Origin of the sequence: Streptomyces sp. NPDC087845, assembly GCF_044742755.1 — a bacterium.
Taxonomy (GTDB): Bacteria; Actinomycetota; Actinomycetes; order Streptomycetales; family Streptomycetaceae; genus Streptomyces.
This window is the reverse complement of sequence record NZ_JBIUVC010000004.1, coordinates 512,069-569,232: the sequence shown is the minus strand read 5'-3', so window position 1 is coordinate 569,232 and position 57,164 is coordinate 512,069. Positions and strand designations below refer to the sequence as shown.

At 70.9% G+C, this 57,164-nt stretch carries 50 protein-coding genes and 1 tRNA gene (2 of these 51 running past the window's edge); 36 read left to right on the top strand and 15 right to left on the bottom strand.

Going from position 1 to position 57,164, the window contains the following annotated elements; genetic code table 11:
* The 3 genes in view from ACIOMQ_RS14485 to ACIOMQ_RS14475 are tightly spaced (at most 37 nt apart) and all read left to right on the top strand, a layout consistent with a single transcriptional unit that may run on beyond the window.
* On the top strand, positions 1-856 hold the 3' portion of the coding sequence (locus tag ACIOMQ_RS14485; protein WP_402189088.1) for a Gfo/Idh/MocA family protein. Its footprint begins 296 nt before the window's first position; the window shows 856 of its 1,152 coding nt (coding positions 297-1,152); the start codon falls outside the window, past its left edge; it ends in the stop codon at positions 854-856.
* Between the two features lie 37 nt (positions 857-893).
* Entirely contained in the window at positions 894-2,039 is a 1,146-nt protein-coding gene (locus ACIOMQ_RS14480; RefSeq protein ID WP_362206763.1) for a dihydrodipicolinate synthase family protein, read from the top strand.
* Positions 2,036-2,863 (top strand): sugar phosphate isomerase/epimerase family protein, encoded by an 828-nt coding sequence (locus ACIOMQ_RS14475; RefSeq protein ID WP_362206764.1) that lies wholly within the window; start codon positions 2,036-2,038, stop codon positions 2,861-2,863. The genes ACIOMQ_RS14480 and ACIOMQ_RS14475 overlap by 4 nt, the downstream gene beginning before the upstream one ends.
* Before the next feature lie 295 nt (positions 2,864-3,158).
* Here the strand turns inward: ACIOMQ_RS14475 and ACIOMQ_RS14470 are convergent, their stop codons facing one another.
* The 3 genes from ACIOMQ_RS14470 to ACIOMQ_RS14460 all read right to left on the bottom strand — a co-directional run bounded on the left by ACIOMQ_RS14470 (position 3,159) and on the right by ACIOMQ_RS14460 (position 6,019).
* Positions 3,159-4,661 carry a carotenoid oxygenase family protein gene (locus tag ACIOMQ_RS14470; RefSeq protein ID WP_402189086.1) on the bottom strand — a complete coding sequence of 501 codons (1,503 nt, stop codon included), beginning with the start codon at positions 4,659-4,661 and terminating at the stop codon, positions 3,159-3,161.
* Between the two features lie 322 nt (positions 4,662-4,983).
* Positions 4,984-5,208 carry a DUF397 domain-containing protein gene (locus ACIOMQ_RS14465; RefSeq protein ID WP_402189084.1) on the bottom strand — a complete coding sequence of 75 codons (225 nt, stop codon included), beginning with the start codon at positions 5,206-5,208 and terminating at the stop codon, positions 4,984-4,986.
* On the bottom strand, positions 5,180-6,019 hold the full coding sequence (locus ACIOMQ_RS14460) for a helix-turn-helix transcriptional regulator (RefSeq protein ID WP_362206767.1): 840 nt from the start codon (positions 6,017-6,019) through the stop codon (positions 5,180-5,182). Before ACIOMQ_RS14460 ends, ACIOMQ_RS14465 begins: the two co-directional genes overlap by 29 nt.
* A 138-nt stretch (positions 6,020-6,157) precedes the next feature.
* On the opposite strand from ACIOMQ_RS14460, the gene ACIOMQ_RS14455 reads away from it, so the two are divergent.
* The 5 genes from ACIOMQ_RS14455 (at position 6,158) to ACIOMQ_RS14435 (ending at position 11,158) form a co-directional block, all read left to right on the top strand.
* Entirely contained in the window at positions 6,158-6,454 is a 297-nt protein-coding gene (locus tag ACIOMQ_RS14455) for a hypothetical protein (RefSeq protein WP_402189082.1), read from the top strand.
* Positions 6,451-6,777: a hypothetical protein gene (locus tag ACIOMQ_RS14450; protein ID WP_402189080.1), complete on the top strand. Its 327-nt coding sequence runs from the start codon at positions 6,451-6,453 to the stop codon at positions 6,775-6,777. The genes ACIOMQ_RS14455 and ACIOMQ_RS14450 overlap by 4 nt, the downstream gene beginning before the upstream one ends.
* A 216-nt stretch (positions 6,778-6,993) precedes the next feature.
* Complete coding sequence (locus tag ACIOMQ_RS14445; RefSeq protein WP_402189078.1) at positions 6,994-7,356, top strand: hypothetical protein; 363 nt, start codon at positions 6,994-6,996, stop codon at positions 7,354-7,356.
* Positions 7,357-7,429: 73 nt separating this feature from the next.
* Positions 7,430-9,730, top strand: a complete 2,301-nt coding sequence (locus ACIOMQ_RS14440; protein ID WP_401753071.1) for an ATP-dependent RecD-like DNA helicase — start codon at positions 7,430-7,432, stop codon at positions 9,728-9,730.
* Between the two features lie 129 nt (positions 9,731-9,859).
* Positions 9,860-11,158 carry a citrate synthase gene (locus tag ACIOMQ_RS14435; protein WP_362206772.1) on the top strand — a complete coding sequence of 433 codons (1,299 nt, stop codon included), beginning with the start codon at positions 9,860-9,862 and terminating at the stop codon, positions 11,156-11,158.
* A gap of 646 nt (positions 11,159-11,804) precedes the next feature.
* Here the strand turns inward: ACIOMQ_RS14435 and ACIOMQ_RS14430 are convergent.
* The 4 genes from ACIOMQ_RS14430 to ACIOMQ_RS14415 form a co-directional block, all read right to left on the bottom strand.
* Positions 11,805-14,195, bottom strand: coding sequence for a heavy metal translocating P-type ATPase (locus ACIOMQ_RS14430; protein ID WP_402189109.1), 2,391 nt, complete (start codon positions 14,193-14,195; stop codon positions 11,805-11,807).
* A gap of 139 nt (positions 14,196-14,334) precedes the next feature.
* The gene (locus ACIOMQ_RS14425; protein WP_362206773.1) at positions 14,335-14,643 is read right to left on the bottom strand and encodes a heavy-metal-associated domain-containing protein; all 309 of its coding nucleotides are present in this window, start codon (positions 14,641-14,643) and stop codon (positions 14,335-14,337) included.
* An 89-nt stretch (positions 14,644-14,732) separates the two neighbouring features.
* Complete coding sequence (locus ACIOMQ_RS14420) at positions 14,733-15,725, bottom strand: PrsW family intramembrane metalloprotease (protein WP_401264256.1); 993 nt, start codon at positions 15,723-15,725, stop codon at positions 14,733-14,735.
* Between the two features lie 138 nt (positions 15,726-15,863).
* Positions 15,864-16,814, bottom strand: coding sequence for a sugar phosphate isomerase/epimerase (locus tag ACIOMQ_RS14415; RefSeq protein ID WP_362206774.1), 951 nt, complete (start codon positions 16,812-16,814; stop codon positions 15,864-15,866).
* 132 nt (positions 16,815-16,946) lie between these two features.
* Between ACIOMQ_RS14415 and iolC the strand changes: the two genes are divergently transcribed.
* The 8 genes from iolC (at position 16,947) to ACIOMQ_RS14375 (ending at position 28,661) form a co-directional block, all read left to right on the top strand.
* Positions 16,947-17,930: a 5-dehydro-2-deoxygluconokinase gene (gene iolC / locus ACIOMQ_RS14410; RefSeq protein ID WP_401753074.1), complete on the top strand. Its 984-nt coding sequence runs from the start codon at positions 16,947-16,949 to the stop codon at positions 17,928-17,930.
* On the top strand, positions 17,927-18,862 hold the full coding sequence (locus ACIOMQ_RS14405; RefSeq protein ID WP_401753076.1) for a deoxyribose-phosphate aldolase: 936 nt from the start codon (positions 17,927-17,929) through the stop codon (positions 18,860-18,862). Before iolC ends, ACIOMQ_RS14405 begins: the two co-directional genes overlap by 4 nt.
* The gene (gene iolB, locus ACIOMQ_RS14400; protein WP_362206777.1) at positions 18,859-19,752 is read left to right on the top strand and encodes a 5-deoxy-glucuronate isomerase; all 894 of its coding nucleotides are present in this window, start codon (positions 18,859-18,861) and stop codon (positions 19,750-19,752) included. The genes ACIOMQ_RS14405 and iolB overlap by 4 nt, the downstream gene beginning before the upstream one ends.
* Positions 19,749-21,638, top strand: a complete 1,890-nt coding sequence (iolD, locus tag ACIOMQ_RS14395; protein ID WP_402189075.1) for a 3D-(3,5/4)-trihydroxycyclohexane-1,2-dione acylhydrolase (decyclizing) — start codon at positions 19,749-19,751, stop codon at positions 21,636-21,638. Before iolB ends, iolD begins: the two co-directional genes overlap by 4 nt.
* Before the next feature lie 24 nt (positions 21,639-21,662).
* Positions 21,663-23,162, top strand: coding sequence for a CoA-acylating methylmalonate-semialdehyde dehydrogenase (gene mmsA / locus ACIOMQ_RS14390; RefSeq protein WP_362206779.1), 1,500 nt, complete (start codon positions 21,663-21,665; stop codon positions 23,160-23,162).
* A gap of 213 nt (positions 23,163-23,375) precedes the next feature.
* The gene (locus ACIOMQ_RS14385; protein WP_401937983.1) at positions 23,376-23,852 is read left to right on the top strand and encodes an acyl carrier protein; all 477 of its coding nucleotides are present in this window, start codon (positions 23,376-23,378) and stop codon (positions 23,850-23,852) included.
* Positions 23,853-23,857: 5 nt separating this feature from the next.
* The gene (locus tag ACIOMQ_RS14380; RefSeq protein ID WP_362206781.1) at positions 23,858-27,025 is read left to right on the top strand and encodes a beta-ketoacyl synthase N-terminal-like domain-containing protein; all 3,168 of its coding nucleotides are present in this window, start codon (positions 23,858-23,860) and stop codon (positions 27,023-27,025) included.
* A 67-nt stretch (positions 27,026-27,092) separates the two neighbouring features.
* Entirely contained in the window at positions 27,093-28,661 is a 1,569-nt protein-coding gene (locus ACIOMQ_RS14375) for a long-chain-fatty-acid--CoA ligase (protein WP_362206782.1), read from the top strand.
* Between the two features lie 220 nt (positions 28,662-28,881).
* On the opposite strand, the gene ACIOMQ_RS14370 is transcribed toward ACIOMQ_RS14375, so the two are convergent.
* Positions 28,882-29,664, bottom strand: a complete 783-nt coding sequence (locus ACIOMQ_RS14370) for a thioesterase II family protein (RefSeq protein WP_402189073.1) — start codon at positions 29,662-29,664, stop codon at positions 28,882-28,884.
* A gap of 172 nt (positions 29,665-29,836) precedes the next feature.
* On the opposite strand from ACIOMQ_RS14370, the gene ACIOMQ_RS14365 reads away from it, so the two are divergent.
* Entirely contained in the window at positions 29,837-31,297 is a 1,461-nt protein-coding gene (locus ACIOMQ_RS14365; protein WP_362206784.1) for an MFS transporter, read from the top strand.
* A 43-nt stretch (positions 31,298-31,340) separates the two neighbouring features.
* Here ACIOMQ_RS14365 and ACIOMQ_RS14360 read toward each other — a convergent pair whose 3' ends face one another.
* Positions 31,341-32,228 (bottom strand): helix-turn-helix transcriptional regulator, encoded by an 888-nt coding sequence (locus tag ACIOMQ_RS14360; protein ID WP_362206785.1) that lies wholly within the window; start codon positions 32,226-32,228, stop codon positions 31,341-31,343.
* A gap of 585 nt (positions 32,229-32,813) precedes the next feature.
* Here ACIOMQ_RS14360 and ACIOMQ_RS14355 point away from each other — a divergent pair.
* The 13 genes from ACIOMQ_RS14355 to ACIOMQ_RS14295 all read left to right on the top strand — a co-directional run bounded on the left by ACIOMQ_RS14355 (position 32,814) and on the right by ACIOMQ_RS14295 (position 45,407).
* Positions 32,814-34,406, top strand: a complete 1,593-nt coding sequence (locus ACIOMQ_RS14355; protein ID WP_362206786.1) for an aldehyde dehydrogenase — start codon at positions 32,814-32,816, stop codon at positions 34,404-34,406.
* Positions 34,406-35,545 (top strand): acyl-CoA dehydrogenase family protein, encoded by a 1,140-nt coding sequence (locus ACIOMQ_RS14350; protein WP_362206787.1) that lies wholly within the window; start codon positions 34,406-34,408, stop codon positions 35,543-35,545. The genes ACIOMQ_RS14355 and ACIOMQ_RS14350 overlap by 1 nt, the downstream gene beginning before the upstream one ends.
* Before the next feature lie 17 nt (positions 35,546-35,562).
* A complete protein-coding gene (locus ACIOMQ_RS14345) occupies positions 35,563-36,831 on the top strand; it encodes an aminotransferase class III-fold pyridoxal phosphate-dependent enzyme (RefSeq protein WP_362206788.1) in 1,269 nt (422 codons plus the stop codon).
* A 50-nt stretch (positions 36,832-36,881) separates the two neighbouring features.
* Positions 36,882-37,406, top strand: coding sequence for an SRPBCC family protein (locus tag ACIOMQ_RS14340; protein WP_362206789.1), 525 nt, complete (start codon positions 36,882-36,884; stop codon positions 37,404-37,406).
* Positions 37,406-37,903 (top strand): hypothetical protein, encoded by a 498-nt coding sequence (locus ACIOMQ_RS14335; protein ID WP_401937977.1) that lies wholly within the window; start codon positions 37,406-37,408, stop codon positions 37,901-37,903. The genes ACIOMQ_RS14340 and ACIOMQ_RS14335 overlap by 1 nt, the downstream gene beginning before the upstream one ends.
* The gene (locus ACIOMQ_RS14330) at positions 37,900-38,436 is read left to right on the top strand and encodes a flavin reductase family protein (RefSeq protein ID WP_362206791.1); all 537 of its coding nucleotides are present in this window, start codon (positions 37,900-37,902) and stop codon (positions 38,434-38,436) included. Before ACIOMQ_RS14335 ends, ACIOMQ_RS14330 begins: the two co-directional genes overlap by 4 nt.
* Positions 38,433-39,389 (top strand): VlmB-like protein, encoded by a 957-nt coding sequence (locus ACIOMQ_RS14325; protein WP_362206792.1) that lies wholly within the window; start codon positions 38,433-38,435, stop codon positions 39,387-39,389. The genes ACIOMQ_RS14330 and ACIOMQ_RS14325 overlap by 4 nt, the downstream gene beginning before the upstream one ends.
* Positions 39,386-40,417: a beta-ketoacyl-ACP synthase III gene (locus ACIOMQ_RS14320; RefSeq protein WP_362206793.1), complete on the top strand. Its 1,032-nt coding sequence runs from the start codon at positions 39,386-39,388 to the stop codon at positions 40,415-40,417. Before ACIOMQ_RS14325 ends, ACIOMQ_RS14320 begins: the two co-directional genes overlap by 4 nt.
* Before the next feature lie 68 nt (positions 40,418-40,485).
* Positions 40,486-40,725 (top strand): phosphopantetheine-binding protein, encoded by a 240-nt coding sequence (locus ACIOMQ_RS14315; protein ID WP_362206794.1) that lies wholly within the window; start codon positions 40,486-40,488, stop codon positions 40,723-40,725.
* The gene (locus ACIOMQ_RS14310) at positions 40,722-41,966 is read left to right on the top strand and encodes a beta-ketoacyl-[acyl-carrier-protein] synthase family protein (RefSeq protein WP_362206795.1); all 1,245 of its coding nucleotides are present in this window, start codon (positions 40,722-40,724) and stop codon (positions 41,964-41,966) included. The genes ACIOMQ_RS14315 and ACIOMQ_RS14310 overlap by 4 nt, the downstream gene beginning before the upstream one ends.
* Before the next feature lie 51 nt (positions 41,967-42,017).
* Entirely contained in the window at positions 42,018-43,067 is a 1,050-nt protein-coding gene (locus ACIOMQ_RS14305) for an acyl-CoA desaturase (protein WP_362206796.1), read from the top strand.
* A gap of 340 nt (positions 43,068-43,407) precedes the next feature.
* A complete protein-coding gene (locus ACIOMQ_RS14300) occupies positions 43,408-44,211 on the top strand; it encodes an AfsR/SARP family transcriptional regulator (RefSeq protein ID WP_362206797.1) in 804 nt (267 codons plus the stop codon).
* A gap of 74 nt (positions 44,212-44,285) precedes the next feature.
* On the top strand, positions 44,286-45,407 hold the full coding sequence (locus ACIOMQ_RS14295) for an FkbM family methyltransferase (protein WP_401264229.1): 1,122 nt from the start codon (positions 44,286-44,288) through the stop codon (positions 45,405-45,407).
* A 95-nt stretch (positions 45,408-45,502) separates the two neighbouring features.
* Here the strand turns inward: ACIOMQ_RS14295 and ACIOMQ_RS14290 are convergent, their stop codons facing one another.
* The 5 genes from ACIOMQ_RS14290 to ACIOMQ_RS14270 all read right to left on the bottom strand — a co-directional run bounded on the left by ACIOMQ_RS14290 (position 45,503) and on the right by ACIOMQ_RS14270 (position 48,460).
* Entirely contained in the window at positions 45,503-45,670 is a 168-nt protein-coding gene (locus tag ACIOMQ_RS14290; protein ID WP_362206799.1) for an ABC transporter ATP-binding protein, read from the bottom strand.
* Between the two features lie 112 nt (positions 45,671-45,782).
* Positions 45,783-46,784, bottom strand: coding sequence for a DUF2156 domain-containing protein (locus ACIOMQ_RS14285; protein WP_362206800.1), 1,002 nt, complete (start codon positions 46,782-46,784; stop codon positions 45,783-45,785).
* A 117-nt stretch (positions 46,785-46,901) separates the two neighbouring features.
* Positions 46,902-46,992: transfer RNA gene (locus ACIOMQ_RS14280), tRNA-OTHER, on the bottom strand.
* Between the two features lie 119 nt (positions 46,993-47,111).
* Positions 47,112-47,534: a hypothetical protein gene (locus ACIOMQ_RS14275; RefSeq protein WP_362206801.1), complete on the bottom strand. Its 423-nt coding sequence runs from the start codon at positions 47,532-47,534 to the stop codon at positions 47,112-47,114.
* Positions 47,531-48,460, bottom strand: coding sequence for a helix-turn-helix domain-containing protein (locus ACIOMQ_RS14270; protein WP_402189070.1), 930 nt, complete (start codon positions 48,458-48,460; stop codon positions 47,531-47,533). The genes ACIOMQ_RS14275 and ACIOMQ_RS14270 overlap by 4 nt, the downstream gene beginning before the upstream one ends.
* 417 nt (positions 48,461-48,877) lie before the next feature.
* Between ACIOMQ_RS14270 and ACIOMQ_RS14265 the strand changes: the two genes are divergently transcribed.
* Complete coding sequence (locus ACIOMQ_RS14265; protein WP_402189068.1) at positions 48,878-49,492, top strand: DUF4291 domain-containing protein; 615 nt, start codon at positions 48,878-48,880, stop codon at positions 49,490-49,492.
* 271 nt (positions 49,493-49,763) lie between these two features.
* Positions 49,764-50,486 (top strand): DUF981 domain-containing protein, encoded by a 723-nt coding sequence (locus ACIOMQ_RS14260; RefSeq protein WP_362206804.1) that lies wholly within the window; start codon positions 49,764-49,766, stop codon positions 50,484-50,486.
* Between the two features lie 5 nt (positions 50,487-50,491).
* On the opposite strand, the gene ACIOMQ_RS14255 is transcribed toward ACIOMQ_RS14260, so the two are convergent.
* Positions 50,492-51,055 (bottom strand): hypothetical protein, encoded by a 564-nt coding sequence (locus ACIOMQ_RS14255; protein ID WP_362206805.1) that lies wholly within the window; start codon positions 51,053-51,055, stop codon positions 50,492-50,494.
* A gap of 190 nt (positions 51,056-51,245) precedes the next feature.
* Here ACIOMQ_RS14255 and ACIOMQ_RS14250 point away from each other — a divergent pair, with 190 nt between their 5' ends.
* The 4 genes from ACIOMQ_RS14250 to ACIOMQ_RS14235 all read left to right on the top strand — a co-directional run.
* Positions 51,246-53,948 (top strand): alpha/beta fold hydrolase, encoded by a 2,703-nt coding sequence (locus tag ACIOMQ_RS14250; protein WP_362206806.1) that lies wholly within the window; start codon positions 51,246-51,248, stop codon positions 53,946-53,948.
* Positions 53,945-54,820 (top strand): ABC transporter permease, encoded by an 876-nt coding sequence (locus tag ACIOMQ_RS14245; protein ID WP_401937963.1) that lies wholly within the window; start codon positions 53,945-53,947, stop codon positions 54,818-54,820. The genes ACIOMQ_RS14250 and ACIOMQ_RS14245 overlap by 4 nt, the downstream gene beginning before the upstream one ends.
* Before the next feature lie 177 nt (positions 54,821-54,997).
* Complete coding sequence (locus tag ACIOMQ_RS14240; protein WP_401264219.1) at positions 54,998-55,456, top strand: anthrone oxygenase family protein; 459 nt, start codon at positions 54,998-55,000, stop codon at positions 55,454-55,456.
* Between the two features lie 373 nt (positions 55,457-55,829).
* On the top strand, positions 55,830-57,164 hold the 5' portion of the coding sequence (locus tag ACIOMQ_RS14235; RefSeq protein ID WP_402189065.1) for an FG-GAP and VCBS repeat-containing protein. It continues 189 nt past the right edge of the window; the window shows 1,335 of its 1,524 coding nt (coding positions 1-1,335); its start codon is at positions 55,830-55,832; its stop codon lies off the right edge, out of view.

Here is a 57,164-nt window from a genome sequence, read left to right as displayed (position 1 = left end):
CAAGAAGGCGATCGACGCGGGCAAGCACATCTACACCGAGAAGCCCACCGCCACGGACGTCGACGGCGCCCTGGAACTGGCCCGCCTGGCCCGCGACGCCGGGATCAAGCACGGCGTCGTCCAGGACAAGATCTTCCTGCCGGGCCTGCTGAAGCTGAAGCGCCTCATCGACGGCGGCTTCTTCGGCGAGATCCTCTCCGTACGCGGAGAGTTCGGCTACTGGGTCTTCGAGGGGGACTGGCAGGAGGCCCAGCGCCCGTCCTGGAACTACCGCGCCGAGGACGGCGGCGGCATCGTCGTCGACATGTTCCCGCACTGGGAGTACGTGCTCCACGAGCTGTTCGGCCGGGTCTCCACCGTCCAGGCGCACGTCCAGACGCACGTCCCGCAGCGCTGGGACGAGCAGGGGAAGCCGTACGCCGCCACCGCCGACGACGCCGCGTACGGCATCTTCCAGCTGGAGAGCGGCGCCGTCGCGCAGATCAACTCCTCCTGGACGGTCCGCGTCAACCGCGACGAGCTCGTCGAGTTCCAGGTCGACGGCACGCACGGCTCCGCCGTCGCCGGCCTGCGCAACTGCCGCGTCCAGCACCGCTCGGCCACCCCCAAGCCGGTCTGGAACCCCGACCTCCCGGTCACCGAGTCGTTCCGCGACCAGTGGCAGGAAGTCCCCGACAACGCCGTCTTCGACAACGGCTTCAAGGCACAGTGGGAGCTCTTCCTGCGCCACATCGTGCTCGACGAGCCGTACACCTGGGACCTGATGGCCGGTGCCCGCGGTGTCCAGCTCGCCGAACTGGGCCTGAAGTCCTCCGCCGAGGGCCGCCGCTTCGACGTACCGGAGCTGACGCTGTGACGATCCACCTCGCCCACGGCGCAACGGGGCTGATCCCGTGACTATCCACCTCCCGCAGGGGCCGTACGAACCCCGTACCACCCCGCTCGACCTCGCCCCCGGCGGGGCGCCGCTCGCCTCCCGTACGGTCTTCTCGGCCGCCCATGTCGTCGCCGACCCGTACGCCGACATCAGCCCCGACGACCCCGCGGCCGTCGACTGGGACGCCACCCTCGCCTTCCGCCGGCACCTCTGGTCGCACGGCCTCGGCGTCGCCGAGGCCATGGACACCGCCCAGCGCGGCATGGGCCTGGACTGGGCCGGCGCGGCCGAACTGATCCGCCGCTCCGCCGCCGAGGCCAAGGCGGTCGGCGGCCGGATCGCGTGCGGCGTCGGCACCGACCAGCTGCCCTCGGGACCCGCCACGCTCGCGGAGGTGCGGGCGGCGTACGAGGAGCAGCTCGCCCTCGTCGAGGAGAGCGGCGCCCAGGCCATCCTGATGGCCTCCCGGGCGCTCGCCGCGGCGGCGAAGGGTCCGGAGGACTACCTGGAGACGTACGGGCACCTGCTGCGCCAGGCGTCCGAACCGGTCGTCCTGCACTGGCTCGGCCCGATGTTCGACCCCGCGCTGGAGGGCTACTGGGGCTCCTCGGACCTGGACGCCGCCACCGACACCTTCCTGAAGGTCATCGCCGAGCACCCGGACAAGGTCGACGGCATCAAGATCTCGCTCCTGGACGCCGAGCGCGAGATCGACGTACGCCGCCGTCTGCCCGGCGGAGTCCGCTGCTACACCGGCGACGACTTCAACTACCCGGAGCTGATCGCGGGCGACGGCCACGGCTTCAGCCACGCCCTGCTCGGCATCTTCGACCCGCTGGGCCCGCTGGCCGCGCACGCGGTGCGCGTCCTGGACACCGGGGACGTCCAGGGCTTCCGCGATCTCCTCGACCCGACGGTCGAGCTGTCCCGGCACCTCTTCCGGACCCCCACCCGCTTCTACAAGACGGGCGTGGTCTTCCTCGCCTGGCTGGCCGGCCACCAGGACCACTTCACCATGGTCGGCGGACTCCAGTCCGCCCGCTCGCTGCCGCACCTGGCGAAGGCGTACGAACTCGCCGACCGGCTGGGCCTGTTCCCCGACCCGGAGCTGGCCGAGTCCCGGATGCGGGCCCTGCTCGCGGTCTACGGAGGCACCCGATGAGCGACGGCCGTCTCTCGGTCAACCAGGAGACCATCAAGCAGTGGTCGCTGCCCGAGCTGACCGAGGGCTGCGTCAAGGCGGGCATCGACAAGGTCGGCCTGTGGCGGGCCCCCGTCCAGGAGTACGGCGTCGAGCGCACCGCCCGGCTCCTCGCCGACTCCGGTATCTCCGTCACCAGCCTCTGCCGGGGCGGCTTCTTCACCGCCCTCGACCCGGCGGAACGGGCCCGCGCCCTGGACGACAACCGCGCCGCGATCGACGAGGCGGCGGCCCTGTCCACCGACACGCTGGTCCTCGTCTCCGGCGGCCTCCCGGCGGGCAGCAAGGACCTGTACGGCGCCCGCGAACGCATCGCGGACGCCCTGGGCCGGCTCGCCCCGTACGCGGCCGAACGCGGCGTACGCCTCGCGATCGAACCGCTGCACCCGATGTTCGCCTCGGACCGCTGCGTCGTCTCCACGCTCTCCCAGGCCCTGGACATCGCGGAACGCTTCCCCGCCGACCAGGTCGGGGTGGTCGTCGACACCTACCACATCTGGTGGGACGACCAGGCGCCCGCACAGATCGCCCGCGCGGGTGCGGGAGGCCGTATCCACTCGTTCCAACTGGCCGACTGGATCACCCCGCTCCCGGCGGGTGTCCTGGTCGGCCGGGGCCAACTGGGCGACGGCGCCGTGGACTTCCGCGCGTTCCGCACGCTGGTCGAGGCCACCGGCTTCGACGGCCCCGTCGAGGTGGAGATCTTCAACGAGGACCTCTGGGCACGGGACGGCGCGGAAGTCCTCGCGGAGGTCGCCTCCCGCTACGCCGAACACGCCTGCTGACGAAGCTTTTTGCCTCCACGGTAAAGAGATCGTCAAGCGGTGCAACCGTTCGGCACCCGGTTGAGTCGTATCTGTCGTCGGGCGCTTCCGGGGAGGGATCCGGGGGGATCGGGAAGCCCTGACGGAGGGGGAATACGAGGGGGGTCCGGTCTTCTGACCGGGCCCCGTTTCGTCTTCCGGCGCGGATGTGCCGGTGCGTACGCACACCCCCCCCGCACGCATCGCGGCGCGTCGCCGAAGCGCGCGGGCCGCGTGACGAGTTGGAGTCATCCGCCCTCACGCACCGGTCGGTGCGTCAGGCGTCCGGAATCCAGCTCCCGTGGAAGCCCAGCGGCACCCGTCCGGGCAGATGGATCCGGGCCACCGGCTCAGCCGTGAAGTCCTGGGCCGCGAGGATCACCAGGTCCGACGCCCCGCGGTCGGGATCGTGCACGTAACTGAGCGCGTACCCGTCGTCCTCGGCCGCCTTCGGACCGGCCGCGTCGGACGGAACGAACACGGCCTCGCTCGCCGCGGCGTCCCGGGGCAGCCGGTGGACCTGCGTCGTGCCGCGCAGCAGGTCGTGCTTGATGAGCGCGTTGCCGAACGCCCGGTCGGGCGGGTTGCCGTCGGCCGTCAGATAGGCCAGCGTCATCTCCGCGGCCGCCGCCGTGTAGCCGTAGCGGTGGCGGCGGGACACCAACGCCTCGTTGACGCGGGGGAATTCCTGCGGCCGGTCGTCGAGGGTCCTCGTCCGCACACGGCCGTGACGGAGATCGACCGTCCAGCGTTCGAGTCTGGCGGTGCCCACTCCGTACGGCCCGTCCGAGCCGCGGCCGGCGACGAAGAAGGGCGCCGGGAAGGTCGTCAGGTCGATGACGATGTCCGACCCCTCCTCGTACGCGTTGAGGGTGTGCGAGTAGTAGACCGGGTCCACCTCGAACCAGCGCACCGTACCGCCTGCTCGCGGCAGGACGCCGACGCGTGCCGGGTGCTTCCTGTTCCAGACGTACGGCACCGGGTCGCCGCGCTCGGCACCCGCCGGGTCGAAGGTGACCGGCATGTCGAGGACCACCACATGCTTCTCGGTGAGCGCGAAGTCGTGGATCATCGGCGCGTCCGCCACCGGGATGCGCGTGGTGCGCGAGACCCGGCCCGCCGGGTCCACGACCAGGTGCCGCACGTGGTCCCAGGTCGGGTAGTAGGCGATCGCGTGCAGTTCGCCGGCGTGCGCGTCGTACTTGGTGTGGGCGGTGAACGCGCCTTCGAGGGTGCCCCGGAAGTCGTGGGTGCCCACGGTGTTCAGCTCGTCGTCGAGCTCGTACGGCAGCGGACCGCCCTCCTGGAGCGCGAGGATCCGCCCCTGGTACGGAATCACATGGGTGTTGCAGGCGAAGTCGTCCGGCGGCACGGGCCCCGGACGGGGCTCGCCGAGCTTCTCCGCCACCTGGGAGGAGCGCACCCACCGGTTGCGGTACCACTCGGCGCGGCCGTCGCGGAGCCGTACACCGTGCACCATGCCGTCGCCGAGCATCCAGTGGTGGGCACGCGGGTCCTCAAGGCCCAGGACGTTGGGACCGTTGCGCAGGTAGCGCCCGTTCAACTCGCGTGGAATGCGCCCGGTGACCGGCAGATCAAAGGCCGTCAGCTCCTCCGTGACGGGCTTGAACGCCCCCTCCAAGAAGGGGAAGCGCCGCGCTGCCGCCTCCCTGGGTGCCGCGGCCGCCGGCGCCGAGCCCCCTGCGGTGCCGGCCAGCCCGCCCGCAGCTGCGACCGCCGCCGCCCCGCGCAGCACAGTGCGTCGTGTGTGTTCCGCCATGTCCCGTACTCCTGACCGAAGTTGTTGTGAGGAACAGTCAGAGTCTGCGGCGGGCAACGGGCCGGGGCAGGAGGGCTGGACACCGTCCTGGGGTGTCGCCAGACACCCTGTTTCCCAGGGCGCTCCTGGGTGGAGGCGGACGTCAGGGCCGGAGAACGGGTGAAGACGTCCTTGGTCCCGGCGGCGGACGGAATACGAACGTGCCCTCCGTCCCCGTCAACCCGGTGTGGCTGACAGCGGTCGGAGGGCATGGTGCGGTGACTGGCTCCTGACGTGAAGTGCGCCGGAGACGGCACACCGACGTGGGTCGGGTCGCCCGGCGTCAGGCGGTGATGCGGCCGTCCTTGACCGCCGCGACGAACGACGACCAGCCGTCGGCGGAGAAGACGAGCGCGGGGCCGCCCGGGGCCTTGCTGTCGCGGACGGGGACGGTGGCGTAGCCGTCGGCGACCTCAAGGCACTCGCCGTTGGCGCCTCCGCTGTAGCTGGACCTGCGCCACCCGGCCAGCGTCCTGGCGTCAGCGATGGTGTGCTCGGTGCTGTGCATGTTCGTGCTCCTCCGCGATGGCTCTGACGAGGGCCACTGACTCCTGATGCGGGGCAGCGTCGCCCAAGGCGAGAGTGTAGGACGTGCGGCACGCCTCGACCAGCGCCGGATCTTCCATCAGATGTCCGGTGTGGAGACCCTCGACGTACGAGACCGGAGCGGCGTCCGCGAAGTTCAGCAGGTAGACCATGCTCTCCTGGAGTGCGTGTGCTCCTGATGCGAAAGTCAGCACGTGCAGACGCAGGCGACCGGACTCGGCCATGTCCGCCACTTTGTGCAGCTGTTCCGCCATGACGTGCGGCCCGCCGACGCAGCGCCTGAGCGCGGCCTCGTCGAGCAGTGTCCAGGCAACCGGAGTCGATGACTTGGTGAGCAGCCGGCCGCGCTCCACGCGGCTGACAACGAACTCGTCAAGTTCCTCCGCGTGGTAGTTGGGCCGATACGCCTGGAACACGGCACGGGCGTATGCATCCGTCTGAAGCAGGCCGGGGATGAGAGACGCGGCGTACTGGCGGATCTCCGTGGCCTCACGCTCCAATTCGGCGACTGCCGCGAAGTACTGGGCGAACTTGGAGTCCAAGTCGTCCAGCCAGCGGACGAAGAAGCCGTCCGTCTTCAACGCGATGTCGATCCGTTGCGCGTCATCCGGCGTCGGCAGCCGCCGCCCCGCCTCGTAATGACTGATCAGCGTCGGCGAGCACACGACCTGATCGCCCAGGGCCTCCTGGGTCAGCCCCGCCGCCGTCCGTCGCAGCCTCAGCTCCTGTCCGTACTTCTCCCTCGGCGTACGTGGCTTCCGGGTCTTCGCCATCCAGCCCCAACTCCCTCGTCTGACCAGCGCGCTGTCAAGCCCGAACCTCTGGAGCGTAGCCACGCGCGGCCCCACTCTGTGATGAGTTCGCCACAGAACGCATCCGTTCGTGGGCATCCAGAAAGAGAGCACGCCGACATGAAAGACCTCGTCCGCCGGTTCACGGAGTCGCTGCTGCGGCTGGTGCGTCCGGCCCCGGCCACCGTCCATCCGTACTCCTGTGTATACGTGGCCGGACCCACCGTCCGTCGTACCGGTGAGCGGCCGCCGCGCGGGGAGGACGGCCCGCTGGTCCGTCCGTATCTCGAAGCGCACGAGCGGCAGATGGCCGAGGCGCGACGGCGGCGGCGCACGCTGTGGCTCGCCGTGCACGGCGTGGACGGCGTGGACGTCGAGTTCCGTCACGTGCGCCGGGCGGGGAGGGCGGTCGCGTGACCGGGGGGACGGATGAGCCCGGCACCGTACGGCTGCTGCCCTGGACGGGAGCGGACGGCAAGCCCTGCTACGTCATCGGGGACGGCTCCGGCCATGTGTCGCGGGCCGCGGACGACATCGAGAGCGTTCAGCTCGGGATGGCGGGCGACCTGCTCGGGCATGCCGCCGATCTCCTGGCGGACCGGCGCGTGACCGGCAGTGAACTGCACTTCCTGGCCTCCCGGTTGACGGAGTCCTTGCGTGATGTGAAACGGGTCGCGGAGAGCAGAGGAGCGCGACTGCCGCAAGCGCCGGGACAAGGAGTGGAGCCGAGCGATCCGTAAAAGTGGCTGCGCATACACGAGCGATGCCGATAGCGTGCGAGTAGCACATCTGTGCGAATGATGCTCACTGAGAGGCCACCTCGCGTGTCGCAAAATCCTCAGCTGACCGGAAAGCTCGATTCCGTGGAAGGGCTCAAGGAGCTCTTCGGAGGCTGACTCTTCGGGAAGCGGGCCAAGAAGAACCACGCCCTGTTCTCCAGTGCCACTGCCAAGGGCGTGGCGCGGGCCACCGTCCTGGCCACCCGGGACTACGGCGACAACAACGTTTACCACGTCGTCGCGTTCAGCACCGGGCCGGACGCTGTCGCGGACGCCCGGATCGCCGAGCTGCGGCAGCGGGCGGAGGGCATCGCCGACGAGCTGCGTACGCACGGCTACTTCTACTACGACGCCCCGACGGTCTGGGACGGCGACGGCAAGATCTGGATCAGCAAGAAGCCGCTGTTCCGCGATCTCGGCGCACCGGCGGAGGGCCTGTACGTCTTCCCGCTCCAGGAGAGCGCGACCGCTTCGGCGCCGACCGACGTGGCCTGGGCCGTCGTCGACGGCAAGCTGCACATCGTGGTCGTCGCGAAGTAGGCAGGGCCGGAAGGGAGGCGAGGGGGAACCGCCTGCCTTCCGGGCTGTCAGTGCGAGGTACTAGCGTCGAGGCATGTCCAACATGGCCGTCCTCGAAGGTGTGCTTGAGCGCATCACCTACGCCAACGAGGAGAACGGGTACACCGTCGCCCGCGTCGACACCGGGCGCGGGGCGAACGATCTGCTGACCGTGGTCGGCTCGCTGCTCGGTGCCCAGGTCGGTGAGTCCCTGCGGATGGAGGGGCGCTGGAGCTCGCACTCCCAGTACGGCAAGCAGTTCACGGTGGAGAACTACACGACCGTGCTGCCCGCCACCATCCAGGGCATCCGCCGCTATCTCGGCTCCGGCCTGATCAAGGGCATCGGACCGGTGATGGCGGACCGGATCACCACCCACTTCGGGGTCGACACCCTCGACATCATCGAGCAGGAGCCGAAGCGGCTGGTCGAGGTGCCGGGGCTCGGGCCGAAGCGGACGAAGATGATCGCCGCCGCCTGGGAGGAGCAGAAGGCGATCAAGGAGGTGATGGTCTTCCTCCAGGGGGTCGGGGTCTCCACCTCCATCGCCGTCCGTATCTACAAGAAGTACGAGGACGCCTCGATCTCCGTCGTGAAGAACCAGCCCTACCGGCTGGCCGCCGACGTCTGGGGCATCGGCTTCCTGACCGCCGACAAGATCGCCCAGGCCGTCGGCATCCCGCACGACAGCCCGGAGCGGGTCAAGGCCGGGTTGCAGTACGCGCTGTCGCAATCCACCGACCAGGGGCACTGCTTCCTTCCCGAGGAGCGGCTGATCGCGGACGGGGTGAAGCTGCTCCAGGTCGATACGGGGCTCGTCATCGAGTGCCTCGCCGAACTCGCCGCGGACCCGGAGGGCGTCGTACGGGAGAAGGTGCCGTCGCCCGAGGGCGGGGAGCCGGTCACGGCCATCTATCTCGTGCCGTTCCACCGCGCCGAGGTCGCGCTCGCCGCGCAGGTGCAGCGGCTGCTGCGGACGCCCGAGGACCGGATGCCGGCCTTCCAGGACGTCGACTGGGACAAGGCGTTGACCTGGCTCGCGGGCCGGACGGGGGCGACGCTGGCCCCCGAGCAGGAGGCCGCCGTCCGGCTCGCGCTCAGCCGCAAGGTCGCCGTGCTGACCGGGGGGCCCGGCTGCGGCAAGTCGTTCACCGTGCGCTCCGTGGTCGAACTCGCCCGCGCCAAACGCGCCAAGGTGGTGCTGGCCGCGCCCACCGGGCGGGCGGCCAAGCGGCTCTCCGAGCTGACCGGCGCCGAGGCGTCCACCGTGCACCGGCTGCTCGAACTGAAGCCGGGCGGGGACGCGGCCTACGACCGGGACCGGCCGCTGGACGCCGATCTGGTCGTCGTCGACGAGGCGTCGATGCTCGATCTGCTGCTCGCCAACAAGCTGTTCAAGGCCGTGGCACCCGGTGCCCACCTGCTGCTCGTCGGGGACGTCGACCAGCTGCCGTCGGTCGGCGCGGGGGAGGTGCTGCGCGATCTGCTGGCCGAGGGCGGACCCGTTCCGGCGGTCCGGCTGACGACGATCTTCCGGCAGGCCCAGAAGTCCGGCGTCGTCACCAACGCGCACCGCATCAACACCGGGACGCCGCCCCTCACTCAGGGCCTGGACGACTTCTTCCTCTTCGTCGAGGACGAGACGGAGGAGGCGGGCGTTCTCGCGGTGGACGTCGCCGCCCGTCGCATTCCGGCCAAGTTCGGCCTCGATCCGAGGCGCGACGTACAGGTCCTCGCCCCCATGCACCGCGGCCCGGCCGGCGCGGGCACGCTCAACGGGCTGCTCCAGCAGGCCATCACCCCGGGCCGCCCGGACCTCCCCGAGAAGCGGTTCGGCGGCCGTGTGTTCCGGGTCGGCGACAAGGTCACCCAGATCCGCAACAACTACGACAAGGGGGAGAACGGCGTCTTCAACGGCACGGTCGGCGTCGTCACCGCCCTCGACCTGGACGAGCAGCGGCTGACCGTCCTCACCGACGAGGAGGAGGAGATCGGTTACGACTTCGACGAGCTGGACGAGCTGGCCCACGCGTACGCCATGACGATCCACCGCTCCCAGGGCAGCGAGTACCCGGCCGTGGTCATCCCCGTCACCAAGAGCGCCTGGATGATGCTCCAGCGGAACCTCCTCTACACCGCCGTGACCAGGGCCAAGAAGCTCGTCGTGCTGGTCGGGTCGCGGCAGGCGATCGGCCAGGCCGTCCGCACGGTTTCCGCGGGCAGGCGCTGTACGGCGTTGGATTACCGGCTGGCGGGGGGCTCGGGAGGAGGATCTGTCGAAAAAATGATCGATCAAATCGGTGGGAAACATCACGGAGGTCTTCCGGAACCGGTGTCAAGGGGGCAGGATGAGTAAGTTCGCGGCACTGAGTGCCGCGAATAGGTCCAATGGACGACCCCGAGTGCACTCTCCTGAGCCAAATGGGGGAGGGTGGAGACAGTCAGGGAACCTCGAAGAAGAGGCACTACGTCGGTGAGGGATGACGTGAGCGAGCACACCAGCAACGCTGTAGTACTGCGGTACGGCGATGGCGAGTACACCTACCCGGTGATCGACAGCACCGTCGGCGACAAGGGCTTCGACATCGGGAAGCTCAGGGCCAATACGGGCCTGGTCACGCTGGACAGCGGGTACGGCAACACCGCGGCGTATAAATCCGCCATCACCTACCTCGACGGTGAGCAGGGCATTCTGCGCTACCGCGGCTACCCGATCGAGCAGCTCGCCGAGCGCTCGACGTTCCTTGAGGTCGCGTACACGCTCATCAACGGTGAGCTTCCCAAGGTCGACGAGCTGTCGACCTTCAAGAACGAGATCACCCAGCACACGCTGCTGCACGAGGACGTCAAGCGGTTCTTCGACGGCTTCCCGCGCGACGCCCACCCGATGGCCATGCTGTCCTCGGTCGTCAGCGCGCTGTCCACGTTCTACCAGGACAGCCACAACCCGTTCGACGAGGAGCAGCGCCACCTCTCGACGATCCGGCTGCTGGCCAAGCTGCCCACGATCGCGGCGTACGCGTACAAGAAGTCGATCGGCCACCCCTTCGTCTACCCGCGCAACGACCTCGGGTACGTCGAGAACTTCCTGCGCATGACCTTCTCGGTCCCCGCCCAGGAGTACGACCTGGACCCGGTCGTCGTCTCCGCGCTCGACAAGCTGCTCATCCTGCACGCGGACCACGAGCAGAACTGTTCGACCTCCACCGTGCGTCTGGTCGGCTCCTCGCAGGCGAACATGTTCGCCTCGATCTCCGCCGGTATCTCGGCGCTGTGGGGCCCGCTGCACGGTGGCGCCAACCAGTCGGTGCTGGAGATGCTCGAAGGCATCCAGGCCAACGGCGGCGATGTCGACTCCTTCATCCGCAAGGTGAAGAACAAGGAGGACGGCGTCCGGCTGATGGGCTTCGGCCACCGCGTCTACAAGTCCTTCGACCCGCGCGCCAAGATCATCAAGGCCGCGGCGCACGACGTGCTGTCCGCGCTCGGCAAGTCCGACGAGCTGCTCGACATCGCGCTGAAGCTGGAAGAGCACGCGCTCTCCGACGAGTACTTCGTCTCGCGCAACCTCTACCCCAACGTGGACTTCTACACCGGTCTCATCTACCGGGCCATGGGCTTCCCGACCGAGATGTTCACCGTGCTCTTCGCGCTCGGCCGGCTCCCCGGCTGGATCGCCCAGTGGCACGAGATGATCAAGGAGCCGGGTTCCCGCATCGGCCGCCCGCGCCAGATCTACACCGGCGAGGTCCTGCGCGACTTCGTCCCGGTCGAGGGCCGCTGAGTCCCGCACCACCCCCCCCGCACCGCCCCGGCCGACGAGGCCGGTCGTCTTCGCCCCGTGTACCGCGCTTTCGCACAGAGCGCGGTGTCCGGGGCGATTTGCTTGCCCGGCGGGGTCCGGCGGGTCCGGCGCGGCTCGGGCGGTCGGGCGCGGTTCGGGCGGTCGGGCGCGGCCTGGTGGGTCCGGGTCGGTACCGAGGCCGAGTCCGGCGCCGCTCGGGCGGTCCGCCGGGCCGGGCAGCGAGAAGCGCCCCGCCATCGATCCCCCCACGGGCCGACAGCGAGGCGCTTCCCATATCCCGGAGCGGATTCCCCCCACGGGATCCGGCCGGGCGTCTGTGGGAGCCGAAGCTCCTGAGCGTTCCCCACTCCTGCGTACGGGCGTTGCCGCCCGCTGTGTACTGCGGTCTTCACTTGCTACTGCGGTCTTCACTTGTACTTCCGGTGCGATCTGCCGGGGTACGTACGCACGGGAGGGCCGCTCAAAGCTCCCCGGTGCACGTGCCCCGGCCAACGCTTGCCCGAAGCATCCCCCAAGACACTTCGACGGACGTCCCCCAAGACATCCTTGGCATCGCACTCTTAGACTCGCGAACCCGCCGGATGGTTACCCTGAAATCGGTGTGATCTAAATCTCTTTGTGGATGTTAAGTGAAGGCGCGCAACCGCAGGCTGTTCGTCACGACGAAGACCGATGAGAACGCCATCGCCGCTCCCGCAATCATAGGGTTGAGCAGGCCAAATGCCGCAAGGGGTAGGGCCGCAACGTTATAACCGAATGCCCAGAAGAGGTTGCCCCTGATGGTGGCCAGGGTGCGCCGGGAGAGCCTGATCGCATCGGCTGCCACCTTGAGATCTCCACGAACGAGGGTGAGATCGCCTGCCTCGATCGCGGCGTCCGTGCCGGTTCCCATCGCCAGACCGAGATCGGCGGTGGCCAGGGCGGCCGCGTCGTTGACCCCGTCACCGACCATGGCGACGGAGTGCCCCCGGGCCTGGAGTTGCTCGATGACGTGGACCTTTTCCTCGGGCAGGACCTCGGCGTGGACCTCGTCGATCCCGACGGTCCGGGCCACGGCGTCCGCCACGGCCCGGTTGTCACCGGTCAGCAGGACGGGGTGGAGACCGAGCGCGCGCAGTGCGGCGACGGCGTCGGCGCTGGACTCCTTGACCGCGTCGGCGACGGCGAGAACCCCGCGCGCCTGCCCGTCCCAGGCGACCGCGATCGCCGTACGGCCCCGGGCCGCCGCGTCCGCCACGGCGCCGGACAGCGCCTCGGGGACGGCGATGCCCGCGTCGGCGAGCAGCTGCTCGCGGCCGACGAGGACGGCGTGGCCCTCGACGACCCCCTGGACGCCGAGGCCCGCGACGTTGGCGAAGTCCTCGGGCGTGGGCAGGGCGGTGCCGGTGCGTTCGACGGCTCCGGCGGCGACGGCCTGTGCGATGGGGTGCTCCGAGGAGTGCTCCAGGGCGCCCGCGAGCCGCAGCACGTCGTCCTCGTCCGTACCGTCCGCGGTGTGGACGTCCAGCAGGGTCATCCGGCCGGTGGTGACGGTGCCGGTCTTGTCGAGGACGATCGTGTCGACGCGGCGGGTGGTCTCCAGGACCTCCGGGCCCTTGATCAGGATGCCGAGCTGGGCGCCGCGTCCCGTACCGACCATGAGGGCGGTCGGGGTGGCGAGGCCCAGGGCGCAGGGGCAGGCGATGATCAGTACGGCGACGGCGGCGGTGAACGCGGCCGTCACGTCGGCCGTGGCGAACAGCCACCCGGCCAGGGTGACCAGCGCCAGCACCAGCACCACGGGGACGAAGACCGCGGAGATCCGGTCGGCGAGCCGCTGCACCTCGGCCTTGCCGCTCTGCGCCTCCTCGACGAGCCGGGCCATCCGGGCCAGCTGGGTGTCGGCGCCGACCCGGGTCGCCTCGACGACGAGCCGGCCGGAGGCGTTCACGGTCGCCCCGGTGACGGCGTCGCCGACGCCCACGTCGACCGGGACGGACTCACCGGTGAGCATCGAGGCGTCCACGGCCGACGCGCCCTCGACGACGGTGCCGTCGGTGGCGATCTTCTCGCCGGGGCGGACGACGAAGCGGTCGCCGACGGCGAGCCGGCCGACGGGGACGCGTACCTCCGTACCGCCCTTGAGGACGGTGACGTCCTTCGCGCCCAGGTGCATCAGCGCCCGCAGGGCGGCACCGGCCTTCCGCTTGGACTTCGCCTCCAGATAGCGGCCCAGCAGGATGAAGGTGACGACACCGGCGGCGACCTCCAGATAGATGGTGGAGGAGGCTCCGTCGCGCGAGACGGTGAAGTCGAAGCCGTGCCGCATCCCGGTCGTGCCCGCGTCGCCGAGGAACAGCGCCCACAGGGACCAGCCGAAGGCGGCCAGGGTGCCGACCGAGACCAAGGTGTCCATGGTGGCCGCGCCGTGCCGGAGGTTGGCCCAGGTCGCGCGGTGGAAGGGCAGCCCGCCCCAGACGACGACGGGGGCGGCGAGCGTGAGGGAGAGCCACTGCCAGTTGTCGAACTGAAGGGCCGGGACCATCGCGAGCACGACGACGGGGACGGCGAGGACGGCCGAGACGGTCAGGCGCCGGCGCAGCGCGTCGAGCGCGGCGGCGGCGCTCCGCTCGGCGGGGTCGCCGTCGTCGGCACCGGCCGGGGCGCCGGGACCGGTCGTGGCTCCGGTGCCGGCTTCCGCGCCGCCGCCCTCGGATCCGCCTTCGACGGCGTCCGCGGGTGCGGCAGGCGCGGCAGGCTCGACCGCCGCGGGCGGTGCCGGTTCGGGGCTGCGGACGGGCCGGGCCGTGTAACCGGTCTTCTCCACCGTGGCGATCAGGTCCGCGAGCCCGGTCCCCGGGCCGAAGGAGACACGGGCCTTCTCGGTCGCGTAGTTCACGCTGGCGGTGACGCCGTCCATCCGGTTGAGCTTCTTCTCGACGCGGGCGGCGCAGGAGGCGCAGGTCATCCCGCCGATCGTGAGTTCCGCCCGGGAAGTCTCCGGTGCCGGGGTCCCGGCCGCTGTCGCGCGGTGCATGTCCGTTGCGCTGTGCATGTCCGAACTCCTGAAACGCCGACCGGGCCGTACCCCACCAGTATCTGCTGGTCGGTCCGGCCCGGCGGGCAAAGCGGGTGAAGCGGGTGTATCCGGCGTATCGGGTGGGTCCCGATGGTGTTCAGGCCCGGCCGACGAGCTCGTAGCCGGCCTCGTCCACGGCGGCGCGCACGGCGTCCTCCGCCAGCGGGGCGCGGGAGACGACGGTCACCTGGCCGGTGGAGGCGACGGCCTTCACCGAGGTGACGCCCTCGATGCCCGAGATCTCCTCGGAGACGGCGCCCTCGCAGTGGCCGCAGGTCATGCCGGACACCTGGTAGACGGCGGTCACCGCGCCCGCCCCGTCGCCGCTGTCCGTGCCGTCGTGGCAGGAGCCGCTCGGCGAGCAGCAGGAGCCGGTGGCCTGGGGGAGCTGGGTCTCGGCGGTCATGGTGTTCTCCTCTTGGGTGGGCGCGGAAGGGTGTGGCGTCGGGAACCCGGGCAGATCCGGCGTCCCCCGACGCTCATCACACTATACCCCTAGGGGGTATTAACGCGAGCGCCTCGCCGACCCTCGCGCGCTTGGTGCGCCAGCGACCGCAGCCAGGCCAGCGCGACGAGCGTGATCACGACCGTGCCGCCCACCGAGAAGAGCGTGAACAGGTGGCGCTGCTCGTCGGTGGGGGCCGGGATGTAGCCCTGCGCGAAGAGCGCGCGGCTCAGGCCGGTGTCGGTGACCCGTGCGACCAGCCAGATCGCGATGCCGTGCATCGAGTCCCAGAGTGCGTGCAGCACGGCGACGCCGAGGTAGGTGGCGATCACGGGCGCGGCGAGGCGGAAACGCCCGTCCGGCCTCCGGAAGGAGAGCAGGACGCCGCCGGCGATCGCCGTCCACAGGCCGTGCCCGAACGGTGCGAGCACCCCGCGCAGCACCTCGGTCTCCAGCAGGGCGTGCAGGTCGATGCCCTTCATGGTGACGGCGGCGTTGAAGGCGTAGCCCGCGCTCTCGAAGGCGGCGAACCCGAATCCGACCGTCGCGCCGAGCACCAGTCCGGCCCGCATGCCGTGGATGTGGGGGTGGCGGCGGAGTACGAACATCAGCGCCGCGAGCTTCACCGCCTCCTCGATCAGTCCGACCCCCAGGAACATCCAGAGGGACGGGTTCAGCAGGTAGTACTCCATGACGGAGGCGCCGAGCACGCCCAGGATTCCGCCCGTCAGGAAGCAGCCGGGGATGAGGGCCGCCCCGAGGTCGCTGCCGTGCCGTTCGTACGCCCACAGGACGAAGACGGCCGGGACGAGGAAGCTGCCGAGCAGGATGAGGGTCGGCAGCAGGGTCGTGTTCTGGGTGGCGTACGTGGCGATCGCGGTCAGGATCCAGAGGGCTGTGCCGCCCCACAGGCACCGCTTCCACAGGCCGGGGCGCGGCTGTGGGGATTGCGCCGGGGCCTGCTCCGTCCGCCAGGTCTGCTGTGCCTGCGGGGCGGAAGGGTCGGCGGGTGACGGGCTGCCGGGATCGGTGGACCGGTTCACAGGCGCTCCCTATGCGTATCTCCGGATTTGTCCCGAATCCTATGATGCATGGGGCTGTAGGGCATTCGGGCGATCGGAGGGGAGGCCGAGGACGCGGCGGGGAGCGCGCGCCGCCTTCTCGCCGAGGGCGGCGCCGCGTCACTTCCCGGCGGCGTCCGGCATGCCGGGGGTCCGGTGCGGGCCGCCGCAGGAGCGGAGGAAGTCCCGGGTGCGGCGGGCGATGGGGAGGGGCTTGTCGGGCGGGCACGGATACATGTCCTGCTCGACGATGGCGAAGAGGTCGACGTCCAGCTTGCGGGCGGCGGCGAGTACGGGTTCCAGTGCGGGCACTCCGCTCGGCGGTTCGCACATCACGCCGCGCGCCACGGCGGGCCCGAACGGCACCCCGTCCGCCACGACGTGGGCCAGGATCTCCGGATCGACCTGCTTGAGGTGCAGATAGCCGATCCGTTCGCCGTAGGTCTCGATCAGCTCGACGCTGTCGCCGCCGCAGTAGGCGTAGTGGCCGGTGTCGAGGCAGAGCGAGACCAGGCCGGGATCGGTGGCGTCGAGGAAGCGGGCGACGTTCTCCGCGCCGTCGATATGGGTGTCGGCGTGCGGATGGACGACGATGCGCAGCCCGAACCGGTCCTGTACCTCGCGGCCCAGCCGCTCCGTCAGGGTGGTGAGGTCGCGCCACTGCTCCGCGGTGAGGTCGCGGTCCTCCAGGACCTCGCCCGTCCTGTCGTCGCGCCAGAACGACGGGATGACCACCAGATGCCCGGCGCCCATCGCCCGGGTGAGTGCCGCGATGTCGGCGACATGCGCCCAGGTCCGGTCCCAGACGCCGGGACCGTGGTGCAATCCGGTGAAAACGGTGCCGGCCGAGACCGCGAGTCCGCGGCGGCCGGTCTCGTCGGCGAGGCGGGCCGGATCGGTCGGGAGATAGCCGTACGGGCCGAGCTCGATCCACTCGTAACCCGCCGTCGAGACCTCGTCCAGGAAGCGCTGCCAGGGGACTTGCCGCGGATCGTCGGGGAACCACACCCCCCACGAGTCGGGTGCCGAACCGATGCGGATACGGGCCGGAGCCGCTGCGGAGGAGGTCATACCGCCCAGCCTCCCGGCCCCGGCGGGGCGGTGTCAATGATTCGTCCGTATGTCCGGACAAAGCGTTGACAGGGGTTCGGGGGAGGGCTAGACCTGGGAACAGCCGCCCGGTCGCCGGTCGAAGGGACGCAGATGCCTGAGCTGTACGACGTGATCACCATGGGCCGGATCGGTGTGGATCTCTACCCCCTGCAGACCGGTCTGCCCCTGGCCCGGGTCGACACCTTCGGGAAGTTCCTCGGCGGCTCACCCACCAACGTCGCCGTCGCGGCGGCCCGGCTCGGCCGGCGGGCCGCGGTGGTGACCCGCACCGGCCGGGACGCCTTCGGGGACTATCTCCACCAGCAGTTGCGGGAGTTCGGGGTGGACGACCGGTGGGTGACACCCGTCGACGCGTATCCCACGCCGGTCACCTTCTGCGAGATCTTCCCGCCGGACGACTTCCCGCTCTACTTCTACCGCCGCCCCAAGGCCCCCGATCTGGAGATCCACACGTCGGAGCTGGACCTCGACGCGATCCGTTCGGCCCGGGTCTTCTGGATGACGGGCACCGGGCTGTGCGCCGAACCGAGCCGCACCGCGACCCTCGCCGCACTCCGCGCCCGCGACAGGTCCGGCCTCACCGTCTTCGACCTCGACTGGCGCCCGATGTTCTGGGACGACGGCTCCGCCGGCCCCACCGCCCGCTACCGCGAGGCCCTCGCCCTCGCCACCGTCGCCGTCGGCAACCTCGACGAGTGCGAGATCGCGACCGGCGAGCGCGAACCGTACGCGGCCGCGCGCGCCCTGATCGCCGCGGGTGTCGAGCTGGCCGTCGTCAAACAGGGCCCCGAGGGCGTCCTCGCCGTCCACCGCGACGGCACGGTGGCCGACGTGCCGCCGCTGCCCGTCGAGGTCGTCAACGGCCTCGGCGCCGGTGACGCCTTCGGCGGGGCGCTCTGCCACGGGCTCCTCGCCGGCTGGGAGACCGGCCGCGTCATGCGGTACGCCAACGCCGCCGGTGCCATCGTCGCGTCCCGGCTCGCCTGCTCGCCCGCCATGCCGTTCCCGTACGAGGTCGAAGCGGCCCTGACCGCGGGCGCCGTCACCTCCCGCCCCACCGGAGCCACCCCATGACACCCCCGGCCTCCTCGGTCTCCGAACTCGTCCAGCTGCGCATGCGCCACCCCGAGGCCGTCGCCGAGGCCGCCGCGCGCCGCCGCAGACGGCCCCTCGTCGGCGGCGGCGGACGCCTGATGATCATCGCGGCGGACCATCCGGCCCGTGGCTCCCTCGCCGTCGGCGACCGCGAACTGGCCATGGCCAACCGCTTCGAGCTCCTGGAACGGCTCTGCCTCGCCCTCGCCCGCCCCGGCGTCGACGGCGTCCTCGCCACCGCCGACATCCTCGACGACCTGCTGCTCCTCGGAGCGCTGGAGAACAAGGTCGTCGTCGGCTCGATGAACCGCGGCGGCCTCGCGGGCGCCGCCTTCGAACTCGACGACCGCTTCACCGGCCACCGCCCCGAGGACCTCGCCCGGCTCCGCTTCGACGCGGGCAAACTGCTGCTCCGCATCGACTACGACGACCCCGGCTCGCTCGACACCATGCACGCCACCGCCCGCGCCATCGACGCCATGGCCGCACACCGGCTGCCGGTCTTCGTCGAACCGTTCCTCTGCCGCCGCATGGACGGCCGGCTCCGCAACGACCTCGGTGCGGAGGCCGTCACCACCTCGATCGCCATCGCCTCGGGGCTGGCCGGGACGTCGGCGTACACCTGGCTCAAGGTCCCCGTCACCGAGGACCCCGACGACATGGCCCGGGTGATGGCGGCCTCGACGCTGCCCGCCGTGCTGCTGGGCGGCGAGGTGGGCGACGACCTGGACGGCGCGTTCGAGAAGTGGCGCACGGCGCTGCGGCTGCCCACCGTCCAGGGGCTGGTGGTGGGGCGTTCGCTGCTCTACCCGGCCGACGGGAGGGTGGCCGCGGCCGTCGACACGGCCGTGTCGCTGCTGGAGCCGGGAGAAACGGGCGGGGACCGGGTATCGGGTAGGGGATGGGTATGACGACGTACGACGAACCGCGCAACGCACCGCGCCGCCACCTTCGCGCCGGATCCACGGCGAGCGGCCCCTACACCCTGGACATCGACCCGGAGCGCGCCGGATGGGACCGGTCGAGCCTGCGGGTGCTGGAGCTGGGGCCGGGCGGAGTTCACACGCTCGTCACCGGGGAGAGCGAGTGGATCGTCCTGCCGTTGACGGGTGGCTGTACGGTGCACACCTCAGGTGAGATCTTTGAACTGCTGGGCCGGGAAAGCGTGTTCAGTGGCGTATCCGACTTCGCCTATGTACCGCGTGACGCCCGTGCACAGATCGCCTCCGGCGCAGGGGGCCGCTTCGCCCTGGCAGGAGCGAAGTGCGAGCGACGACTCCCCGCTCGCTACGGCCCCGCGCCGGAGGTACCCGTCGAACTGCGCGGCTCCGGGAACTGCTCCCGCCAGGTCAACAACTTCGCCGCCGCCGACACTTTCGTGTGCGACCGGCTGATCGCCGTGGAGGTCCTCACCCCCGGCGGCAACTGGTCGTCCTACCCGCCGCACAAACACGACGAGCACCGCCCCGGCGCCGAATCCGTGCTGGAGGAGATCTACTACTTCGAGGTGGAGCACGACGGCCTCGGCTACCACCGGGTGTCGCCGTCCCGGGCCGGCGGCACGGACGTCCTCGCCGAGGTCCGCAGCGGCGACGCCGTCGTCATCCCCGACGGGTGGCACGGCCCGTCCATCGCCTCCCCCGGCCGCACCCTCTACTACCTCAATGTGATGGCGGGCCCGGGGGAGCAGCGGGAGTGGCTGATCACCGACCACCCCGACCACAGCTGGATCCGCGACACCTGGCCGGACCTGCCCGTGGACCCCAGACTCCCGCTGTACGGGACGGAGGCGGCCTCATGAGCGCACCGCGTACCCGCAGGCTGACCACCGCCCAGGCCCTGGTGTCCTTCCTGTCCCGCCAGTACACCGAGCGCGACGGCCGGCGGCAGCGGCTGATCGGCGCCACCTGGGGCATCTTCGGCCACGGCAACGTCGCCGGAGTCGGCCAGGCCCTCGTCGAGTCCGGCCGCGCCATGCCCTACCTCCAGGGCCGCAACGAGCAGGCCATGGTGCACGCCGCCGTCGGCTACGCCCGCCAGTCCGGGCGGCTGTCCGCGCACGCCGTCACCACCTCCATCGGCCCCGGCGCCACCAACCTCGTCACCGGCGCCGCCCTCGCCACGATCAACCACCTCCCCGTCCTCCTCCTGCCCGGGGACACCTTCGCGACCCGGCCCGCCGACCCCGTGCTCCAGCAGCTCGAAGTCCCGGCCGCGGGCGACATCTCGGTCAACGACTGCCTGCGCCCCGTCTCCCGCTACTTCGACCGGATCACCCGCCCCGAGGCCCTGATCCCGGCCGCGCTCCAGGCCGTGCGGACCCTCGCCGACCCGGCGGAGACCGGCGCCGTCACCCTGGCGCTGCCCCAGGACGTGCAGACCCAGGCGTACGACTGGCCGGAGGAGTTCTTCGCCGAGCGCGTCTGGCACGTACGCCGCCCCGCCCCCGATCCGTACGAGCTCGACCGGGCGGTACGGGCCCTGCGCAGCGCCCGCCGGCCGCTGATCGTGGCGGGCGGCGGGGTCCGCCACAGCGCGGCCGAGGAGACCCTCGCCGCGTTCGCCGCCGCCACCCGCGTCCCCGTCGCCTCCACCCAGGCCGGCAAGGGCTCCCTGCGCCACGACCACCCCGCCGACGTCGGCGGCATCGGCCACACCGGCACCGCGACCGCCGACGAACTGGCCCGCACCGCCGACCTGGTCGTCGGCATCGGCACCCGCTACTCCGACTTCACCACCGCTTCCGCCACCCTCTTCGCGAACCCCGCCGTCCGCTTCCTCAACCTCAACATCACCGGCTTCGACGCCCACAAGCTCGGTGCGCTCCCGCTCGTCGCCGACGCCCGCGCCGCCCTCGAAGCCCTCACCGCCGCGCTCGCCGCACGCAACCACCGCGTCGACCCGGCCTACGAGACCGAGTACACCGAGGCCAAGGCGGAGTGGGAGCGGCGCGTCACCGCCGCGTTCACCGCCGGCGACCCGCACGCCCGCCCCACCCAGGCGCAGGTCCTCGGCCTCCTCGACGCGCTGGTCACCGAGGACGACATCCTGATCAACGCGGCCGGTTCGCTCCCCGGCGACCTGCACAAGCTCTGGCGGACCCGCTCCTCGCACCAGTACCACGTCGAGTACGGGTACTCCTGCATGGGCTACGAGATCCCGGCGGCGATCGGGGTCCAGCTGGCCGCCCCCGGCCGCCCCGTCTGGGCCCTCGTCGGCGACGGCACGTATCTGATGAACCCCACCGAGATCGTCACCGCCGTGCAGCAGGACCTCCCCGTGAAGCTGGTCGTCCTCCAGAACCACGGCTACGCGTCCATCGGCGGCCTCTCCGAGGCGGTCGGCGGCGAGCGCTTCGGCACCGCCTACCGCCAACGGGCCGCGGACGGCACCTTCACCGGCCCCCCGCTCCCCGTCGACCTCGCGGCCAACGCCGGTTCGCTCGGGATGCGGGTGCTGCGCGCCAAGACCGTGCGTGACCTGCGCGAAGCGCTCGCCGAGGCGCGCGCGGCGGACCGTCCCACTTGTGTCTACGTCGAGACCGAAACGGCAGACACAGTGTCGGGCCCCCCTCCGGCACAGGCGTGGTGGGATGTTCCCGTAGCCGAAACGGCCACCCGGCCGTCGGCCGTGGAAGCCCGCCAGGAGTACGACCGACACGTCGCCGAACGACGCCGCCACCTCTGAAGACGCCACTGAAGGAGTTCTGTCATGAAGACCGTCAACCACTGGATCGGTGGCAAGACCGTCGAGGGCGCGTCGGGCAACTACGGCCCGGTCACCGACCCGGCCACCGGCGCCGTCACCACGCAGGTCGCGCTCGCCTCCCTCGAAGAGGTCGACACCGCGGTGGCCGCCGCCAAGGACGCCTACGCCACCTGGGGCACGTCCTCGCTGGCCACCCGCACCGCGGTCCTCTTCCGCTACCGCGCACTGCTGGACGCCCACCGCGACGAGATCGCCGCACTGATCACCGCCGAGCACGGCAAGGTGCACTCGGACGCGCTGGGCGAGGTCGCCCGCGGTCTGGAGATCGTCGAGCTGGCCTGCGGCATCACCACCCAGCTCAAGGGCGAGCTGTCCACCCAGGTCTCCAGCCGGGTCGACGTCTCCTCGATCCGCCAGTCGCTCGGTGTCGTCGCCGGTATCACCCCGTTCAACTTCCCGGCCATGGTGCCGATGTGGATGTTCCCGCTCGCCATCGCCTGTGGGAACACCTTTGTGCTCAAGCCCAGCGAGAAGGACCCGTCGGCCGCCATCCTGCTGGCCGAGCTGGCCGCCGAGGCCGGTCTGCCGGACGGCGTGCTGAACGTCCTGCACGGTGACAAGGTCGCCGTCGACGGGCTGCTGAACCACCCCGACGTGGCCGCGGTCTCCTTCGTCGGCTCCACCCCGATCGCCCGCTACATCCACGCCACCGCGTCCGCCAACGGCAAGCGCGTCCAGGCGCTCGGCGGCGCGAAGAACCACATGCTGGTGCTGCCGGACGCGGACCTCGACGCCGCGGCCGACGCCGCCGTCTCCGCCGCGTACGGCTCCGCCGGTGAGCGCTGCATGGCGATCTCCGCGGTCGTCGCGGTGGGTTCCGTCGCGGACGAGCTCGTCGCCAAGATCAAGGAGCGCGCCGAGAAGATCAAGATCGGCCCCGGCAACGACCCCGCGTCCGAGATGGGCCCGCTGATCACCGCCGCCCACCGCGACAAGGTCGCCTCCTACGTCACGGGCGCGGCCGCCCAGGGCGCCGACGTCGTCCTCGACGGCACCGGCTACACGGTCGAGGGCTTCGAGGACGGCCACTGGATCGGCCTCTCCCTCCTCGACCACGTGTCCACCGACTCGGACGCGTACAAGGACGAGATCTTCGGCCCGGTCCTGTGCGTCCTGCGCACCGAGACGTACGAGGAGGGCGTCGCCCTCATGAACGCCTCGCCGTTCGGCAACGGCACCGCGATCTTCACCCGCGACGGCGGCGCCGCCCGCCGCTTCCAGCTGGAGATCGAGGCCGGCATGGTCGGCGTCAACGTGCCGATCCCGGTGCCCGTCGGCTACCACTCCTTCGGTGGCTGGAAGGACTCCCTCTTCGGCGACCACCACATCTACGGCAACGACGGCGTGCACTTCTACACCCGCGGCAAGGTCGTCACCACCCGCTGGCCGGACCCGGCCGACGCCCCGGCGGGCGTGGACCTGGGCTTCCCGCGCAACCACTGATCCCCTCGACCGCCCGACCCCGAAGGCCCGCACGGAAGCTCCTTCCGTGCGGGCCTTCGCCGTGCCCGCCGACACCGCGCTGACATGCCGCTGACGCCGGGCCCACATGCCCGTACCACCGCTCCGACGGCGCTGGACTGCTCTCGTGCTCGTCGACTGGAATGGAGCAGGCACCCACGGAACGCGGTACGGGGGCTCTTGCGGAGGCTCGACGTGGCGGAGGCGATGGCAGTGAGTGCGGTGGACGAACGCCCTTCGGGGCCCGGAACGGCGGGCGCCGCCACAGTGGTGGACGACCTGCTCGATCTGCCCCGGTCCGAGCGGCGGCAGGCGTTGGAGGACCTCGTCGTCGCCGAGTTCAAGATCGTGCTCCTCATGGAGGACGACGACGAACTCCCCCTGGACGAAAGCTACTTCGACCTGGGGCTCACCTCGCTGACGATCACCGATCTGAAGCAGAGCCTGGAGTCGATGATCGGGCACGAACTCAGCGCGAGCCTGCTGTTCAACAGCCCCACCGTGGGCCAGCTGATGGACCACATCTGCGACGAGCTGCTCCCCGGTCTGTTCCGCCCCGCGAGCGTGTCCGGGCCCGCGAGCGGGTCCGCGCCCGCCGCTGCCACCGGCCCCGCCGACCCCTCGGCGGACGACCTGGTCGACGAAGCCCTCAAGAACCTCTACCAGGGGTAGGAGACATGGCAGATCCGGACGACGCGACGACCACCGACCGCGCCCTGAAGCAGGCCCACGAAGACCTCCGCAGACAGCGCGAGCTCCTGAAGGAGCTGCTGCGGGAGAAGTACGAGCCGATCGCGATCGTGGGTGTCGGCCTGCGCTTCCCCGGCGGGAACAACTCCCTGGAGGAATTCACCGAGTTCCTGCGCGAGGGGCGAAGCGCCATCGGCCCGCTCCCGAAGGACCGCTGGGACGTCGAGGCCTTCGCGTCCGGCGAGGGCCGCGGCGTCATCCGGACCACGGGCGGCGGATTCCTCGACGGGCTCGAACGGTTCGACCCCAAGTTCTTCAGGACGGCCCCCGCCGAGGCGCACTGCCTGGACCCGCAGCAGCGGCTGGTGCTGGAGACCGCGTGGGAGTCCCTCGAACACGCCGGGATCGACCCGACGGCGCTGCGGCACGGCAACGGCGGCATCTACGTGGGGGCCAGCTCCCTCGACTACGTGATGGAGATGGACGAACTCCGCGATGACGAACTGGACGGCCGGATCGCGGCCGGCGTCTCGCACTCGGGCATCTGCGGCAGGCTCTCGTACTTCCTCGGCTGGCGCGGCCCCTCCATCACCGTGGACACCGCCTGTTCCGCCTCCCTCGTCGCACTCCACCTCGCCGTCCAGGGGCTGCGCCGCCGCGAGTGCGACATCGCCCTGGCCGGCGGGGTCAACGCCATCCACCACCCCCGCAGCACCGCGCTCTTCTCCGACCTGAGCGCGCTCTCGCCCGACGGCCGGTGCAAGACCTTCGACGATTCCGCCGACGGCTACGGCCGGGCCGAGGGCTGCGGCATGATCGTGCTGAAGCGGCTGTCGGACGCCCGGCGCGACGGCGACACCGTCCTGGCGCTCGTCCGGGGCAGCGCCGTCGGGCAGGACGGCGAGAGCGCCGGGCTCACCGTGCCCAACGGCGCCGCGCAGGAGACCCTGCTGCGGCGAGCGCTCGGCAGCGCCCGGCTGGAGCCCGGCGACATCCAGTACGTGGAGGCGCACGGCACCGGAACCCCGCTCGGGGACCCGATCGAGATCGGCGCGATCAGCGAGGTCTTCGCCGACTCGCACAGCAGGAACGACCCGGTGATCGTCGCCTCGGCCAAGACCAACATCGGGCACATGGAACCGGCGGCGGGGATCGGCGGCGTCATCAAGGCCGTTGCCCAGCTGCGCAGCGGCGAGATCTTCCCGCATCTCAACTTCGACACGCCCTCGACCCGCATCCCCTGGGAGGTCTCCCCGGTCGAGATCCCCACCGAGACCCGCCCCTGGAAGGCCGGCACCCGGCGCGCGATGGTCAACTCCTTCGGCTTCGCGGGCACGTTGGCCTCCGCCGTACTCGAAGAGGCGCCGTCCGGCGCGGACGACCGCGCTCCCGGGCAGGACGCGCCGGCCGGGGAGGCGGGCGAGCCCGGGGGCCAGGTCTTCACGCTGTCCGCCAAGTCGGCCCGCTCGCTCGCCCTGCAGATCGAGCGCTACCAGCGGCTGCTGGCCGACCGCCCCGATCTGCCGGTCGACGCCATCTGCTACACGGGCAGCACCGGGCGGGCCCACTTCGACCACCGGATCGCCGGGGTCGTCCGCGACCATGCCGGGCTCTCCGCGCTGCTCGCCGACCGGGCCGCCCGGTCGGCGGCCGCAGCCGGGTCCGCGACGGCCGGGCCGGAGGCCGTCCGCAAGGCCGTCTTCCTGTTCACCGGGCAGGGTGCGCAGCGCCCCGGCATGGGCCTCGCCCTGTACGAGCGGCACCCGCTCTTCCGCCGGACCGTCGACGAGCTGGACGCGCTGTTCGCCCCGCATCTGGGCCGCTCCATCCGGGAGTTGATGTTCGGCCGCACCGAGGACTCCGACGAGCTGCACCGCACCCGGTACACCCAGCCCGCCCTGTTCGTCCTGGAGTACGCCCTGGCGCGGCTCTGGCTGTCCTGGGGGGTGCGTCCCTCCGCCGTCATCGGGCACAGCATCGGCGAGGTGGTCGCCGCGGCCGTCGCCGGGCTCTTCACCGCGGCCGACGCGGTCCGGCTGGTCGCGGTCCGGGCCCGGCTGATGGACTCGGTCACCGCGCCCGGCGGCATGGCGGCCGTCGGCGTCGACGCGGAGACGGCGGACGCCCTGGTGGCGCCGTACGACGACCTCGCCGTGGCCGCGTACAACGCGCCGTCGCAGTGCGTCATTTCGGGAGGTGCCGCTTCGCTGGACGCGGCGACCGCCGAGCTGTCCGCCCGGGGGGTAAGGGTCAAGCGGCTGCCCGTCTCGCACGCCTTCCACTCGCCGCTGATGGGCGCGGTCACCGAGGAGTTCCGCGCGGCCTTCGACGGGATCACCTTCCACGAACCCGAGTTCACCCTGATCTCCAACCTCACGGGCCAGGTGGCCCGGTGGCGGGACATCTCCAAGCCCGACTACTGGGTACGGCACATCGCCGAACCGGTGGACTTCGCGGCCGGCATGCGGACCGTGGCCCGGCGCGGCCGGCACGCGTTCATCGAGATCGGGCCGTCCGCCACGCTGTCCTCGCTGGCCCGGGAGAACCTCGACGCCCCGGGCGACACCTGGCTGGCCAGCCTGCGCCCCGCCCAACTGGACGATCTGGCACTGCTGTCGTCGGTGGCCAAGCTGTACGCGGCCGGATACCCGGTGTCCTGGACCGGCTTCCACGCGGAGCGGCAGATGCGCCGGGTGGTGCTGCCGGGCTACGCGTTCGACCGCCAGGAGTACTGGCTCCGGTCGGCCGACCCCCGCCGCCCCTCGCCCAGGACATCGACGGGCGGACCACTGAACGGAGCCGAGGGCGGCCCGGTGGGCGGTGCCCCGGCCGGGTCCGCCGCCGGGTCCGCCGCCACCGACCCGGTGGAGCTGGACACCGGACGGCTGCTCTCCATGGGCCAGGACGAACGCCTCGCCGCCCTCACCGGACACATCCGCGCGCTGATGGCCTCCGAGCTGCAGTTCGACGACCCCGCGGAGATCGAGCCCGGCGCGCACTTCCTCGACCTGGGCCTCGACTCGCTGGCCGCCGCCCGGCTCAGCGGCCGGCTGGGCACCGCCCTGGGCCGCCGGACCACGGTGTCCGAGGTCATGGACCATCCCAGCGCACGTTCCCTCGCCGAGTTCGCCGAGCAGCGGCTGACCTCGGGCTGAACCCCGCGCCGCACACGGCCGGGCCGTACCGACCTCCGGACCAGCCGGACCTGTTGATGGAGAGACCATGGACGAGGCCACGCCCGAGACCCTTGCCGCCATCCCCGGACACCACGCCGCCGTCCGGCCCGATCACATCGCCATGATCCACCTCGGCACCGAGGTGACGTACGCCGAGCTCGACCGCGAGAGCAACCGCGCGGCGCATGCCCTGCTCGCCGCCGGGCTCGTCCCCGGCGACCGGGTCGCGTTCCTCGGCATGGAGTCGCAGTACTACTACGAGATCGCCTTCGCCTGCGCCAAGAGCGGCACCGTCCTGGTCCCGGTCAACTGGCGGCTCACCGAGAGCGAGGTGGAGCACCAGCTGCGGGACTCCTGCGCCAGGCTGCTCTTCGTCGAGGAGGAGTACCGGGCCACCGCCGAGCGGATCGAGGCGGAACTGCCGGAGCTGAAGAGCGTCGTCGCCATGGACGCGGCAGGGCGGCGCGGCGCGGGCTTCCTGGACTGGAAGTCCGCCTTCCCGGACACCGGCACCGGCTACCGCCCCGATCCCGCCCAGCCCGTCGCCCAGATGTACACGAGCGGTACCACCGGGCTGCCCAAGGGCGTGGTCCTGCCGCACCGGAGCTTCTTCGCCCTGGGCCGCGCGATGGACGAGCACGGTCTCGACTGGGTGGACTGGAAACCCGGCGACAGGAATCTGATCGGGCTGCCGGGACTGCACATCGCCGGGCTCTCCTGGTCCATGCAGGCCTTCACCGCGGGCGTGACGAACGTGATCATGCGGATGTTCGTCGCCCAGGAAGCGGTCGCGCTGATCAGGGACGCGGGTGTCACCACCACCTTCGTCGCCCCCGCCATGCTCCAGATGATGCTGGCCGAGCCCGCCGCGTCCAAGGAGACCTTCGCGACGCTGCGCAAGGCGGTATACGGCGGCTCACCGATCGCCGAGGAGCTGCTGGTCCGCTCCCTCGACGTGCTGGAGGCCGACTTGGTGCAGGCGTACGCCGCCACCGAGACGGGCAACGCCGTGGCCCTGCTGCCGATGCCCGACCACACACCGGGCAGCCCGCGGCTGCGCGCCGCCGGACGGGCCTGCCCGGGGGTGGAGATACGGATCGTCGCCGACGGCAGGACCTGCGCCACCGGTGAGATGGGCGAGGTGTGGGTGCGCTCGCCCGCGGTCATGCTCGGCTACTGGAACCTGCCGGAGGCCAGCGCGCAGACCCTGACGGACGGCTGGCTGCGGATGGGCGACGCCGGCTATCTCGACGAGGACGGCTACCTCTACCTCTGCGACCGGATCAAGGACACGATCATCGTCGCGGGGGAGAACGTCTACCCCGGCGAGGTGGAGGAGGCGCTCGGCCGGCACCCCGCGGTCGCCGAGGTGGCGGTCATCGGGGCCCCGCACCCCCGCTGGGGCGAGGCGGTGCACGCCTGTGTGGTGCTGCGCGAGGGCATGCGCGCGACCCCGAGGGAACTGATGCTGTCCCTGAAGGGGCGGATCGCCGACTTCAAGATCCCGGTCCGGTACGACTTCCTGGACGGCCTGCCCCGCAATGCGACCGGCAAGGTGCTCCGCCGCGAACTGCGGGACCGGTTCTGGGCGGGGCGGACCAGCAAGATCCACTGACGCCGGGCGCCGACACCGGGGCCGGGGCCGATGACAGCCCCGGTTTCCGGTGTCGGTTCGGGTCTGCGGTGGCAGCCGGGGTCTGCGGTGCCGGCCGGGGTTTCCAGTGCGGCCGGGGTTTCGGTGGCAGTCCGGCCTCCGGTGCCGGCCCGGGTTTCCGGTGCCGGCCCCGGATTTCGGAGGCAGCCCGGATTTCCGGTGCCGGACCGGCTTCCCGGTGTCAGCTCCGTTGCGGGCCCGCCGCGCTGCGCCGCAGTCGGCGCGACAGGTCCGCGGCCAGTGCCATGGCCTGCTCGTAGAGGTAGAAGTGACCGCCCGGAAGTTCGCTGAGCCCCTGGAACGCGTCCGCCCGGTCGGCCCAGGCACCCATGGTGCCCCCGCCCAGGAGGGGGTCCGAGGCCCCGCCGTAGGCCACGACCGGGCAGCCGACCCGCGCCCCGTCGTCCGTATAGCCGTTGACCACGGTGAAATCGGCGCGCAGCGTCGGGAGCACGAGATCGAGCAGCTCGCGGTTGCCGGTGACCTCCGGCGGCAGACCTCCGAACTCCCCGACCCGGGCGAGGAACTCCTCGTCGGAGAGTTGCGCGACAGGGACCGGGCTCGGCCGGTGCGCGCTCCCCTCCCACGCCGACACCGCGAGCAGCGCCGGAGCGGGGGCGCCGTCCTTCTGCAGGGCGAGGGTCAGCCGGTACGCGATCAGCGCGCCCATGCTGTGCCCGAAGAACGCGAAGCGGCGCCCGTCGAGGTCGTCCTCCAGGGCCTCGTACACGGCCTCGACGAGGGTGTCCAGATCGGTGAACGCGGGGGTGGAACGCCGGTTCTGCCGACCGGGCAGCTGGACCGCGGCGACCTCCACGTCGTCGGGCAGCATCTGCGCCCAGCGCGCGTACGTCGCGGCCGATCCGCCCGCATGGTGGAAGACATAGAGCCGGCACGCCGCGTCGGGCCGTGCCCGGCCGGTGTGGAACCAATCGGCGCCGAGCCCCGCGTTCTCCTGGACCATCTGCCCCTCCCGCGCTTGTGCCGCGACGGGCGGGGACTCTGCCACCGGTCCCGCCCCGCGTCCGTACCGCTCGACGCTAGGCAGCGGGCGGGGGCCCGGACAATTACCTGCCAGGTAATCGACACCGCCGACACCGCGCGCGGAGGGTGAGCGGATTCGTACTGGTTCGAGCGTGGAGAAGAACGCTGTGACCGACGTCAACACCACATCGACGAGACCGGGCCGGGTCGCCGACGGCCGGCCCGGCTCCCTGGCACTGCCGGTGATCCTGGCCGGCACCTTCATGGTCGTCCTCGACTTCTTCATCGTGAACGTCGCGATCCCCGCGGTGCAGAGCGAGCTCGGCGCGAGCACGGCCCAGGTCCAGCTGATCGTGGCCGGATACGGTCTGGCGTACGCCTGCGGTCTGATCACGGCGGGGCGGCTGGGCGACATCTTCGGCCGGCGCCGTCTCTATGTCATCGGGCTGCTGCTGTTCACGGCGGCCTCGCTGCTGTGCGGGATCGCGCCGAACACCTCCGTGCTGGTGCTCGCCAGGGTCGCCCAGGGCATCGGGGCCGCGGTGCTCTCCCCGCAGGTGCTGACCATCCTCGGAGTCACCTACACCGGTGCCTCCCGCGTCCGGGCGTTCACGGCGTACGGCCTGGTCCTCGCCTCGGCCTCGGTCGGCGGCCAGCTGATAGGCGGGGCGCTGATCCAGGCCGATGTCGCCGGTCTGGGCTGGCGCAGCTGCTTCCTGATCAATGTGCCGATCGGGGTCGCGGCGCTGCTGCTCACCCCCAGGCTGATCACGGAGTCACGCGCGCAGGGCGCCACCCGGCTCGACATCCCCGGGATGCTGCTGGTCACCGTGGGGCTGGTGGCCGTGGTGCTGCCGCTGGTCGAAGGCCGGGAGGCGGGCTGGCCGGCCTGGACCTGGGCGTGCCTGATCCTCGCCGTGCCGTTCCTCGGAGCGTTCGTGCTGCACCAGCGGAGACTGTCGTCGAACGGCGGCTCCCCCCTGCTGGACCCGGGACTCTTCCGCCAGCGGGCCTTCACCGTCGGACTGTTCGCGGTGATCGTCTTCTACTCGGGGATGGCCTCGTTCTTCCTCGTCCTCGCGCTGTACCTCCAGCAGGGCCGCGGGCTCGACGCGCTGGACTCCGGTCTCACCTTCACCGTCATGGGCGCCGGGTTCTTCGTCACGTCCGTCTCCGGGCGGCGGCTCGGGGCGTGGCTGGGACGGCAGGCTCTGGCCCTGGGCGGGGTGCTGATCGCGGTCGGCCAGCTGCTGCTCTTCCTCACGGTCTCCCGCATCGGGGTCGAGGGGAACATCTGGCTGCTCGCGCCGGCCCTGCTGCTCGACGGAGCGGGGATGGGGATGGTGATGGCACCGCTCAACTCGACGGTCCTGGCGGGTATTCCGCCCCGTCTGGCCGGTGCCGCCTCCGGCGTCCTGACCACGATGATGCAGGTGGGCAACGCGCTGGGGGTCGCACTCATCGGCATCATCTACTACGGCAGGACCGGTGCCGCCCCGGCGAGCGCGGCGGACGGGCTGGACGCGGGGCTGGTGTATCTGACCGCCCTCGCGCTGCTCCTCGTCGTCGCCGTTCAACTGCTGCCGAAGAAGGCCGCCGGGGAAACCGCCTGAGCCCGTCCGCGCGCACCCGCGATCCGGCGGCGGGTGTGCGCGCTCAACGGGCGGTCGGCAGCAGCGGGGAGCCCTCCGGCACCGCGGCGCGCAGGTGGTTGTTCCAGTGGTGGGAGTGGAGCGTGCCCGCGGTGTGCGTATCGGCCGGGTAGAACGTCTCGATGGTCAGCTCGGCCAGCGTGATGTCGACGGGCGCCACGAAAGTGGTCACGGCACTGAAGAATCTCAGCTCGGTCCCGAGCGCACGGATGTGCAGCGGCATCGCGACCTGGTGGATGTCCGAGAAGTCCGGGGAGATCGGTTCCGTCTCCAGCAGGCCCGGCGGGTACCGGTAGGCGCAGACCTCCTCGTACAGGCGGTGGAGCCGCTCGTCGTCGGTGAACGCGGCATCGCGGTGCAGCCGGGAGAGCAGATTCCGGCGCCATTCGGAGAAGTTGGTGATCCGCCGCGCCATGCCCTGCGGATGCAGCCCGAGCCGCACGACGTTGACCGGCGCCAGCAGCAGCTCCTCGGCCACACCGTCCAGCAGCGCCATCGCCGACCGGTTGGCCCGGAACAGGTCCGAGACGGTGTCGAAGACCAGGGCGGGATACGGCTCATGGCCGGTGAGGAGCCGTTCGACGGCCTCATTGGCCCGGCCCATGTGCGACTCGCCGATCGGTGTCTCCTCATAGGCCGGCGCGTAACCGGCGGCCATCATCAGGCGGTTGCGCTGGCGTACGGGCACGTCCAACTGGTCGCAGAGTCTCAGGAGCAGTTCGCGACTGGGCCTGGCCCGCCCGGTCTCTATGAAGCTCAGATGGCGGCTGGACGTCTCGGCCAGCAGGGCGAGCGCCAATTGGCTCAGATTGCGCCGGTGGCGCCACTCCCGGAGCAAGGGGCCGATTCGATGGGGCTTCGTGTGACCGCTGGGCATCGTGTGTCCGCGCATTTACCCATCGTAAGCAGGTCGACTTCGCCGTTCCGGGCCCGGCCGTGAGCTGTAATAAACTTTGGCCGGAATGATTCGCCTGTGGCGGCAGGGGCTGTTTGTCCGCCGTCTGTCGTGTTGCTGACCTCCACGTAAATAAACGGAGTTCGGCGACAAGGATCCGGACTATTGAATTCCGGATTTCCTGGTCCCGGGCCTGCCGGTCGCGGTCCTGCCGGCCCCCGGCTTTCCGATCTTGGGCTTCCTGTTTCCGATCTTGGGCTCCCGGTCCGGCCCACGATGCCGCGCGCCCGCCCGGCATTCGGGTGGGTCAGTCGACCGTCAGGGCCGTATCAGTGCCCCCTGCCAGAATCGCCGACGTGCCGAGTCGCGCAACTTCCGGCCACTTCCGTGTATCCGCAGCTTTTGTCTCCGCAGTGTCGAACGCCCAGCACCTCGGAAGGAAGACATCGAATCGTGGAATCTCCCACCGGGACCTTCGGACAAGTCGCCACGAGTGGTTCGCGACCGTCCCGACCCGTGTTCCTCAGCTACGACTCGTATATCGCCGGACATGAGGTGCCAGCAGGAAGACACGTCTACACGGTGAAGACGTCATCCATTCTTGACGACGTCTTCAAGAGCCTGACACTCAAACGGAAACTTGAGCGTGGTAAAGCCGATCCCGCGGACGCGGCGGACTTTGTCGTGGGACGCTGCGCGCTGGCCGACGACGAAACGGTCGAGGAGGCATCCCGCAAAGCGGCCGAGGCGGCTCCGGTATGGGCGCGGTTTCCGCTGGAACAGCGCCTGCTGCTGGGCCGGGGAATCCGCGAACGGCTCCTGGAACGCCACCTGGAGTTCGTCGATCTGCTCATCGCCGAAGGCAACCCGCGGGCGCTGGCCGAATGGCAGGTGGCCGGACTGCTGGAGATCTTCAGCGACGAGACCCTCGGCTGGTGCGCCCGGCAGATGGAGCAGAGCATCGAGCACGGCAACCGGCGGATGACCGTACGGCGCGTGGCGGACGGTGTGGTCGCCGTCAACCCGCCGCAGAACGCGCCCGCCAGCAGTGCCCTGTTCGGCATCACCCCGCTGATCGCCGGCAACGCCGTCGTCGTGCGGGCCCCCCGCAGCGCGCCGCTCGGCGTCATGTACGCGATGCGTGAACTGGTGGCCCCGGCACTCGACGACATCGGCGCGCCCCCCGGCACGCTCAACGTCTTCTGCTCCCGCCCCGGGCCCGCCATCAAGAGCTGGCTGGAGAGCCCGCACATCAACGACATCTTCTACACCGGAGGCGTGGCCACCGGCCTGGAGCTGGAGCGCAACTGCGTCGCGCACGGAAAGAAGCCCGTCCTCGAACTCGCCGGCAACGACGCCGTGCTGATCTGGCGCGATGCCGACATCGAGGCCGCCTGCGAGGCCCTCGTCGAGTGCTTCTTCGGCTCGGGGCAGATCTGCATGGTCCCCAACCAGGTGATCGTGCACCCCGCCGTGGCCGAACAGCTGCTGGAACGGCTGCGGCTGACCGCGTCGCTGATCCGCCCGGGACTGCCCGAGGACCCCGGCGCGCTGCTCTCCCCGGTCCTGCGCAGCGAGCGCTTCTACGCCTACGTCCAGGACGCGCTGGACAAGGGCGCCACCCTGGTCCACGGCGCCCGGCGGATGGAGACCGACGGAACGCCCTCCGACACCGGCCTCTTCCTCGAACCGACCATCCTGCGGGTGGACGGCCTCGACCACTGCCGGGACATCGAGGCGGTCGCCGAGGAAACGTTCTTCCCGCTGCTGCCGGTCATCGTGCCCGAGGCCGCCGACGACGACGAACTGCTCGACCGGATGCTCGCCTACGTCAACAGCAACCCCTACGGGCTCCGCAACTCGCTGTGGACCGGGGACGAAGCGGTCGCCGACCGCTTCGTGGCCGAGGTGTCCAACGGCGGCCTGCTCAAGGTCAACGACTCGCACATCGGCTTCCTGCCCTATCTGCCGACGCACGGCGGCACCGGACGCACCGGCGGCGTCTTCGGCGAGGCCAACTACCCGATGCTGCGCACCACCCATCTGCAGGGCGTCTCGCGCGCCACGGGGGTACGGCCGCGCGAGGCGGTGTTCGGGGCATACGCCGAGCTCGCCGGCGCCCGCCCGGGGCCGCTGGCGGACGTCACTCCGGAACACAACTCTGAGGAGCAGTAATGCAGTTCATGCAAGCCGACCGCGAATCCTGTGAGGCACTGCTGCCCGGCCTGCTGGACCGGCTGGCCGAAGTCCCCTTCGCCGAGCTGGAGTCCGACAACAGCCCCGCCGTGGGAATCTTCCGCGACCACGGAGGGTCCAACCTGCTGGTGCCCGCCGCGTTCGGCGGGGCGGACGCCACCGCGCTGCAGGCGGCCCGGGTGGTGCGCGCCCTGGGCGCCGCGGCCCCCTCGCTCGCCGTGGCGACCGCCATGCACCACTTCTCGATCGGCACGCTCTTCGGCGTCGCCGAAACCTTCGCGGACGGCACCGACCTCGACGACCTGCTGCTGAAGCGGGTCTCCCAGGAACGCCTGCTGGTGGCCTCGGCCTTCGCCGAGGGCCGCACCGAACAGGGCATCCTCAGCCCCACCATGGAGGCCCGGCCGGTGGACGGCGGGTATCTGCTGACCGGCTCCAAGAAGCCGTGCAGCCTGTCGAAGTCCATGGACCTGATCACCGCGAGCGTCGGAATGCGCCGGCCGGACGGCTCGGTCGACATGGGCTTCCTGATCCTGCCCGCCGACACCCCCGGCATCAGCGTGCACCCCTTCTGGAAGACCAGCGCGCTGCTGGGCACCGAGAGCAACGAAGTACGCCTGAACGACGTGTTCGTGACCGACCGACAGATCCTTCAGCCGCCCGCCGAACTGGCCGAGGAGCTCAGCGAGCTCCAGGAGGTCGGGCTGATCTGGTTCCAGATGATCGTGTGCGCGGCGTACACCGGCATGGCCAGCTCCCTGGTCGAGCGGGTGCTGCAACGCGGACGCGGCTCCGGCTCCGACCGCGGCGCGCTCGCCGTCGGCATCGAGACCGCGGCCGCGCTCACCGAGGGACTGGCCCGGCGCGTCATGGACGGCGACACCGACAACGACGGGCTCGCGGCCGCCCTGGTCACCCGGTTCGGCGTGCAGAAGCTGATCGCCGAGATCACCGCACAGGCCGTGGAGATGCTCGGCGGCATGGCCTTCATCTCCTCCTCCGAGATCGCGTACCTCGCCGCGGCGACCCACGCGATCGCCTTCCACCCGCCGTCGCGCACCAGCACCGTCGACGGCCTCCTCGACTACTACGCGGGCCAGCCGCTGGTTGTGGCATGACAACGGGAGCGACCACGATGACCACCACGCACACCGGCACCGCACCGGCGCCCGCCACGGACCCGTACGCCGACCTCGTCACCCGCTACCGCCGCTACCTGAGCAAGGGCCGGGCCTCGCTCGGCGAGATGTTCGGCGGCGATGTGGAGGTCGCCGCCGAGGGCCCCTGGATCCACACCGCCTCCGGGAGCCGCATCCTCAACTGCGGCGGCTACGGGGTCTTCCTGATGGGCGCCCGGCACCCCCGGGTCGTCGCCGAGGTGACCCGGCAGCTCAACACCAACCCGGTCGCCACCCGGCTGCTCCTCGAACCCGCCGTCGTCGACGCGGCCGAGGCGCTGATCGACGTCGTCCCCGCCGGACTGCAGAAGGTGCACTTCGCGGGCTCCGGCGCGGAGGCCGTGGAAGGCGCCATCAAGCTGGCGCGCGCCCAGGGCCGCACCCACCTGATCTCCATGAACCTCGGCTACCACGGCAAGACCATGGGCGCCCTCAGCCTCACCGCGAAGGACGTCTTCCAGGAGCCGTTCCGGCCGCTGCTGCCCCAGGTCTCGCACGTCCCGTACGGCGACGCGGCCGCCCTGGAGGCCGAACTGGCGCGCCACCCCGGAGAGGGCTGCGTCATCGTCGAGCCGGTGCAGGGCGAGGCCGGTGTGATCGTGCCGCCCGAGGGCTACCTGCGGGACATCGCACGGCTCTGCCGCGAGTACGACGCGCTGTTCGTGCTCGACGAGATCCAGACCGGGCTCGGCCGCCTCGGCACCTGGTGGGGCGCCGACCGGGAGGGCGTGGTGCCGGACATCCTCCTGGTGGGCAAGGGACTGGCCGGCGGTGTGGTGCCGGTCTCCGCGCTGGTGGCGACCCCCCAGGTGTTCCGGCCCTTCGACAAGGACCCGTTCATCCACACCTCGACCTTCTCCGGCAACCCGCTGGCGATGGCCGCGGCCCGCGGCGCGCTCGCCGCCATCAAGGAGGACTCCCTGGTGGAGCGGTCCGCCGAGCTGGGGCAGCTGCTGCTGACCGAGCTGGAGCGGATCGCCCGCCGGGTGCTGGGCCACCGGCTGCTGGAGGTGCGCGGAGCGGGCCTGCTCATCGGCCTGGAGTTCACCGTGCCGGGACTGGCGGGCGACCTGCTCCTGGAACTGATCGGCGCCGGTGTCCTCGCCAACCACTCGCTGAACTCCTCCACCGTCATGCGGCTGACGCCACCGGCGGTGCTGAGCCAGGACGACGTGCAGTTCCTCCTCGACGCCTTCGAGAAGGCCGCCCTCGCCGTCCTCGCCTGACCCCCGGACCGTCAGACCGACCCCCCCCCGAAAACTGGAGCGGTATCACCGTGAGAAGCATTCATCTCCTGGTGGCCCTGGACGCCGAGAACCCCTCGGCGGCCTTCGGGACCATCGCGGACTTCACCCGCTTCGCGGACATCGCGGAGGACATCCACGTCGTGGAGACCCATCCGCCCGCCACCCCGGACGCGCCGCGCGACAGCGACTGGGAGGTGAACTTCCGGCGCGGAATCATGCGCTGGAACGAGGCGGAGACCCTCGATCCGGAGCGGCTGAGGATCGAATTCGACCAGACCGACGGCGACTTCGAGGAGTTCCGGGGCAGCTGGCAGCTGACCCCGGCCGGCTCCGGCATCGAGGTCCGCTTCGAGGTCACCTACGACTTCGGCATCGAGAGCCTCGTCGGAATCATGGACCCCATCGCCGAGCGCGTGATCAAGCGGGCCATCTGCTCCGTACTCGAAGGGCTCTTCGGCTCCATCACGGTGCTGGAGGGCGGCGAGGCGCTCACCGACCTGCCCGGCTCCGGTCCGGAGCCGGCCCCCTCGCTCTCCGCCCCAGGAGGTGCCTGATGGATGCGCTCAACCGCTTCGACACCAAGACCACCTACCGGCTGATCCGGCTCGAATACCTCTTCGCCCTCGGCGTCAGCTTCTACTTCTTCTTCCAGCACCTGGGCGACATCCGCTGGTGGGCCTTCGCCCTGCTCTTCGTCTACATCGACCTGATCGGCTACATCCCCGGCGCCATCGCCTTCCACCGCAGCAAGACCAAGCGGATCCCGAAGACGTACTACGTGCTGTACAACACCATGCACAGCATGGCGACCCAGGGCGCCGTCGCGCTGCTGTGGATCCTGCTGATCGGCAACGAGTGGGCACTGCTCGCCCTCCCCATCCACCTGTGCGGGGACCGGGCCCTGTTCGGCAACTTCCTGAAGCCGTTCGGCCTCAGCTTCGAGCCGGTCGTCCACCCGGAGTTCGCCGCGCTGGAAGCGGCCGTGGAGCCGGGGGCCGGACGGAACCCGGCAGCCGCCCCGGCCCCCGCCCATCAGTCCGCCACCTCATGACCTCGCCGATCGGCACGGCGCGGCGGCCGGTCGTCGAGACCACGGTGTGGAGCGCCGCCCGGAGGTTCCCCACCGGAGTGTCGGTGGTGACCGTGGGCAGCGGGGACGCGGTGCACGGCAGCACCGTCAGCGCGTTCTCCTTCGTCTCCCACGAACCGCCGCTGATCTCCATCTGCCTGCAGAACGACAGCTCACTGCTCCCGCGCATCACGCAGCAGGGCGTCTTCACCGTCAATGTGCTCGCCGCCCACCAGGCCGCGCTGGCCCGGCACTTCGCCAGCCGCTCCCGGAGTCCGGGGCGCGCCCAGTTCCAGGGGGTGCAGTGGACACCGGGCGAGGACGGTGTGCCCCGGCTGCGGTCCGCCCTCAGCTGGCTGCACTGCCGGGTCCACGAACGCGTCCCGGCCGGGGACCACATGGTGGTGCTGGCCACCGTGACGGCCTGCGCGGCCGAGAGCGACCGGGCTCCACTGCTGTACTTCGCCGGGCATCTTCACCCCGGTCACATCCGGATCGAGGAGGAAACCACATGACCACGCCGATTCCCGCCGAGGCGGACTGGGACAAGGCCCCCGGGCTCCTCGAAGGAGCCATGGACCTGGAGCTCACCGCGGCGGACTGCAACCTCCGCTACTGGCTGCAGGCCGTGCCGCAGGGCACCCTGCGCGGCCGCCCCGACGGGCACGACCCCGCCCTCACCGTGGCCCCGCACATGCTGGAGGGGCCGTTCTACGAGGCCATCACCCAGGAGTACGCCTTCCGGGCCCTGGCCGAGGAGAAGGCCACCCGGGTGCTGTCGTACCTGGTCCCGATCGCGCCGGACAACGACACCATGGAGTTCTACGCCACCCAGGTGCTGGACGAGTGCCGGCACGCCATGGTCTTCCGCAACCACCTGCTGGCACTCGGTGTCGCCCCCGAGCGGCTGGTCGAGGCGGTCGACACCTTCGCCTCCCCGTACAAGGACAGCGTGCTGGGGCCGCTGGAGCAGCGCAGCCTGGAAATCATGCGCGACGACCGGGACTTCGTCGGCGGCGTGGTGATGATGACCATCATCCTGGAGGGCGCCCTCGCCCCCGCGGCCGAACTGAGCGAGCGCAAGTGGCGGCCGCTCGACCCGGCGGCCGCGGAGATCGACAAGGGCGCGGGCATCGACGAGATCCGCCATCTGACGGTCGGGGCGGACATCGCGCGCCGCCATCTGATCGACCACCCGCAGGACAAGGACCGGGTCGTGGAGCTGATCCGCCGCGGCATGGACATGTGGGAGGAGCTCCCCACCCACGACATGGTGCACTGGCGCGAGGAGCGGTTCCAGGAGGGGCTGCGCCGCCACGGTGACGTGGTGGGCGACTACGAGATCTGGCCGGGCCGCCGGCTGATCGACACCACCCCGCAGGAGCGCCAGGACACCGCCGACAAGTGGTCCGACGACATGAAGGCCAAGCGCCTGAAGTACATGGGGCTGGAAGAGGCCCTCATATGACGGGCCCGGCCGGGGCCGGGCGGCCGGCCGGCCCGACCGCGGTGCTGTGCGGGCTCGGCGGCTGGCTGCCGCCCCGGGTGGTGACCAACGAGGAACTCGTCGCCCGGCTCGACACCTCGGACGAGTGGATCCGCACCCGTACCGGCATCCGGCAGCGCCATGTGATCGAGCCCGGCATGTCCACCGGTTCGCTCGCCGTCGAGGCCGGGGCCAGGGCCCTGAAGTCGGCGCAGCTGGACTCCGTCGGCGCGGTGGTCCTCGCCACCACCACCCCGGACCGCCCCTGCCCGGCGACCGCCCCCGAGGTGGCCGCGCGGCTCGGCCTGGACGGCGTACCGGCCTTCGACATCGGGGCCGTCTGCGCCGGATTCGTCTACGCGCTGGCGACCGGTGCCGGTCTGATCGCCTCCGGCACGGCGGACGACGTCCTGGTGATCGGCGCGGACACCTACTCGACGCTGCTCGATCCCGAGGACCGCGCCACCGGCCCGATCTTCGGGGACGGCGCCGGAGCCGTCGTACTGCGCCGCGGCGAGCCGGAGGAGCCCGGGGCGCTCGGCGGATTCGACCTGGGCACCGACGGGCACCTCTCCGATCTGATCGAGGTGCCGGGCGGCGGCTCGCGCCAGCGGGGCAGCGGCGTACCGGCCGGGCCCCGCGACCACTACTTCGCCATGCAGGGCAAGCAGGTGTTCCGGCAGGCCGTGCTGCGGATGACCGGCTCCGTCCACAAGGCCGTCGAACGGGCCGGCTGGACCGTCGGGGACATCGACCGGCTCGCCGCCCACCAGGCCAACTCCCGCATTCTGGACGCCCTGACCGAACAGATCGGGCTGCCCAGGGACCGGGCCCTGTCCAACATCGACCGGGTCGGCAACACCGCCGCGGCGTCGGTCCCGCTACTGCTGGCCGACTCGGTGGCCGACGGCACCCTGCGCGAAGGCCACTCGGTGGTGCTCACCTCCTTCGGAGGCGGCCTCGCCTGGGGCTCCACCACGCTGCGCTGGCCGCAGCTGGACGCCGTCTGACCGCACGACCACATCCGCTCAGCCCCATCCCGTCCCACCTGTGTGCGTACACCGTTAAGGAGACAGAGATGCCCAGCGTTCTCGACCGGATCACCGAGGTCCTCGTCAGCCGGTTCGGAGTCGAGCCGGAGGAGGTCACCGAGGACACCACGATGCGCGATCTCGACCTGGACTCCCTGGCCCTGGTCGAATTCGCCCTGGTCGCCGGTGGTGAGTTCAACATCCAGATCGACGACGAGGAGGTCGGCGCGGAGTCGTCGGTCAAGGACCTGATCGCGCTGATCGACAGCAAGAGCGCGGTGCTGTGATCTCCGGCCGCGACAGCGCCGGGGCCCGTGACATCGCGGTCACCGGTCTCGGCCTGGCGACCCCCGCGGGCATCGGCGTGGCGGAGAACTGGACGCGCGTCCTGGACGCCGGACCGACCGCCGCCCCCGATCCCGGGCTGGCGGGCCTGCCGGTCGACTTCAGCTGCCGCGCCGCGGACTTCGACCCGGTGGCCCACTTCGGCAAGCGGCGGGCCTGGCGGCTCGACCGGTACGTACAACTGGCCCTGATCGCCGCGGCGGAGGCCGTCCACGAGAGCGGACTCGACCCCGCCGGCTGGGACGGTGCCCGGGTCGGCGTCGTCCTCGGCAACGCCCTCGGCGGCACCGCCACCTTCGAGCAGCAGGTCCGCACCCTCGACCGGCAGGGAGCGGCGGCCGTCTCACCGATGCTGGTGCCGATGTCGGCGGTCAACATGGTGTCCGGTTACGTGGCCATGGAGTTCGGCGCCCTCGGGCCCAACCTCGTCACCGCCACGGCGTGCGCCTCGGGCGCCACGGCCATCGGCACGGCCCGGGACCTGCTGCGCTCCGGTACGTGCGACGTGGTGATCACGGGAGGCACCGAGGCGAGCCTGACCCCGACGGTGCTGACCGGCTTCGCCCGGATGGGCGCGCTCTCCAAGCGGCGCGACGATCCGGCCGCGGCCTCCCGCCCCTTCGACACCGACCGGGACGGATTCGTCGCGGCGGAGGGCGCGGGGGTGCTGGTGCTGGAGCGTGAGGCCGACGCCCGCGCCCGCGGCGCCCGGGTACGGGCCCGGCTGAGCGGGTACGGGGCGTCGGCCGACGCCCATCACGCCACCGCCCCCGACCCGGAGGGGCGCGGCGCCGAACGTGCCATCCGCGCCGCGCTGCGTGACGCGGGAGTGGGCCCGGACGAGGTCGGCCATGTGAACGCGCACGGCACCTCGACCCCGCTCAACGACCTCACCGAGGCCCGGGTACTGAAACGGGTCCTCGGCTCACGTCCCGCGGTGACGTCGTCCAAGGGCGTGACCGGGCACTCGCTCGGCGCCGCCGGAGCCATCGAAGCGGCGCTCACCGTCCTCGCGCTGGAGCAGGGGACCGTGCCACCCACCGCGAACCTCGACAGCGTCGACCCCGCCATCGAGGTCGACATCGTGGCGAAGGCGCCCCGGGCCCTGCCGATCGGAGTCGCCCTGAGCAACTCCTTCGGATTCGGGGGGCAGAACGCCGTACTCGTGTTCACCGCGGCCTGACCACGACGCCATCCGGCCCGGCAATTCGGCTCGACATGAAGGAGAACGCTCATGCCCGCCCGACAGGACTCTCTGGCCATCTCGCCGACAGGCTCCTTCGAGGAGCTGTCCGAACTGGTCAAGCAGGCCGGGCTGATGGAACCCCGGAAGGACTACTTCACCTTCAAGATAATCTCCAACCTCGTGCTGTTCGGGGCCTGCTGGGCGGCCCTGTTCTGGTTCGGGGACACCTGGTGGCAGCTGGTGACCGCGGTCGCGCTGGGACTGGCCTTCGTCCAGACCGGCTTCATCGCGCACGACACGGGCCACAAGCAGATCAGCAAGGCCAAGGTGCCCTCCGAGATCCTGGGTGCCTTCCACATGAACCTGCTGATGGGCACCGCGTACGGCTGGTGGATCAACCACCACAACAGGCACCACAGCAACCCCAACAACCTCGACCGCGACCCGGACACGATGCGCCGCCAGGTCATCTTCGACGTGGACGAGCTGCCGGCGAAGGCGACGAGCGGCTTCCGGCGGTTCGTCATCCGCTTCCAGTCGGTGATGTTCTTCGTGCTGCTGGGGCAGGAGGCCTGGCGGCTGCACGCGTCCGGCTTCAAGGCGGCGCGGGCGGGCGGGCTGCGCCGCCCCGTCCTGGAACTCGGGCTGATCGGGGTGCACGCCGTGGTCTGTCTGACCGCCGTGTTCACCGTGCTGTCACCGCTGACCGGTGTGGTGTTCGTGCTCGTCAACCAGGCGGTGTTCGGCCTGTACCTGGGTGCCGTCTTCGCCCCGAACCACAAGGGCATGGTGGTCTACCGCAGCGATGTCCAGCTCGACTGGCTCCACCGCCAGGTACTGACGTCACGCAACATCCGGTCCAGCCGGCTGACCGACTTCCTGTACGGGGGGCTGAACTACCAGATCGAGCATCATCTCTTCCCCGCCATGCCCCGGGTCAATCTGCGGTATGTACGGCCGTTGGTCATCGACTACTGCGCGGAGCACTCCCTTCCGTACTGGGAGGTGTCCGCCTGGGCCTCGTACCGCGAGGTGGCCCGCTTCCTCGGGAAGGTCAGCGACGAGGCCCGCAACGGCACGGAACCGCAGGCTGCGTGAGTGTCACGGCCGGGTCCGCCGCCGCCGGACGGTCCGGCGCCGCGCGGCACCGGGTTGCCGCCGGGCCCGCGTGCCGGATGGTACGTGGGCCCTCAGCCGCACCGACCGGCCCGAGGCATTCTTGGCTATTTTTTTGCACACCCCGCTGAGAATGGGTTTTATCACGCGCCCGGTGAGTCGTCAATTACTGGGTGGGTAATGGACTTTGCCAAATGCCCTACTGCACAGTTGGCTGAGCGAGGGGCATACTCGATAAACATCCAACGAGTGGCGGCCCTTCCCGACGGTCAACGGACGATTGGACGCGGGGGGATTCGTGACATTCAGGGTTCTTGGCTCAGTGGGAATAACGAACGGGAACGGTCTGACCGCCTTACGGGGTGCGCGGCAGTGCACACTGCTCGCGCTGCTGCTCCTGAAGGCGGGGGAGCCGGTCACCAAGGAACAGTTCTTCGAGGAGTTGTGGGAGGAGGGAATACCCAGCCAGCCCGGAAACGCGTTACAGGCCCAGGTGGCCCGGCTGCGAAAGGTGCTCCGCGCGGAGCTCGGTGACGAGTTCGTCTGCCGGAGGCTGATCACCCGTCCCTCCAGCTACGTCCTCGACATCGATCCGCTCGAAGTGGACGTGCATCTCTTCGGATCCTTGACGAAGCAGGCCCGTGCGCTGATACGGAGCGATCCGGCGGCCGCGAGGGAGCTGTTCGACCGGGCCCTGTCGCTCTGGCACGGTGCGCCGCTGGAGGGGGTCACCGGTGGCCCGATCTGCCAGAGCGCCGCCGCGCAGTTCGAGGAGAACCGGCTCTCGGCCGTCGAGACGCGGATACAGCTCGACATCGCGATCGACGGATACGCGCAGGCCGTCAGCGAGTTGAAGATGCTCGCCTACCTCGCGCCCTGGCGGGAGCGGCTGTTCGAGCTGCTCATGGTGTGCCTCTACCGCCTCGGCCGTCAGGCCGAAGCCATACAGACCTACAACCAACTGCGCAGCCGCCTGGTCGAGGAGTTCGGAATGGAGCCCTCGCCGAGCGTCAAGAACTGCATGATGGCGATCCTCAACCAGGACCCGGCGCTCGGCGGCGCCGAACGGCTCATGGTGGCACGAAACCCGCTCGGTTCCGCGGTCGCGTCCGCGGTCGCTTCCTGACCCCGCGGTCCCGGCGCACCGTTTCCCCTTCCACGTACCCCGGAAACAGATTGTCGATGACGGAGGAATTTCTCGTGACGAAGCCCGACCGGTCCCCTGCGCCGGATGCGCCGAAGACGGAACTCGACGAGGTGCGCGACCTGATTCTGCGGTACCCGGGCGTCGCCCGTGCACAGCTGGAGCGCACGGCCGGGGGCCGGCTCACTGCGCGCGTCCAGGGCTGGGACCACGCGAATGATCTCTCGCCCACCGGGCCGCTGAGTGAACTCGCCGAGATCAATCCGCACGAGACGCGCTTTCTCTACGACGAGATATTCTCCGCCGAGTCCTACTTGCAGGGCGGCATCACTCTGCGCGAGGACGCCGTCGTCTTCGACGTGGGTGCGAATATCGGAATGTTCAGCCTCTTCGTCGGTGCCCGCTGCCCCTCCGCCGACGTATTCGCGTTCGAGCCGGTGCCCGATGTCTTCGACGTGCTGCGCAGCAATGTCGAGCGGCACGGCGTGGCCGCGCGGCTGCTTCCCTTCGGGCTGTCCGACCGGGACCAGGACATCGTCTTCAACTTCTACCCGGGCATCTCGATCATGTCGTGCCGCAGCGACTACGCGGACCTGGACAACGAGGTCGACCTGATCAAGCAGTACGTCGCGAACACCCGGGAGACCGGTGCCACGGGCCGGGACGACCATCTGGCCCAGGTGGAGGCGCTGGTCGCCAAGGACTTCGAACTCACCGAGCGGCACTGCCGGCTGCGGTCGCTGTCCGAGGTGATCGAGGAGACCGCGGTGGCGCGCATCGATCTGCTGAAGATCGATGTGCAGCGGGCCGAGCTGGACGTCCTGCGGGGCGTCGAGGAGCGCCACTGGTCCCTGATCCAGCAGATCAGCATGGAGGTCCACGACGAGAAGGGCACCCCTACCGAGGGCCGGGTGCAGCTCGTGAAGGACCTGCTGACCGCGAACGGCTTCCGGGCCACCGTGGCCGAGGAGGACCTGCTGCGCGGCACCGGCCGGTACGCCGTGCAGGCGGTGCGCCCCGAATACGCGGACGACCCCCGCCCGGTGGTGGCCTCCGCCGAGTCCGGCAAGCCGCGCCTCGACCCCCTGGCCATCGCCGGCTGGCTGGCCGAACGCCGACCCGCCGGACGCCTTCCGGACGAGGTCGTGCTGGTCGACAGCCTGCCCCCGCGGGACTGAGCGACCGGGCCGGACGACCGGACCGGCGACCGCACACGGCAGAAGACCCCCGGGCCCTCGGGCCCGGGGGTCTTCTGCCGTGTGCGGGGGTGGCGTCAGGCGGACGCCTCCTCGGGCGCGGTGGCCAGCAGGGCGTCCAGTTCCGCCAGCGCGCGGTCCGCCGCCGCGGCGGCGGCATCGCTGTCCGGTTCGCCGGCCAGGCCGAAGAACGTGTTCAGCAGCTGGCCTTCGGCGGCCTCCAACTGCTCCGGTGTCGGTCCCATGGCAAGCTCCCGGGTCTCGGATCGGATCAGGTCGGATCGGATCAGGTCCGATCAGGTCAGGTCGGATCAGGTCGGATCAGGTCGGTCGAGGTCGTACGGCCGCGAGGCTTCCTCAAATGGCGTTGGCGGCCTTGAAGATGTGGAGGAGCCCGCTCAGCCGGGCCTCGCCCTGGAAGGCCACGTACTCCGGGAGCACCAGCGGTGCCCACTTCTGCTTGTACGCCAGCTGGGTCTGAGCCGGGTACACGGCGGCGCCGTTGGCCAGCAGCCACCGCATGAACCAGGCGAACCCCCGGCTGGCGCCCGGCACTTCGCACTCCGCGTCCAGCCCGGTGAACGGCGTGAAGCCGAAGTGCAGCCAGTCCGCGCCCTCGGCCGTGAAGGTGTCGATGGCCGTCCTGTTGATGGCCTCCATGATGCCCGGCACCTTGTCCGGAAGGCGGCGGCTGAGATCGTGCAGCCAGCCGCTGCGACTGCCGTGGGCGGGGGAGTAGGAGATGTATCCGACGGGCTTGCCGTCGATCCGGCCCACGAAGAGCCGGCGCAGCGACTGCGCCTCGCCGCCCAGCTCACCCACCAGGAACTCCAGCGGCTTGGCGTGTTCGCCCTTGCTGCCCAGCCAGGCGCGGTCGACCTCCGCCACCGCCTCGGCGCACTCCGCCAGCGGGCTCTCCGTCACGGTGAGCCCGGCCCGGAACGAGCGGGCGATCTTGTTCCGCAGCTGCATGAAGCGCGTGCCGCGCAGGCTGAATTCGGCCAGGTCGATGGCGTACGAGGCGCCCACCTGGTTCACGGTGAAGCCGTGTTCGGCGTACAGCCCGGTCTCCGCCCGCTGGAGCTGGACCGACACGACCTGGCGCTCCTGGGCGGCGGCGAACTCCAGGAAGCCCTTCAGCAGCCGGCCTGCGGCGTCCGGGGGAGAGAAGGGGCCCCCGAACTGGACCAGATACGGTCCGGAGGTCCGGTACACGATCACTCCGGGCAGCCCCGGCAGTGAGAAGCGGGAATTACCGCTGCTGAGGGCCAGGAATCCGCTGGGATTGTCGCCGAACTCCGCGACCGCGCGGAGCGTGTTGTCGAAGTCGATGCTGTCTGCCGTGACACTGGATGTCATCCTGCACGCCCCACGAGATTAGACGGGTAATGCGGTCTGCCGCCGCGCAGCGGGAAATCAGACAGATCCGGCCCTGCTCCTGATGGAGTGCAGGGCCGGATCCATTGCTGCGTGCTGCGGAGAGGGCAGGATTCGAACCTGCGTGGACCTTTGCGGGCCCGACCTTGCTTGCGCGCGGTCCCCGATAAACCACTCCGGGCACCTCTCCGTGTTCCCGGTCCGGTTTCCCGTCCCGTTCACAAGTAAGAGTCTGCCAGAGGGTCCTGACATGGCCCTGACGTCCCGCTGATGGTGCGCCGGTCCGGCCCGTCCCGGCCCGGCGCACTGTCACATGCGCCGCAGGCCCACGTACTGGAGCGCACCCATGGCCGCCACCACCAGGCCCTGGAACACGATCCATCCGTTGCCGATGCTCGTCGCGGTCAGGGCGTCCATGGCGACCGTCGCGACGCTGAGCACGGCCCAGGCCACGTTCATGGTGATGATGACGGTGACCGCGCCGCGGTTGATGTTCTGCTGGCGGGAGACGACCAGCACCCACAGGGCGTACACCGTGAGGAACACGCCCACCGGGTACTGCACCGAGAGGCGCACGCCGAGGAACGAGTCCAGGACCGTGGCGAGGGCGAGGTAGCCGATGCCGTTCGCACCGGTCAGGACCACGTCCGCCACGAGGGCGAAGCGGAGGAGGCTGTCGGAACGGGCGGCGCCCGTCGCCGGGACCGTACCCGCGTTCTGGGACGACGTCATGAGGTCTTCCTTTCGTTGTCGTGCTGCTGCTGACCTGGAGGTGTGTGCTGAGTGGGCCCGGGGGTGCTCCCGGCATCGGGGAGCACCGGGGCGGGCGAACCGAGGAGGACCCGGGTCTCGGTGTTCGCCGGCAGGAAGGATTCGAGCGCGATGCCGCTCAGTGGACCGGAGGGGAGATCGGAGAACAGGGTGCCGGGGCGCTCTCCGAACGAGGTGACGATGTGGAAGAAGGTCAGGAGGTGCCCCTCCCGGTACAGCTCGATGGGCAGGAGCAGCCGGTCCGCCTCCCCCGAGCGGTCGAATGCGGCCTCCTCCGATTCGGAGAATTCCGCGTCCTGTCCCGAGGGAAGACCGGCTATGGAAGCCTCCAATTCCCGTAGACGGACATCTCCCGTGATTGCGCTCCATCGCCGCAACATGCGTGTGACGTGGTATCTCACCTGGGCGAGATTGGTCAGATGCGGCGCCAGCCCGTCCGGGTGCAGAATGATGCGGAGGAAATTGGCGGGCGCCAGGAGATGACCGGCGACATCACTCATCAGCATTTCCATCGTGTGATTGAGAGCCACGATGTTCCAGCAGCTGTCGGTGACCATGGCCGGATAGGGCTCATGACCGGTCAGCACCTTCTCCAGAACCGGGCGGGCATCGTCCGGCAAGGGGGGAACGCTCTCGTACCAGCGCAGCCTCCCCGCCGCGGTCGCACGGTCGACGAGCTGCTGCCGGTGCGCGGGCGGCAGCCCGAGTACCTGGGCGATATGGAGAACCGTCTCGGCGTCGGGCGTCTGCTCGCAGGCCTCGATTCTCCTCAGATGGTTCAGGGAAAAGCCGGCTCGCTCGGCAAGCACCTGCTTGCTGAGTGATTTCTGGCGCCGCAGGTCACGTAGGAGCAGCCCCAGGACGCCGTCGTCTTCGGAGGAACGCATGCCCATAGGGGGACGGTAATGACCGGCGCCCGGCTGCCTCAATTACCTCCCAGGTAATCGTCGCCCCCCGGCCGCCGTTCTCGGCCATGGTTCGGATATCCGGCTTATCTCTTCTTCTCAGGACCGCTCCGTGTCGTACCGGGACGGCCGGGACCGAAACACACGGGCCGGTACGCCCACGCGAATGGCCGACGCCGACCGGTCCGCGCGGGGTGCGGCCCCGCCCCACGGCGTCACCGCGTACCGCCGGCGGCCCTCCCGGCCCCGACCGCCTCGGTGATCATCCGCTCCACCCGGCAGAGCCGCGTGTACCGAGGTCCGTAGGACGAATGTCAGCCCCTGGCGGTGACGTTCCGGGTCCGCACGGCGCCGGCAACTCGCTCGCGGCGACGGCCCGACCGATGCTGTGATGAGGCCATGAGCGCCCTGACCAGCCCACAGCACGAGATCCGCGCCCAGTACACGGACACGACTCTCACCGTCTACCAGGCGTACGCCCCGTCCATCGGCCTTCCCGCCGCGCGCGACGGGCGCTTTCCCGATGTCTGGAAGCGTGACCGCATGACGTGGATCAAGCCGAGCTTCCTGTGGATGATGTACCGCTGCGGCTGGGCCACCAAGGACGGCCAGGAGACCGTCCTGGCGGTCGAGATCGCCCGCGAGGGCTTCGACTGGGCTCTGGCGAACTCCGAACTCTCCCACTACGTCGCGGGAGTTCACCCCGACCGCGCCGCCTGGCGGCGCGACCTGCGCCGCAGCCCGGCCCGCGTCCAGTGGGACCCCGAGCGCGACCTGCGTCTGGAGCGGCTTCCGTACCGCTCCCTCCAACTCGGCCTCTCCGGTGAGGCGGCGCGGCGGTACGCGGACGAGTGGACGATCTCGATCCGTGACGTCACCCCGCTGGCCCGGCAGATCCGTGAACTGGTGTCGGCCGGACGGCTCGACGACGCGGCGAAGCACCTGCCCCAGGAGTCGCCTTATTCGCCGGAGGCCGCGGGGGTGTGGTCGCGGGCGGGGTTGGGGGACGCGTGAGTGGTGGGACGCCGGACGCCGGACGCCGGGTTGTCGGGTGCCGGGTGCCGGGTGCCGGGTGCCGGGTGTCAGGCGGCAGGTGGCGGGTCGCGCGGGAACGTGACACCCACCCCCGCATGTGTCACGTCGTGAGCCGACGGGCAGGTGAGTGGCGTGCGGCCTTTGCGCCGGACGGCTGCTGCTCCACGGCCCGTGGCCGCGGTCCGCGACCGCGACTCGGCCAAGAGAGCTAATACCTGATAAGGGGCATATCCGGCGATACGCTCCGCGCATGATCCACCATGCCATTCCCCTGGCGGCATCCGGCCTGAAGATCGACTGGGCCAGGATGCCGACGTACAACACGATCATGTCGGTGGCCGCCGGTGCCGGGCTGCTGCTCGTGGTGGCGCTGGGCCGCCAACTGCTCCTGCCCGGCCGCACCATCACCCCCGAAGGCTGGGTGCTGGCGTTCGGAGCCATCGGCTTCACCCTGGTCACCACCGGCCTCCACATGACCCTGACCTGGCCGCTCGCCGGGCAGGGCTTCCCGTTCGACAACATCATCTTCGGCGAACCGGCCCTCGCCTTCGGTGTCTTCCTCCTCGCCGCCTCCTTCTACCTCTGGAAACGCGGCCCCGAACTCAACAGCGCCGAGCGCATCGTCCGTACGGCCCGCGTCGCCTCGCCCATCTCCGTCTTCGTGTTCGGCCTCGGGCTCGCCTGCTTCGGGATCGCCGCCGCGGGCTGGAAGTACACCCTCTTCGCCGCGCCGCCCGAGGAACCCATCTCCGGGGAGTTCGCGCAGTGGCCGATGCTGGAGGCGAGCTTCATGTCCGGGCTCTACGTCCTGGTGGGCATCGGCGCGCTCCTGTTCCCCTTCGTGCTGCACCGGCCCCGGAGCTGGATGAGCCCGGTCGTCGGAGTCGTCTGGGGCCTGGCCGGACTGGCGTTCCTGCTCTTCGGCGGGCTCAACTACTTCACCCACATCGGCCTCATCGTCAACACCATGTGAGCTGTTCAGGACCCCGGCGGGACGCCCGGCCCCACGGGGTCTCCCCACCCCGTGACGGCCACCACCTCCCGCGCGATGTCCGTCACCTTCCGCCCGTCCGTCGCCATTCGGACCGTGTCCGCCGGTGCGCGCTCGTCCAGGAGCCGGGCCTTGCGGACGCTGTTCGCCACCTCGCGGTCCAGCTCCGAACCGATCTCGCGCCCCGAGAGCCGGCCGTACGTCGTGGTGTCGGAGGCGGTGAGCAGGACGCGCACGATCCGTACGTCCGCCCCCATCGCGCGCTCGAACATCGCCGCCGACTCCGGCAGCACACTCACCGTGTTCGTGTAGATCAGGCGCCGGTAGCCCAGTTCCGCGAAGTTGGACCAGACCGCCGTCAGATTGCGCTCGGTGATTCCCGCGCGGTGCGGGTCGCCCTCCGGCGCCGGGTGGACCTGGCCCATCAGGTCGCCCTCCACGACCGCGTGCGCCGCCTCGACGGCCCGTAGCCGCGCCGAGACCTCCCAGGCCACGGTCGTCTTGCCTACGCCCGCGCGCCCGCCGATGAGCAGTACCTCTGCGTGATTCATGTCGGCAGGGTGCCAGCCTGCGAGGGCTCCCGCGATCGGATTCCACGGCCGCGCCGAACGCGCCCGCCCGAACGGCGCCGCATACCGCGTCCGGAGTACGGCGCGGGGACGGCGTACACCCCGGGGAGGCCGGAGAGTTCCCCCTGTTGGCTGCCCGCGCACGGCGGCGGTCCGCTTAGGGTCGGGAACCATGGAGACCCCTGATGCGCGTACATCCCGGTGGCGACGGCTGCTGCCCCGCAACCGCGGCCGATGGGCCGCGGGCCTCGCGGCGCTCGCCGTGCTGGCCGGTGCGGGTACCTGGACCGCCGCGGCGGCCGGCGACCGCGGGCCCGCCGTGCACCGCCAGGACCGGATGATGCGGGTCGACGGGGTGTCCCTCGACACCTCGTACTTCACCACCGGCGGCACGGAACGCAGGCCGGCCGTGCTGATCGGGCACGGGTTCGGCGGCAGCAAGGACGATGTACGGGCGCAGGCCGAGCAGTTGGCCGCCACCGGGTACGCCGTACTGACCTGGTCCGCCCGCGGGTTCGGGAAGTCGGGCGGGGAGATCTCGCTCAACGCCCCCGACCGCGAGGTCGAGGACGTGTCCCGGCTGATCGACTGGCTCGCCGACCGGCCCGAGGTGGAACTCGACGCCGGGGGCGACCCCAGGGTCGGGGTCACCGGGGCCTCCTACGGCGGAGCCGTCTCGCTCCTCGCCGCCGGGTACGACCGGCGCGTCGACGCCATCGCACCGCAGATCACCTACTGGAACCTGGCCGATGCCCTGTTCCCCGACGGGGTGTTCAAGAAGCTCTGGGCCGGAATCTTCGTCACCACCGGGGGCGGCTGCCAGAAGTTCGAGAAGCGGCTCTGCGCGATGTACGAACGGGTCGCCGTCAGCGGGAAACCGGACGCCGCCGCGCGTGCGCTGCTGACCGAACGCTCCCCGAGCGCCGTCGCCGACCGCATCAAGGTGCCCGCGCTCATCGTGCAGGGGCAGTCCGACTCCCTCTTCCCGCTCGGCCAGGCCGACGCCATGGCTAAGGCGATCAGCGGCAACGGCGCGCCCGTCGCCGTCGACTGGATCGCCGGCGGACACGACGGCGGAGACCTGGAGACCGACCGGGTGAGGCAGCGGATCGGCCGATGGTTCGACCGGTACCTGAAGGACGACAAGGGCGCCGACACCGGGCCCGGATTCCGCGTCACCCGGACCGGAGGCATCGACTCCACCGACGGGGCCGCCCTCACGCGCGGGGCGAGCAGCGACACGTACCCCGGGCTGAGCAGCGGAGAGGAGACGATCGGCCTCGGGCGGCGGACGCAGACGTTCCGCAACCCCGCCGGGGCCGGCCCGCCCGCGGTCTCGGCCGTTCCCGGCATCGGCGGCGGGCTCTCCCGGCTGTCGTCCCTCGGCGTCGGCCTCTCGCTCGACTTCCCCGGGCAGTACGCCCGCTACGACTCGGCACCGCTGGACACGTCCCTGCGCGTCACCGGCTCCCCGGCCGTGCGGGTGAGCGTGGACGCGGAGCGGGGCGACGCCGTGCTGTTCGGCAAGGTGTACGACGTGTCACCGGACGGCAAGCAGCAGGTGCTGCCCTCCCAACTGGTCGCACCCATCCGCATTCCGCCGTCCCGGCAGGGCAGGGCCGTGCGGCTGACCCTCCCCGCCATCGACCACCGGTTCGACGCCGGACACCGGCTCCGCCTGGTCCTGTCCGCCACCGACCTCGGCTACGCCTCACCCGCCGAGCCGACGAAGTACACCGTGACCCCCGCCGGCCCGCTCACCGTCCCCACCGCCCCCGCCCTGAAGACCGCGGCGGCCCCCCTGCCCCGGTGGACCTGGGGGCTCCCGGCCGCCGCCGCGGTGATCGCCGCCGCGCTGCTGCTCACCGCCCGCCGCCGCACCGCGACCCCCGCACCCGACCCGGCGCTCGCCGACGTGCCCCTCCAGATCACCGGCCTGTCGAAGAAGTACGCCAAGTCCGCCGACAGGTACGCGGTGAAGGAACTGTCCTTCCGGGTCGAGAAGGGGCAGGTGCTCGGGCTCCTCGGACCCAACGGCGCGGGCAAGACGACGACCCTGCGCATGCTGATGGGTCTCCTCACGCCCGACGGCGGCGAGATCCGCGTCTTCGGGCAGGCGATCCGGCCGGGTGCGCCCGTGCTGTCCCGCGTCGGCTCGTTCGTCGAGGGCGCGGGCTTCCTGCCGCACCTGTCCGGGCGCGCCAACCTGGAGCTGTACTGGCAGGCCACCGGACGGCCCGCCGAGGACGCGTACATCGAGGAGGCCCTGGAGATCGCCGGGCTCGGTGACGCTTCCCCGAGCTCTCGACTCAGTTCGAGCAGGGGAGACCCCATCGCCCGCGCCGTCCGCACGTACTCGCAGGGCATGCGGCAACGGCTCGCCATCGCCCAGGCCATGCTCGGCATGCCGGACCTGCTGATCCTCGACGAACCGACCAACGGACTCGACCCGCCCCAGATCCGCCAGATGCGCGACGTGATGATCCGGTACGCGGCCGGCGGCCGGACCGTCATCGTCTCCAGCCACCTCCTCTCCGAGGTCGAGCAGTCCTGCACCCACCTCGTGGTCATGGACCGCGGCCGGCTCGTCCAGGCGGGCCCGGTCGCCGAGATCACCGGCTCCGGCGACATGCTTCTCGTCACCAGCGCGCGCGACGTGGCCGACCCCCTCGTGGAGAAGATCGCCGCACTGCCGGGGATCGGCTCGGCGGTCCGTACGGACGACGGCCGCGGGCTGCTCGTACGGCTCGACGGCGCCACCTCGCCCGAGCTGATCGCCGAACTGGTCCGGCTGGACGTGCCGTTGACCGGCGTCGGACCGCACCGACGCCTGGAGGACGCGTTCCTCACCCTGATCTCCGGAGGCTCCGCATGAGTGCCGAAGTCGATGCCACACCCGTGGCCGAGGCCCCCGGCTACCGGGCCCGGCGCGCCCTGCCGCTGCGCGTCGAGGCGGTGCGCCAGCTGCGCAGGCGACGCACCCTGCTCATGGGCGGGGTGCTGGCCGCCCTGCCGTTCATCCTGATCGCCGCGTTCGCGATCGGCGGCACGCCGTCCTCGCGGGGCGGCGGCGACCGGCTGACCCTGATGGACACGGCGACCGCGTCCGCGGCAAACTTCGCCGCGACGTGCCTGTTCGTGTCCGCCGGGTTCCTGCTCGTCGTCCCGGTGGCGCTGTTCTGCGGGGACACCGTCGCCTCCGAGGCCAGTTGGTCCTCGCTGCGCTATCTGCTGGCGGCGCCGGTGCCCCGGGCCAGGCTGCTGTGGAGCAAGCTCGTCGTGGCGCTCGGCTTCAGCCTGGCCGCGATGGTGCTGCTGCCGCTCGTCGCACTGGCCGCGGGGGCCGTCGCGTACGGCTGGGGGCCGCTCGAACTCCCCACCGGCGGCGCGCTCGCGGCCTCGGACACCGTGCCCCGGCTGGCGCTCGTCGTCGCGTTCGTCTTCGTCTCCCAACTGGTCACCGCCGGACTGGCGTTCTGGCTTTCGACGAAGACCGACGCCCCGCTGGGCGCGGTCGGCGGGGCGGTCGGGCTGACCATCGTCGGCAATGTGCTGGACGCCGTCACCGCCCTCGGCTCCTGGCGGGAATTCCTGCCCGCCCACTGGCAGTTCGCCTGGGCGGACGCGCTCCAGCCCGAACTGGAATGGGGTGGCATGGCGAAGGGCGCGGCGGTCTCGGTGACGTACGCCCTGATCCTGTTCGCCTTCGCCTTCCGGGGGTTCAGCCGCAAGGACATCGTGTCCTGAGCTCGGCCCTCCGCGACCGCGATCGGGCAGGCGGACCGGCTCAAGGGCGGCGGGGACGACCACGGGTCCGGGGAGCGCCGGCGGGCGAGAGGGACCGACCGGGAAGGACAAGGGCGGGCCGCGCGGACCTGTGCAAGCCGGCTGCGCGGCCCGCCCGCCGACGCCAAGATGTGTGCCATGTCCTCACTTCCCGCCCTGCTCCTGGCGCTCGGTGTCCTCACGACCGGCCTCTACGCGGGCTTCCTGCTGACGTTCCTGATCGCGGTCATGCCCGGCATCGCGGAACTGCCGGACGAGCGGTTCACGGCCGCGATGCGGCGCTTCAACGAGAAGGTGCCCGGACCGGTCTTCCTGGTCCTCTTCCTCGGCGTGATCGCCTTCCCGGCCGCCGCGGCCATTGCCGGCGGCGACGGCGCGGGGCGGGCACTCGCCGGGGCCGCGCTGGTCTGCGCGATCGGCAGCCACCTGGTCACGATCGCCGGGAACATCCCGCTGAACAAGGCGCTCGCGGAGTCCGAGGGAGGCGACGACGGGGCGGCCCGCGAGGCGTTCGAGGCCCGCTGGAACAGCCTTCACCGGATCCGGACGGCCCTGTCCCTCGCCGCGTTCGCGCTGCTGACCGTCGCCGCCGCATAGGCGCACGGGCCGGTTCCCGCCCGTGCGGGGCCGGCCCGGCAGCGGACGCGCGGCCCGGCGCGGTCCCCGTGCCCGTTCCCAAGCCCCTCGGAACCTGCTCAGAATCAGAAGTCGAGCGTGTCGATGTTCTTCCTGTCGTCCTGCCCTTGTACGAGGAGCCGCCCATCCGCGTGGAGGAGCTGTGACGGTCCGGGCCGGGGACGCAACCCCCGCGCGCGGCAGCCGGTCTGAGTCTGCACAGCACGGGTGCGGTGCCGTTGGCCCGCACACACCCAAAAAGCACCTCGCCCACCCCCGGAAAGCACCTCCGCGCACACCCGTACACACCCGGAAAGTCCCCCCAACCCCCCATTCCCTGAACGAAGGAGTCCACGTGGCATCCCGCGCCCTCGGAACCGCCGTCGTGCTCGCCATCACCGTGGCGACCGCTGTGATCACCTTCCCCACCGCCCAGGCATCGACGCCCGCCCCCGCGACCGTCTCCGCGTCTCTCACCGGAACCGCGTCCCCCACCAGGACCGCGCCCGCCCCGGCCCCGCCACGTGACGACTTCAACGGGGACGGCTACCCGGACGTGGCGTTCACCGCTCCCGGTGCCACCGTGGGCGGCAAGGCCGGGGCCGGGTACGTGGGTGTGGTGTACGGCTCCCGGAGCGGTCCGCAGACCTCCACCAAGCAGGTCTTCACCCAGGACTCGCCCGGAATCCCGGACACGGCCGAGGCCGGTGACGCGTTCGGCAGCTCGATGGTCTCCGCCGACCTGGACAAGGACGGGTACAGCGACCTCGTGGTGGGCGCGGGGAAGGAGAAGGCCGGCTCGTTCGAGTCCGCCGGTTCGCTCACCGTGATCTGGGGCGGGGCGCACGGGCTTTCGGGTGGCGCGGCCCTCCTGACGGGCGACGAACCGTACGGCGAGATCGGCGGGAAGAGTGCCGTCGGTGACTTCGACGGCGACGGCGCCATGGACATCGTCACTCTCAGGATGAGCAACATCCAGGTCCTGTCCGGCCCGTTCAAGCGCGACGGCAGCACGGCCGCTCCCGTCAGGGAGATCCGCGACATGGACGATCTGCGCTACATGGACATCACCGCGGGCGACCTCAACGGCGACGGCCGTGACGATCTGGCAGGTGTCGTCCACGACGGCGACGAGTACGACGCCCGGCGCATCCTCGTCCGCAACGGCGGTGCGACCGGCCTCAGCGGGAACTACACCGTCGTCAACAGGGCCAACGGCTCCCGTCTTCAGGCCGGCGAGACCATCACGGCGGGTCAGGTGAACGGCGACAAATACGCCGACCTCGTCGTGGGCCGCCCGGTCGACGGCTACGACAGCGACCTGGACACACCGCTCGCCAAGGGCGGAATGATCACCTACGTTCCGGGCAGCGCCACCGGCCCGCGGGGCGACCGGGCGAAGGTCTTCAACCAGGACAGCGCGGGTGTCCCGGGTGTCGCCGAGGCGTCCGACGGATTCGGCGCGGCGGTGTCGATCGGCGACATGAACGGTGACGGCTACGGCGACATCGCCGTCGGCGTCCCCCACGAGGACCTCGGCACGACAAAGAACGCGGGGTCGGTCCTGGTCCTCCCCGGCACCGCGTCCGGCCCCACCGGCACGGGCACGGTGGGCTTCAACCAGGACACGGCGAACGTCCCCGGGGTGGCCGAGGCGGACGACGGGTTCGGCGCCGCCGCCAAGCTGGTC

Coding starts and splice junctions, on each gene's coding strand:
- ACIOMQ_RS14370 (WP_402189073.1), bottom strand. CDS start 29,664: ATGGTCCAGGAGAACGCGGGGCTCGGCGCCGATTGGTTCCACACCGGC.
- ACIOMQ_RS14270 (WP_402189070.1), bottom strand. CDS start 48,460: ATGCGTTCCTCCGAAGACGACGGCGTCCTGGGGCTGCTCCTACGTGAC.
- ACIOMQ_RS14325 (WP_362206792.1), top strand. CDS start 38,433: ATGACCACGCCGATTCCCGCCGAGGCGGACTGGGACAAGGCCCCCGGG.
- ACIOMQ_RS14345 (WP_362206788.1), top strand. CDS start 35,563: ATGACCACCACGCACACCGGCACCGCACCGGCGCCCGCCACGGACCCG.
- ACIOMQ_RS14475 (WP_362206764.1), top strand. CDS start 2,036: ATGAGCGACGGCCGTCTCTCGGTCAACCAGGAGACCATCAAGCAGTGG.
- ACIOMQ_RS14415 (WP_362206774.1), bottom strand. CDS start 16,814: ATGACCTCCTCCGCAGCGGCTCCGGCCCGTATCCGCATCGGTTCGGCA.
- ACIOMQ_RS14440 (WP_401753071.1), top strand. CDS start 7,430: ATGTCCAACATGGCCGTCCTCGAAGGTGTGCTTGAGCGCATCACCTAC.
- ACIOMQ_RS14360 (WP_362206785.1), bottom strand. CDS start 32,228: ATGCGCGGACACACGATGCCCAGCGGTCACACGAAGCCCCATCGAATC.
- iolC (WP_401753074.1), top strand. CDS start 16,947: ATGCCTGAGCTGTACGACGTGATCACCATGGGCCGGATCGGTGTGGAT.
- ACIOMQ_RS14455 (WP_402189082.1), top strand. CDS start 6,158: ATGAAAGACCTCGTCCGCCGGTTCACGGAGTCGCTGCTGCGGCTGGTG.
- ACIOMQ_RS14315 (WP_362206794.1), top strand. CDS start 40,486: ATGCCCAGCGTTCTCGACCGGATCACCGAGGTCCTCGTCAGCCGGTTC.
- ACIOMQ_RS14430 (WP_402189109.1), bottom strand. CDS start 14,195: ATGCACCGCGCGACAGCGGCCGGGACCCCGGCACCGGAGACTTCCCGG.
- ACIOMQ_RS14460 (WP_362206767.1), bottom strand. CDS start 6,019: ATGGCGAAGACCCGGAAGCCACGTACGCCGAGGGAGAAGTACGGACAG.
- ACIOMQ_RS14245 (WP_401937963.1), top strand. CDS start 53,945: ATGAGTGCCGAAGTCGATGCCACACCCGTGGCCGAGGCCCCCGGCTAC.
- ACIOMQ_RS14350 (WP_362206787.1), top strand. CDS start 34,406: ATGCAGTTCATGCAAGCCGACCGCGAATCCTGTGAGGCACTGCTGCCC.
- ACIOMQ_RS14250 (WP_362206806.1), top strand. CDS start 51,246: ATGGAGACCCCTGATGCGCGTACATCCCGGTGGCGACGGCTGCTGCCC.
- ACIOMQ_RS14260 (WP_362206804.1), top strand. CDS start 49,764: ATGATCCACCATGCCATTCCCCTGGCGGCATCCGGCCTGAAGATCGAC.
- ACIOMQ_RS14330 (WP_362206791.1), top strand. CDS start 37,900: ATGACCTCGCCGATCGGCACGGCGCGGCGGCCGGTCGTCGAGACCACG.
- ACIOMQ_RS14405 (WP_401753076.1), top strand. CDS start 17,927: ATGACACCCCCGGCCTCCTCGGTCTCCGAACTCGTCCAGCTGCGCATG.
- ACIOMQ_RS14240 (WP_401264219.1), top strand. CDS start 54,998: ATGTCCTCACTTCCCGCCCTGCTCCTGGCGCTCGGTGTCCTCACGACC.
- mmsA (WP_362206779.1), top strand. CDS start 21,663: ATGAAGACCGTCAACCACTGGATCGGTGGCAAGACCGTCGAGGGCGCG.
- ACIOMQ_RS14255 (WP_362206805.1), bottom strand. CDS start 51,055: ATGAATCACGCAGAGGTACTGCTCATCGGCGGGCGCGCGGGCGTAGGC.
- ACIOMQ_RS14285 (WP_362206800.1), bottom strand. CDS start 46,784: ATGACATCCAGTGTCACGGCAGACAGCATCGACTTCGACAACACGCTC.
- ACIOMQ_RS14380 (WP_362206781.1), top strand. CDS start 23,858: ATGGCAGATCCGGACGACGCGACGACCACCGACCGCGCCCTGAAGCAG.
- ACIOMQ_RS14275 (WP_362206801.1), bottom strand. CDS start 47,534: ATGACGTCGTCCCAGAACGCGGGTACGGTCCCGGCGACGGGCGCCGCC.
- ACIOMQ_RS14290 (WP_362206799.1), bottom strand. CDS start 45,670: ATGGGACCGACACCGGAGCAGTTGGAGGCCGCCGAAGGCCAGCTGCTG.
- ACIOMQ_RS14465 (WP_402189084.1), bottom strand. CDS start 5,208: ATGCACAGCACCGAGCACACCATCGCTGACGCCAGGACGCTGGCCGGG.
- iolD (WP_402189075.1), top strand. CDS start 19,749: ATGAGCGCACCGCGTACCCGCAGGCTGACCACCGCCCAGGCCCTGGTG.
- ACIOMQ_RS14375 (WP_362206782.1), top strand. CDS start 27,093: ATGGACGAGGCCACGCCCGAGACCCTTGCCGCCATCCCCGGACACCAC.
- iolB (WP_362206777.1), top strand. CDS start 18,859: ATGACGACGTACGACGAACCGCGCAACGCACCGCGCCGCCACCTTCGC.
- ACIOMQ_RS14305 (WP_362206796.1), top strand. CDS start 42,018: ATGCCCGCCCGACAGGACTCTCTGGCCATCTCGCCGACAGGCTCCTTC.
- ACIOMQ_RS14265 (WP_402189068.1), top strand. CDS start 48,878: ATGAGCGCCCTGACCAGCCCACAGCACGAGATCCGCGCCCAGTACACG.
- ACIOMQ_RS14335 (WP_401937977.1), top strand. CDS start 37,406: ATGGATGCGCTCAACCGCTTCGACACCAAGACCACCTACCGGCTGATC.
- ACIOMQ_RS14320 (WP_362206793.1), top strand. CDS start 39,386: ATGACGGGCCCGGCCGGGGCCGGGCGGCCGGCCGGCCCGACCGCGGTG.
- ACIOMQ_RS14470 (WP_402189086.1), bottom strand. CDS start 4,661: ATGGCGGAACACACACGACGCACTGTGCTGCGCGGGGCGGCGGCGGTC.
- ACIOMQ_RS14425 (WP_362206773.1), bottom strand. CDS start 14,643: ATGACCGCCGAGACCCAGCTCCCCCAGGCCACCGGCTCCTGCTGCTCG.